Source organism: Streptomyces orinoci (genome assembly GCF_003121295.1).
In the GTDB taxonomy this organism is placed as follows: domain Bacteria; phylum Actinomycetota; class Actinomycetes; order Streptomycetales; family Streptomycetaceae; genus Streptomyces; species Streptomyces orinoci.
The window spans coordinates 56,455-113,646 of sequence record NZ_PHNC01000042.1; the positions used below are offsets into that span (position 1 = coordinate 56,455).

The window sequence follows — 57,192 nt, forward strand, 5'->3', positions numbered from 1 at the left end:
ACTCCACGCCAGCGCATCGCGCACCCGCAGAAGCCAGATCCGGTAGGTCCGCATCGATGCCGGCTCCAGGCCGGCCGCCCTGGACAGGACGTAGGCGTCGATGACCTCGTTGCGCAGCCACGCATCCGGATCCATGGGATGCCCGGCCTCCGCGGCCCAGACGGCCAGGGACGCGGTGACGTGCAAAAGCCGTTCCACGTCGTAAGGAACAGCGTTCACCGTGGCCGTCACCACCGCTCTCACCAGCGGCGCGACCTCCTCCCAGACGGGCGGGGCCTGACGCGGCCGGTAACGGCTGATCTTCGCGGACGTGCCGGGATCAAGGACCACGGTCCACGAATACCGGCTGGACAAACAGCCGTCTGCGGATTGATCAACCTCAACGGAAAGGATGGTGCGCGCATGGTCGGCGGACGCGCCCGCGCACGCCCCCCGCGGCAGATGACCCACGATCCGGAAGCCTGGCCCGACGTGGCCAGCCCGGATGCGGGAGCCGAGGCCGTCCGCCAGATCGCCCGCCACCTGGCCCGCGCGATGGACGACCGAGGACTGAGCCTGCGGGCGGCAGCGGCCGGATCCGGGGTCAACCGTCAGGCCATCGCCGATCTGCTGGCCGGTAAATCCTGGCCCGACGTGGCAACTATCGCCCGCCTGACCGCCTTTACCGGAGTTCACCTGTGGCCGACTGGGCCCGTAAGCGTCCGGAAGAGCAAACAATGAGCCTCGATTCGCACCCGGAATCGCACGACTGCGACCGGGCATGACGATTTCGCGGCTCCGCACCCACCAGCGAGATGATCTCCACTACTGTCAGGGCAGGCGAGAGCCGCCTTCCCAGGGGACTCAAGCAACCGGCACCGCCGAGCTCTCATCTCGGCGGTGCCAGCCTCTTCGCCGCCAGACCCGGCGTGAAGGCCAACTGGCGGACGTCTCATCAGCCCACGGCGGCCCTCATTCCCCCTCCACCGGTTTCGTCGGCGGGTGCGATCGCGAACCACGCCGTCGGGCCCTCGACCACCTTGCCCTCCTTCACCAGCCGCTTCAGCCGGGAACGCGTGGTCTCCACCCGCCGGGCAACAGAGGTGTCCTCACCGATCGCGGCCGAGATGTCCTGCACCTTCATGGCCCTCCCCGCTCCCGCCAGCAGCACCAGCATCCGTTCCCGTGCCACCTCCCACCCCAAAGGCCCAGGCCCCGCAACCGGCTCTTGGGTGACCACATCATCGGCCGCGGCGAAGAGGGTGTCATCGGGCGAGGTTCCGGCTTCCGGTCCCGCTGCGACATCCTCGCGGACAGGTTCATCGCCCACCAGCGACCGCAATATCTCCCGCGTGATCGTCAGGTGGGCCAGCCGTTCCTCCGCCACCATGATCTTCTCGCGCAGGACAGACAACTCCCCACGCACGATGGCTTCTTCCGTGTCCAAACGCTCGAACAGCGACGTCATACCGCCTGAAGTCACCCGCAGCCGAAGGCAGGCTTCCACGGCAGTCGAAGCCCCAGGCAAACCTAAGGGGGCCACGACCAAGATCGCAGACGGTGATCGCTAATGATCCCAAACGACAACTACTGCCGGACCAAGAGTCGTTACCGCCCTTGAGTGGACAGCGGGAGATCGGCCACAACAGCAACGGCCCGGGCGCGGACCTGCTGTGAGCCACAGCGGTCTTGGGATCTCAGTCGGTGGTTCTCCCGACACCTCCCTTTGCTTGGACTGCCTGCGAAGCTGTCGTGGTCAACTTCTGCCGCGTCAATGGCGACCCGGCGTTTGCGTTGCGTAAGGATTCCGCCGTGGTTCAGCCCGAGGTGAGATCGTCCGCCGCGGCCCGGCCCGCCTGGGCGGAGCGGGTCAAGAAGTCCGCGATCACCTGCAGTTCGGCGTCCGAGTAACCGTCGCAGATCTGGTTCATCGATGTGCTCATCCCCGCGTAGAGCCCGTACAGCTCGGAGTTCCTCGTGCGCAGTGCCTGCACGAGGACGGCGCGGCGGTCGGAGGGATCGCGTTCGCGGGCGACCCAGCCGCCGCGTTCGAGCCGGTCCAGGATGCCGGTCAGGGTGGCGGGGTGCAGGCCGGCCGAGCGCGCCAGGGCGCTCGGGCTGATCGGGCCGTGCCGGTCGATCAGGTCCAGGCAGTCGACGTCGATGTCCTTGAGCTCCAACCGGCTGCTGACCTGGCGGTTCAGGAGTGACAGATGGAGGCCCAACTCCCGCAGCGACTCCCGGATGCCGGTGATCAGCCGACGGCGCTGGCGCGCGTCGCCGAGGTGTGATTCTATGAAACTCATACGTTCTGCCTCTCGGAATATTTGCCCTACGAAGCATCCTACCCGCGGAGGCACAACGCCGCGCATTTCAGAGGAGGGGCACGAGATGCTCTTGGTGACCGGTGCGACCGGAACCGTCGGGCGCGAAGTGATCAAGCTGCTGGCAGCGGCCGGCCAGAAGGTGACGGCGGTGACCCGAACCCCGGACGCGGCGAGGCTGTCCGAAGGCGTCACGGTCCACGAGGGTGACCCGTCCCGACCGCAGACCTTGGCCCCGGTGCTCGCCGGAGCCGACGCGATCCTGCTCAGCCCGCGTGCGGTGGGGACGGCGGTCGGTGACCTGCTCGGCCTGGCAGTCGAGCACGGCGTGCGACGGGTCGTCGTGCTGTCAGCAGTGACGGTGGAGTACGGCGGCGGCTACCGGCGATTCGCCGAGGCATTCCGAGCGGTCGAGGACACCGCCAGGGCTTCGGGCCTGGACTGGACCTTCCTGCGATGCGCCGACTTCGCGGCCAACAGCCTCGCCTGGGCGCCGCAGATCCGCGCGACCGGCACGGTCAGGGGCGCCTCCGCCGCCGCGACGACCTCGCCGATCCACCAGCGGGACATCGGCGCGGTCGCCGTGCGCGCCCTGCTCGAACCGGGACACGCCGGCCAGGCGTACGCGCTGACCGGGCCGCAGGCCCTCACCCAGCGCGACCGCGCCCGCATCATCGGCCAGGCCATCGGCGCGACGGTCACCTTCGAGGAGACACCGCCGGAGCTCGTCAGGCAATCAATGCTCGCCCAGGGGCTGCCCCAGGAGGTCGCCGACCGGATGCTCGGCTACAACGCCGCGTGCCTGGAGCAGCCCGGCCCGACCACGAACACCGTCGCGCGGCTGCTCGGCCGCCCCGCACTCACCTTCGCCGACTGGGCGGCCGAGAACGCCGCCGCCTTCCGCAACTGAGAGGCCAGCGCCATGACCACCACCACGCACGCCACCGCCGTCGACCGCACAGGCGAGATCGACTTCACCGTCATGTACGCGACGCACAACGCGTTCCGCCGTGACCTCGACCGGCTGATCCGCGCCGCCGAGGCCAGCACCGCTGCCGACGGCCCGCAGTCCCAGTCCCGTGCCGGCTGGGAAAACTTCAAGCGCCAGTTGCACGTTCACCACACCGTCGAGGACGCCGCGCTCTGGCCGCGGGTCGAACGCGCCACCGTCGGCCGACCGGCCGACCGCGCACTTCTCGCAGAGATGGAGGCCGAGCACGCCCGCCTCAACCCGCTGCTGGAAGCCGTCGACGCGGCCATGACCCAGCAGATCAGGGACCTGCCGGAAAAGGTGCGAGAGCTCGCGGCCGTCCTCGGCGATCACATGCGACACGAAGAGGACAGCGCCCTGCCGCTCATCCAAGAAGTCCTGACCCCCAAGGACTGGGACGCCTTCCGGGGCGCGATGGCTCGCAAGCAAGGACCGAAGGGCGCGGCCGTGTACATCCCGTGGATCCTGGACGGGATCTCGGCCCCGGACCGGCAGGCGTTCCTGGCCGCGATGCCCAGTCCGGTCCGCCTCCTCAACCGGCTGCTCTGGGAACCGCGGTACCGGAAGCGGAACATGTGGGGCCAATGAGCGGCCGACCACCCGAACCGGCCTGGTCAACGACCGTGGCCCTTCCAACGGCGAACATTTGGAGCTCACCGCCCGCGAGGGCGAGCGCCGCGCTCACATCGACTATGCCCGAAACGTCAGAAGCATCCGCCGAGCCTATCTGGGAAACGATCAGCTTCAGGATGGGAAGCGATCTCCAACGGGCCGTGAACGCCGTTGGCAGACCCCACTCGTGAACCCCCCCGGTAGGCGACGGCACTGCGGCCCGGCTTGGGCGGTTTGGCCTACGCGGCAAGGGCACGGGCCGTAGGGTCCGGCCATGGGCGACTTCTACGTGCCGCACGCCTTCTCCAACATCGACGCGCACCCCCACCCGGTCCGGCTGGTCAACTCGCTGTTCCGCCTGCGGTCCGAGCCGTTCTTCGTCTCCTACAAGCAGCGCTTACGGCACCTTCTGCGGGCCCAGGCCGGCCAGCGGTTCCTCGATGTCGGGGCCGGTACCGGGGACGCCGCTCGTGAACTCGCCGATGAGTCCGGCGCTCAGGTCGTCGCCTGTGACCTGTCCCGGATCATGTGCGCCGAGATGAAGCACATCGGCCTGCGAAAGGCGGCCGTGGCGGACAGCCACCACCTGCCGTTCAAGGGCGCGGCGTTCGACGGGGCATGGGCGGACCGTGTCCTCCAGCATGTCGAGGATCCCGACGTGGCCCTGGACGAGATGCTGCGCGTCATCCGCCCCGGCGGCCGCATCGTCGTCTGTGACCCGGATACCGCGACCCAGGCCCTGAACATCGAGGACCACCGCCTGGCCGCCAAGGTCCTGAGCTTGCGCCAGACGGCCGGCATCCGGCATGGCACCTTCGCCCGCCGCGTCCCCGGTCTCCTCACCGCACGCGGTTTGCTCGACGTCGAAGTCGAACCGCACACCCTCGTCGTCCGCAGCAAGCGCACGATCGACGACACGATGGGCGTCCGCGACTGGGCCGACGTCTTTGCCGACCGCGGCTACCTCGACCGCTCCGAAGCACGCCGCTTCAACGCCCTGGTCGACGACGCGATCGAGGGCGGGCAGTTCCTGTACTCCGTCACCTACTTCCTCACCTCCGCCACCGTGCCCGCTATCGGGAGATGACGGGCGAGCCCATGTGGCGCAGGGCCTGAAGTGCTTCCGTAACGCTGTCGACGGTTTGGTCGGGTGGCGGATTGGAGGCAGGCCAGGTTCGTCCGTGCCGGATCCAGATGGTGTGCAGCCCGGCGAGCTGCGCGCCGACGACGTCGGCCTCGGGGGAGTCCCCGCACATCCAGGCGGCCGTCAGGTCGCTGCCGCAGCGTTCGGCGGCCAGGACGAAGATCCCAGGATCGGGCTTACGGACGTTTGCTTCCTCGGAGATGCACCATCCGTCGAGGCACTCGGCGAGTCCGGTGTGTTCCAGCACAGCGCCCTGGGTGAGGGTCAGGCCGTTGGTGACGACTCCGACCCGCCACCCGGCTTCGCGGAGCTGTGCGATCTGGTCGAGGACGTGCCGGGGACAGCGGAGGAGGAGCGGGTACCGCTGCTGGTAGGCGTGGTGCAGGGCTTCGGCGGTGTCGCCGATCGCGAACCGGTCCCGGAGCTCGGCGAAGAAACGGTCCCGGGGCTTGAGGCCGTTGTCGTCGGCCTCGACGATCCATTCGACGGCCAACGCGTCCAGTCCCCGTTCGCGGGTGAATTCTTCGGCCCAGTGCCGCAGACCCTCCGTACGGTCCACGAGAGTGTTGTCGAGGTCGAAGAGCACCAAGGGCGGTTTGCGCTTCGGTCCGGTGCTGGCTGTCTGCGGGTTGTCCGTCTGTCCCCTCGGTGCATGCACGAGGGGACAATATCGGCTCGGGATGGGCGGCGTGGTTCAGATCGGCGGGCTGCTGACCCAGGGGCTGATCGCTCCCCTCACGACTGCTATGTATGAGGCTGCCAGACGTAGCGGGCGTCTGGCTCTTGCTCGTCGTTGCGCAACCCGTCCGTTCGCTCGACCTCGACGAAGCCATGCCGCTCGTAAAAGCGCTGCGCCGATGTGGTGACCTGGAACGTCCACAGCGCCAGCCCGTCCGGCTGCCGCTGTTTGGCCAGGGCCATGAACCGGTCGCCCAGCCCCCGTCCGCGCCATGCTGGATCGAGGTAGAGCTGCTTCAACTCCGCGCAGTTGAGCACAAATAGCCCCACCACGCTGTTCTCAGTGACCGCCACCCAGGTTTCGTACTGCGGCACCAGCACGCTTGAGAACCAGTCCCGTACCTCGGCATCGTCGTGCGCGCGACGCACCGACGGCAGGGCGGCGTCGAAGGAGCGCAGCCACACGTCGGCCGCGGCGAGGGCGTCGGTGCTGCCCGCGCGGCGGAGAACAACGTCGTCACTGCTCACAGCACGCGACCTCCAGCATCCTCCGGGGGATGCTGACGCCTTGCAGGGTCCACCGGCCAAGCCCCGGTTCTACTTCCCGGGTCGTCCGAGTTGGTGGACGGTCCAGCCTGCCGCGCGCCAGGGTGCGGGGTCGAGGGTGGTGCGGCAGTCGACGAGCAGGGGGCTGGCTGGGCGCTCGACGAGGGCTGTGGGGTTGGCCTGCTGGTACTCGGGCCATTCGGTGGCCAGGACGACGAGATCGGCGCCGTCGAGGGAGGCGGGCAGGTCGTCGGTGTAGTCGAACTGGGGGTTGCGCGTCATGGCGGTGGCCACGGCCTGCGGGTCGTGGATGGTGACGGTGCCGCCGGCCTGCTGGAGGTCCTGGGCGAGAGCGAGGGCCGGGGATTCGCGGACGTCGTTGGTGCCGGGCTTGAACGCGGCACCCCACACGGTGACCCGGGCACCCTTGACCGGGCGGTCGCCCAGGGCCCGGGTGATCAGGCTCATGGCAACGCCGGTGCGGGCTTCGTTGATCTTCTCGGCGGCGCGCAGGAGTTCAGCAGCCTGCTCGGCGCCGAGCTGGCGGGCGGAGGCGGTGAACGCGCGGACGTCCTTGGGGAGGCAGCCACCGCCGTAGCCGATGCCGGGCTGCATGCCGCCGCTGCCGATGCGGGGGTCGATGCCGAGGATCTCCACGATCTGGGAGATGTCACCGCCGGCGGCCTCGCACATGTCGGCGACGGCATTGATGTAGCTGATCTTCAGGCCGAGGAAGGTGTTCGCGGCGCCCTTGGCGAGTTCGGCGGTCTGCGGGTCGGTGACGAACAGGGGGACACCGGCCTCCAGGATGGGGGCGTAGACAGTCCGGATGGCCTTCTCGGCTTCGGTAGTGGTCAGGCCGACGATGAGGCGGTCCGGGCGGAGGGTGTCCTGCACTGCGTGTCCCTCGCGGAGGAACTCCGGGTTCCATACGACGTCGACCTGATCCCCGGCGGGGGCCAGGCGCTGGGCGAGGGCGGTGACCTGGCGGGTGGTGCCGACGGTGACGGTGGACTTCCCGACGATCGTGCAGGGGCGGTCCAGGTGGGGGGCGAGCTGGCGGACAGCGCCGTAGACGTGCCGGGTGTCGTAGGAGCGGCCGTCGGCGTCGATGGGGGTGCCCACGCCGATGAAGTGCAGCTCGGCGAAGTCGGCAGCCTCACGGATATCGGTGGTGAATCGCAGGCGCCCGCTCGCCGTGTGACGGGCGAGCAGCTCCGGAAGGCCGATCTCGTAGATGGGGCATTCGCCGGCAGCGAGCCGGGCGACTTTGGCCTCGTCGACGTCCACGCCGATGACTTCATGGCCGAGGTCGGCCATCGCCGCTGCGTGCGGGATGCCGAGGTGACCGCAGCCGATCACGGAAACGCGCATTGCAGGTCCTTGTCTCGTCTGGGGGCACACCGTGCCCGGTGTGCCCCCAGACGCTATCGGTGCGGAAGCAGGCCCGAGTTGAGCCGAATTCGCTCAGACATTCACGTTGAGGAGCTTGGCCAGGTGGAGCAGGGCGGGGGTCGCTTCCGAGCGGACCACGACGTCGCCCTCCCGGGCGCCCTCGATGAGGTACTGCTTATGGACGCCGTTCTCCGTGACGCCCTCGGTGTCGAGATAGAAGACCTGCAGACCGCGCTGCCGGGCGCGGGACTGGACCTCCCGACGGTCAGCGTGCAGACCGATGACGAGCAGGGCCCTGGCGCCGTCGGGGAATGGCATGTGCGGGGTGCGCTGGTCGTAGCGGCGCATGAATGCCTCGGGGAGCCCGGCCCGGGCGAAGAGACGGTCGAAGTTGTGGGTAGCGACGGGGCCGACCATGTGTCCGGCGTCGTGGAGCGCTTTCAGGGCCCGGTGCGCGCGGGTCGGCTGGGCGAGGAACAGAGTGCGGAACATGGACACCATGTCGTCGACCTTGCGCTCCGTGTCCGTGAGGACCTCCTGGACCAGGATGTCGGAGGCGGGGGCGAGGGTGAAGGCGTAGCCCTGGGTGAGGTCGTTGCCCGCGCGGGCGGTGACCCGGTAGACCTCGTGCAGCCAGTGCAGCGGCGGGATGCCGGCTTCGATGCTGGTTCCGCATCCGGCTTCGACGACGACCGGCAAGTGGTCCAGCAGCCCGGACAGGTTGTCGGCGTAGGCCGGGTGGCCGCGCTGTTCCTTGACCCGCATGCCCCCGGCCAGCACGTCCCAGGGCAGGTTTCGTACGGCCCGGGCGATGCTGTAGTCCTCTGAGCGGATCGTGACGTCGAGCGAGGTGAACCCTTTGGGGGTGCCCCGGTCGGCCCGCTCGTCCTGCGGGTGGGCGGTGTACTCGGCGATCGTGATGCGCAGGTCGCCGCGGCGCCAGGCATCGTCCTCGTCGCCGGTGGGCTTCCACCGGCCGTCAGCGAGCCACTTCTCCACTTTCCGCCGGTGGGCGGCGATCTCGCCGGCCGGGGCCAGCCAGGACACGTACAGGTACAGCTCCTCCACCACCAGGCGTTCCACCGGCTGGGTGCGGTCGAGGCTGTAGTGGAGCCGGTAGTGCACGACGCGGCGGCGTCCGCAGGCGTCCTCGGTCCAGCCGGACTGCTCGGCGTTGGCCGGGTCCTGGGTGCGCCGCCAGGTGCCCTCCTCGACGGCCGGGCGACGCTGGCCACCGGCCACGGCAAGCGCTGCCGGAGGTGCGGGAGTTGCACAAGATGCTGGCGCTGCCAGGAGGAGAGGACAGCGCACACCATGCAGATCGAGCAGGCAACCGAGCGGGACGCGGACACCATCGCGGCGCTGATCAGTGAGATCGAGACGTACTACGGCGGCGAGGAAACCCCGGTCGAACCTGACCATATCCGTGCATGGCTCTTCAGTGACCGGCCAGTCGCCACGGTCCTGCTGGCCCGCGACAATGGCCAGATCCTGGGCATGGCGTCGTACAGCTTCCTCTGGCCCGCCGCCGGCGCCGATGCCTCGTTGTTTCTGAAGGAACTCTTCGTCCGGGAGAACGCCCGCCGCCGGGGCGTCGCCACCGCCCTCATGGCTCGGGTCCGGGAGGCAGCGGCGCAAGCGGGCTGCTCCCGGGTGGAGTGGACCGCCGACGCGGATAATCCGGCTGCCCTGGCGTTCTACCAAGCCCTCGGCGCCCAGCCTCACCACAGCAAGACCTTTTACCGGATCGAGCAAGCCAACGGGCGGCGTTGAGCTGCTTGCTGACCGTCACCGGCCTGGAAACCGAACTGCTGCATACAGTGTCTCGCCGAAACACCTCCGCCCCCGAGCGCTTCGGTGACATGGGCTACGGGAGACTTTCCCGGGTGACCACAGCACCTGCATCACCCGGCCGCCCGCGGCCTCTCGGCAAGGGCGTCCGAGCCATCATCCCCAGAATCCCGTGGGTGCAAGCAAACTGAAGGTATGTCTACGGGAACCCGAGGGTGGGCTGTCGTGTTTTCGCAGGTTCGGCCTTCGGATTCAGGCGAACACGCGGGGTGAGTACCGATACAGACCGCCCCCTGGGCAACCCTTCTTGGAAACGGTGCTGGCATCGTACGAGTCATGAGAACAGCAGGAACGACACCGGAACCGGAATCCTCAGCGCGGAGTGGCCTCACGTCTCTGGGTGAGGTGGCGTGCCGTTATCAGGCGGATGAGATCAGCCCAGAGGACCTGCCGATGGTTGCTGCCGAGGTACTCGCGGCCGGGCTGGACACCCCGACGCTGTGCGAGCTCGCCGGATTGCCCCGCAACGCGGATACCTGCGATATCCGTGACGCGTTCGAGCAAGCGCTCTCCGAGGCCGGAATCGAGCTGCCTGATCGGGGCCTGGCACGGCGCCACGCGCTGCGCCGGCTGGCGGCGAGGCTGATCAACGGGGAAATCGCTCCTGCCGACCTGGCAACGGATGACTGGTGGGAGACGGAGGCCGAAACTGTTGAGGAGAGATCGTTCGTATCGTTGATCCCGCAATGTGCCTGCTGCGTTGAGTACACGTTGGGGCTCGACCAGCGGACGTGGGAGGCCGATCTGCGGATCGCCGCGCTCGCCCTTACAGCGTCTCCGCCGATCGGCCCCGGCTGCTGACTCTGCCCTGACGGCGGCCTTCCCTCCCACGAAAGGCGTTGTACTGGTCGAGCAGACTTCACCGAAGTGGCTGTTCAGCGGACTGGTCCAGCAGGGCCCGTGCGGAGTCCGCGTAGCGGATGGCGGTCTTCTCGTCAATGCCGAAGGTGAGGGCGAGGTCAAGGGGGTCGGCGCCGTGGGTGAGGGCCTCTTCGAGCTGGCGGTCGACGCGGAGCCGTTCGAGGGCAGCGGTGGGGTTGCGGGTAGCCCGGGTGGTCCAGAGTTTGCCGGCCGGGCCGAGTTCGACGGCGGTATTCTGAGGGCTGGAAGGCGTACGGGGCGAGGATCCCCGGTGGCTTGGCCAGGCTAGGGCCGCCGTTGCGGACCCAGGCGGTGATGTCGTATGGCCCGAAGCTGAACGTCGACTTGCTCCGCGAACAGGTGCCGAGGCCTCGGGCTTCGGCGCAGCTGCCTCACCCGGCAGAACCGGCCTTGGGGCCGGAGTAGGGACGCGGAGGGCCCCACACGGGGAGGCCGGGGGTTCACGTGCGGGGCCGCGCTCACGGTGAGGGGACGTCAGACTTCGGTCAGGGTGTACGTGCCCGTACCGTCCTGCCTGCCGCTGGAGTACTGGCGGATCAACTCCCCGTCAGCGTACCGGTCGTGACCCACCATGGAGCCGGTGTACTTGTTCTGCACACCGATCTTCGAGCTGCCGGGTACATCGCGGTAGATGTAGAACCGCTGGAGGTCGTCCTCCCCGCAGGAGGCCGTCGTCAGGTAGGCCTGCTCCTGATTGGCGATGTCCGCCGGGATGGTCGCGCACCCACCGTTGCCCCAGTTCCACAGGGACGCCTCGATGACCCCGTTGTTCTCCGTGACGTTGCACAGGCGCCAGTTGTCCAGGTGGGCGCTGAAGAATGTCGATTCGCGCAGGCGGATTCCGTCGTTGGCCAGGAGCGGTGCGCTCCAGTTCAGGACCTTGCCGGGGACGTCGATCCTGTAGACGCCGGACTCGCAGTTCAGCGCGGCCTGCGCGCGCCCGGTGGCCTTGGGGTGTTCGGCGGACGTGCCGCTGGTGGGAGCCGGGCGCTGCACGAGGCGGTTCTGCGTCTGCTTTGCTGTCGGGGCCACCGCGCCCGCCGGGTGCTTGGCCTTCGCGGCGGCCGAGCCGCAGTCGAGGAGGCCTTGCGCCTTGGCCATGATGCTGTTGGCGGGCACCTTGTCCTGGCAGCGCACCGCGCCTTCTTCGAGGGTGGTGTAGGTGGTGAAGCTGCCGCTGCCGGGCCCCTCGATCCACTTCAACGCCCAATTGCCGTCGCCCTGTTGAATGCGGTTGCAGTTGAGGCTGCCGTACGTACCGGTGACCTTCTTGGTGCCCTTGTAGACGCCGTAGTAGCCGGGCCGTTGGAAGTTCCACGTGACCGAGTTCGACTCGCTGCTGGTGGTGGAGTAGTTGACCTGTACATTCAGGCCCAGGCTCGCGCCGACGGTGCCGAGGGTGTCGACGGCGAAGCTGCCCTGGACATTGCCGTTGAGGCCGACGGAGACCGAGATGGTGGTCTGGGTGCTGGTGGTGACGTTCTGGTAGCCGGTTGAGCCCTCGGTGACGTACCAGCCCTTGAAGTGGGTGATCGTCGGGGACACTTCGGTGGTCTTGATGAACGGGTGGCGTGTGCCGAGGTCGGCGGAGGAACAGGCGTCGCCGAGCTTCGGCTGGCCGGCGGCTGTGGCGGGTTTCGGATGCCCTGCCGCGGCGGCGGGGCCGGCCACGGCAGTGAGGGTGGCGAACGTCGACGTAGCGGTTACGGCGAGGGCGACCAGCCCTCTGGCCCAGTGGCCGGGAGATCTTAAGTGGCTCATCATGCCCTTTCCCTGGCCGGGCGCCATGTCGCCCCATGCCGGAACCCTGCCAGTTATGTGGTGGGGAGCAGCGGTCGATCGAGGCGAACTTAGCGTCGGCAGGGATGCAGTGACGATGACCGAATCAGCCGGTCCGAGGCGAAAACCCATGACCCTTCATGGACCGTTAGGCACCCTTGACCCGCCCGGGGCTCATCAGAATTTCATCTGCGGAGCTACGATTCGCCACCACCGTCGCACAGATGGGCTCTCTCAGTCGTGATTCCACTGCTTGCACCTCGACGGTCGGCGACTGCCGGACCGGCCTTTCATCATCCGCCGACGCGGCCGACCGCCGCCAAGCCACCGCGATATCCGGCCAACTTGCACATTCCGAAACTGAGGACCTTCGACGGCCCTGGTGCCTTGAATGTTTGCGCGCTGGCGTGAACGGCCCTATGAACATCCGGGGGCAGACAATCGTCGGCATGCCAGAAGGGTCCAGCGAATCGAGCCGGAACGTCGATCCCGACGGCCGGCCCGTCAGCGTCCGCATGAGCCCTGAGCGCATGTGGCCCAGGCACGGAAAACGACCAATCGAAAAATCAAGCAGAAAACGAACATCTCCGTACCAGGTCTACCCGCCACCACGGAGGACGGCATCAAAGACCGCACCTGCCCTGCCAGGGGCGACGGTCGCCGCGGCAGCCGCGCATCCTGCCGACTGCGGGAGTGCCGTTTCGAAGACGAGTGGCGGTGTGAGGCCCGAACGAGCCGAAGAACGACCGGGGAAGATCTTATTTCTGGCTGACGTATACGGGCACTGCACCGTTCGATCCGGGTGGATTTACATGCCACCGAGAAAGAGGGGGACCACCATTGAAACGCGTCAGACGGCTGCTGGCGGCGATAGCCTCGCTCGCGCTCACCGCAGCCCTTCTCACCCTGGGCGCCTCACCGGCCGCCGCCGCACCACTGTCGGCGGCTGGCGAGGGCCACGGCACCTGCACAGCCACCACCCCCGGCTCCAAGCTCGCACGCCAGGGCACAGCATGGATCTGCGTTAAAGAGCGGCCCATCACCGCCGCAGATCTCGCCCGTATCCGCGCCCACACCGCCGCTGTCGCCGGGGTCGCCGCCGCCCCTCGGGACGGCATCGACCCCGGCGACGACCCGGATGCCAGCCCGGAGGCGCTGTGCACCTCCGAAAAACACCAGGATGTCGTCTCCAACCGCCATAACTACTGTATGCGGCACGGCATCACGTACGTGCTTGTGAACCCCGGTGGCAGGAACGGCACCGCCGATCTCGTGGTCACGGCCCGGTCCGCGCTGGACCCCAACAGCGTGACGTGGAAGGAGCACATCGCCGTCTACGCTGAGAAGTACGATGGTGTTTCCGTTGTGAGACTCGCTCTGTCGTCGTCGTGCACCGCGTGCCTACCGGGGCCGCCCGCTTGGGGCGGCGGGGCCATCGAGCTGCGCGCGGGCGCGGAGGACGATACCGGGGAACTCTCCTACGAGACCACTACCCGGGGCGGCGCCGAGCGCTCGCGCAGCATGATCGCCTACCAGAGCCAGACGGAGAGCCCCGACGCGGACTACCCTGTCATCACCAATGGGCAGTGGGCGGGCCCATCGGTGGCCTGTGACGGTGTGGTCGGCGGATCCCCCGGCTGCATCGCCAGCGATAACCTGGCCAGGGTGACCTTCAGCAAGTCCGACTCCAAATACGCGGCCTCCGCAGTGGCCTATGAATGGGCGCAGAACCACCTGAGCGACAACAGCGTTATGGGCACCGCACAAAGGCCGTTCACGCGTGACAGCGACGAGGCGAGGAGGAGGAGCCGGAATTACTACACCTGCAAGGCTCCCCCGAAGCCCTTCGTAGCCGACCCCACCGTCGTGAATGATGAATGTGACGAGTTCCCCTTCGCCAGGACCAAAGAGGGCGGCACGCTGGGCTCCCTGTGCGCGGAGATCACCCCCCGCTACGTGGGCGGCGGCGCATGGCGGGTAGACGTCGTACGTGACGAACCGGTCGCACCCTGCATCAGGGCCCATGTCCCCTCAGACCAGAACCAGGCCGCGGGGGGGCGCCTGGGCCGTCAGGTTCAATCCGAGCGCGTCCGCGACGGCGAGGCGTACCAGGTGGTCATCACTCCCTAGGAGGCAGACCTCCCTCCCCGGGCGTCAGGGGAGGGAGGCCCCTTGCCGGTGAGCGATGTCGCCGAAGCCGTCGGCGTCAGGCTCGCTCGCTCGTCTATGCGCTCTACGACGACCACGTCGCCGAGTCCTCGAAGGGCTACGGGTTTCCAGCCGCCGCGACGAACCAATCGACCGCACGACCGCGAGCGTCACCAGCGCCTCGGCTCACCACACACGACCATGCGTCACGCATATCGGCAGAACTTCAGGAATCCCGGCCGACCGTCGAACTCTTCACGCGATCGAGCGAACCCCCGTTCACCAGCACTGCAGCTCGGAAGACGGTGCCCTTTCGAGGAGGAACCCGCGGAAGTCCCGACAGACCCGCGGGTTCAGGTGAACTGAAGCTTTTTCCAGCGCCAGCCCACGGGTCAATCGGCGTACTTGACTCGGCGTATCCGTGGGTTCGTGTGGAACGTGAGTGTGAGGGGACAAGCCGATGGACTTCGGCCGATACCTCGGCTCGGCTGCATCACCTCTGAGGTTCGGCCAGGGTGAATATCGTCCGGCTGTTTCGGATGCCCCCCGCTCATTGGGCTAGACCGCGTTGCGGGACACTCTTGTGATGACTGTTGTTCCAGCTCAGACGTCCCGTGATCGATCCCCTCTCGGACGGGGCGTGAGTAACTTCTTTCCGCAGAGCGCCAGCACGTCGCCGACGGAACAGGCGGCGGCTTCGCTGGCAGTGCTGAAGACCGTCCCGGTTCAGGTCGGCGTCCTTCAGGCTGCCGTTGTGCTGCTGGAGGAAGCTGCGCGCACGACCGAGGACAAGGCAGCCCATGAGACAGTGACGGCCACCATCGGCTTGCTCCGGGCCGCGATGAAGGCCGATGGCAACGCGGTGTGAATCACGTTGGGGCCAGCCGCTCCTGGGGAGGGCGCCAGATCCGGATCAATATGTCTCCGGTGCCGGGGGACGATCACAGGCCGGGCTGGTCTCAAGTTCGGCTTGGAGGACTAGACCGGCCTCGGCCCGGCCACGAAGTCGTCCGGGACCGCGATCCACGGCAAACACGCGCCCAGAGGCGGCAACCGGCGATTCAAACGCGCGATGACCCTCGCCGCGTTCGCCGCCTTGTACGATCCCGCCTCCCGCACCTACTACGGCCATTGCAGAGCCTGGGAGAAGACCCACACGCAGGCTCTCCCCCCGGCTCGCCCGGCACCGCATCAGCGTGCTGTTCGCGATGCTCCGCGACGGCACCTTCTACGAACCCCGAATCCCACGCCTCGCTTGACGAAAAACATGGAGGCACCCCCAGCCGTTCACCCGAAACCGGCCCCTTCCCCCCCACCCAACCGAGGCGACCGGCGCCGTCCCGCGCTGGGGCAGCGCGGGACGGCGCCGGCGGTCATGACCCGTCCGAGTGCGCCGTCCGCACAGCCGGCGCCTGCTGCCCACCGGCCGCGGGCGCATCTCCGGCCGCGGGAGCGCCGCCCGGGCCGAGCCCCAGACGCAGCTGGACCTGCTGGGCGATGCCGGTGACGGTGCCGGCGGATCCGAGGAGTTCCATGGGCGGGATGCGGATATCGAAGCGCTGCTGGAGGTCGGCCAGGAGCTGGGTGCCCAGAAGGGAGTCCATGCCATAGGTGTCGAGGCGCGCGTGGGGGTCCACATCCTCGCGGCTGAGATGCAAGGTGCCTGCGATCAGGGTGGTCAGTTCCGTCACGAGGCGTTGCAGCGCGGCGTCGGCGGGCAGGCGACGGAGGTCGTTGAGGAAGTCCTCGCGGGTGCGGATGTCCTCGCCCGCCTCGGCGGGGACCAGGCCGCGAAGGCGGGGGGCGGCGGCGGTGGGCAGCAGGGCCGCCACGCGGGACCAGCGGTACCGTCCGATGCCCACCACCTCGGGGGTGCCCGGCAGGCCGCCGGCGGCGGCGAACGCCTCGCGGGCCGTGAGGGTTTCGATGCCGAGGGAGGCCAGGCTGCCGGCCAGGTCGTTGCGTGCCACATAGCCGGTGCCGGCGATGGCCCCCCAGGCGACCGCCTGTCCGGCCCGGTTCCGCCCGCGCCGTTCCCGGGCCAGGGCTTCGAGGACCAGGTTCCCCGCGACATAGGGCGCTTGGGCGACGTTGCCCAGTGCGGTGGTCGCCGAGGAGTGGAGCAGGAACAGGTCGCAGTCCCGATCGCGGGTCAGGATGTCGAGGACGACCGCTCCGGTCGCTTTGGGAGCCAGCATGGCGGCGATCCTGTCCTCGTCGAGTTCGGCGAGCGGAGCGTCGTCCAGGCACATGGCCGCGTGCACCACCCCCCGCAGCGGGAAGCCGGTGCGGTCGATGGCCCGTACCAGGTGGCGCATGGCCTTGAAGTCGGTGACATCGACGGCGTGCGCGGTGGCGTCAACGCGGCGCTCGGCGAGGCCGGCGAGTACCGCAGCCGCCTCCGGTGCCTTGGGGCCGCGTCGGCTGACCAGAGCCAGGTGGCGCGCGCCCCGGTCCGCGAGCCATTGCGCCGCCGCGGCCCCGAACCCGCCGGTGCCCCCGGTGACCAGGTATGTTCCCCGCGGATCCGGCGTGGGCGGGCGAGGAGCCGGCTCCACGACAGGAGGTTCGTCGAGGGGGTCGAAAGTGACAACAACCTTGCCGATGTGCCGGGAGTGCTGCAGCAGCCGGAACGCTTCCTGTACGCGGGCGGCCGGGAAGGGCGTATGGGGCAGACCGGGGAATCCGGAGGCGTACCCCGCCGCCAGGTCGTCCACCATGTGCCGGTAGGCCTCGACGTCGTTGACGAGCCGGGAGATGTCCATGCTGAAGAAGGCGGCATTATTGCGGAACAGGCCCAGCGGAAGCGGCTTGTTCTCGTAGATATCGCGTTTGCCCAGCTCAATGAAGCGGCCATCGGGGGCCAGCAGTTCCATGCTCCGGTGCATGGCCTCCCCGGCGAGAGAGTTGAGCACGACGTCCACGCCGCGGCCCTCGGTCAACTCGCGCACCTGGTCGGCGAAGTCCAGGCTCCTGGAATCCAGGACGTGCTCCACGCCCAGGGCCCGCAGGAAGGACCTCTTGCGCTCACTGCCCGCGGTGGCAATCAGACGGGCTCCCTTGGCTTCGGTGTAGCGCAGGGCGGCCAGCCCTACGGCCCCGGCGGCACCGTGGACCAGCACGGTCTCCCCCGCCCGCAGCCCGGCCAGCCGGCCCAGGCCGTAGCCGACCGTCAGGGAAGCGATCACCGAGGCGGCGCCCCCCGCGAAGGTCATGTGGCCAGGCAGCGGCTGGACGAAGTCCGCCTTCAGGACGCAGTGGGTGGCCAGTGCGCCGGGACCGGTGCCCATCACCCGGTCACCCGGCCGGAAGGCGGTCACACCGGGGCCGCACGCGGTGACGATGCCCGAGCATTCGATGCCCGGCCCGCACTCCGAGAAGGTGCCCTCGAACAACTCGGCCGGCAGCAGGCCCGAACTCTGCATGATGTCGCGGTAGTTCAGGCCGGCGGCGCGGACCTCAAGCGCCACCTCGCCGGGTCCCGGCCGGGGCGGATCGGCCTCCGTCCAGGACAGCCGGTAGGACAGTCCGGTGTCCCGGAGCCTCAGGCCGAAGGGCACGCTTCCCACCGGCCGCCGCCGGTCGTGGGTGTACGGCCGCTCGCGGGGGGCGAACCGGCCGGAGGGGGTGAGGACGACCTCGTCCTCGTCGTCCTCACCGTCGGGTGGCAGCAGTTCCACGGCCAGCCGGCGCGCGTCGGCGGCCACATCGCCGGTGCGGACGAGAACGGCCCGCCGGAAGCACAGCCGCGGGTGTTCATTGGCCAGCGTACGGGCGGCTCCCCACAGGGCGGCCGCCGCGAGATCCGTGGCCGCCGGGGTCCCGGCGAGGGGAACGGCCCGGTGCGGATGGGTGACCAGCCGCAGCCGGACCGCCGGGCCGGCCGAGCGACGCCCCTCGGCTGCGGCGAGGGCTGCAAGGGCGGCAATGCCGCGGGCGGCCCGGTCCGTGGTGGCCCGCGGGCCGGTACCGCGCGTCCGGCCGGGCACCAGGACGACATCGAGGGTCGTCGCGTCGCCGTCCGGGCCGGCCGGGCGGGCGGCATCGAGCAGGGTCCGCCAGTCCTCGGCGGTGGCGCCGAGGCGACCGGTGCGGACCGAGGCGCAGCCCCGTTCCGTGAGTGTCGCGGCAAGACAGCGCACCAGTGGGCCCTCGGCGGTGTCGTCGTCCGTCAGCACCAGGAAGCCGGCGTGGGCGGGGGGTGACGGGGTGGGGGGGCGGGGTACCCGGCGCCGGTGACGGCCAGCAGGACGGAGTATCCGCCGTGCACCTGGGGGTCTCCGTCCTGCGCCCGGGTGACGTCGGTGAAGCCGCACTGCCGCAGCAGGGCGGTCCAGTCCCGGTCCTCGGAGGGCTGCTCCGGCGTATCGGTGTCATCGGGCGGGGTGTCGGCCTGCTGCGGCGGGCCGTGGACCGCTGCCAGCAGGTCGCGGTCGTGCGAGACCACCGCCAGCAGCCGGCCGCCGGGGGCCAGCAGGGCGGCGGCCCGGCGGAGCACGGCGGCGGGGTCCGCCAGCATCTCCAGGCCGCTCGCCACTACCAGGTCGCAGCCTTGCCCGGTGGTTTCCCGGCCGGCGCCGCCGTCACCGCCGGCGGCATCCGCATCCTCATTCGCGTCGGCGGCCATGCCCGCCTCCGCATTCACGCCGACGTCCGGATCGGCATTCGCATCAGCATCAGGATTCGCGTCGGTTTCCCCGTCCGCATCCGTATCCGCATCGGCGGGCTGGAAGGAGACGAAGTCGTAGGCGATGAAGCGGGCCCGGACGGCCTCCAGCAGGGACGGCGGGATGCCGGTGACGCGGTAGCAGGTGCGTTCGGGGGGCAGCACGGGCAGCAGGGCGGCGGTCAGCGCACCGGTGGGGGTTCCGGTCTCCACCACGCGCAGCGGCCGGTCGGCCGGCCAGCGGCCGGCCAGTTCCGACAGCAGGAGGCGGGCGGTCCGGTAGCCGGATTCGAGTCCGGGGAGGGGGGCGGCCGGCGGGTCGGGGGCCGTGGCCGGTGCCAGGGGGCCGCAGTCGCTCCAGTGCCGGTCCGCCGTGGCCGCCAGTGCCAGGGCGGTGCCAAGGGAGGGGTCGGCGGCCAGGCAGCGGCGTGCCGCCGGCGTGGGGTCGGCGGCGGAGGTCAGTTGCCAGCGGCCGTCGCCGAGCGCGACGACGGCCCGGTGCCGTCGCATGAGGTCGAGCATGTGCAGGCGCCAGGCACGATGGCCGGCCACCGTGTCCCGGTCTGCGGGCAGGTCGTCCGGGGTGAAGGGGGCCTGCGGATCCGGCAGTAGCGCGGCCAGGGTGCGGGCGTGGTGCCGTGCGGCGAACTCCTTGAGCGCCGCCAGGGCGTCGGCGCGGCGCGGGTTCTGCCCGCTCTCCCGCCGCACCGCGGCGATCTGGGGTCCGGCCGCGGCCATGAGCTGCCGCGGTCCGGTCATCGGCGGTGGCGCGCACGGGGCCGTGGCACCGGGTAGGGCGCGCAGTACGGTGTGGTGCGCTGTGACGGGGAGGTCCATGGACACGGCCACACGGCGCAGGCGGCAGCCCTCGGCGCACACGCTGACGTTGCCGTCCTCGTCGGTGAGGGTCAGGTCCCAGCAGACCTCGTCGTCGGTGCGGGAGCGTTCACGGACCCACACCGAGCCGGTGGCGGCCGGCGTCCGCCACACCCGGACGGCCGCGATGCTCGACGGCAGGTACGCCTGGCCCTCGTCGAGCCGCTCCGCGAGCAGCTGGGTCCCGGCCTGCAAGGCGCCGTCCAGTACCGCGGGGTGGACGACGTATGGCGCGCCCGGGGCTTCGTGGCGGTAGGCCGCCAGGATCTCCCCGGTTCCCTGCCGGAGACCGGTGAGGACCTGGAATGCGGGTCCGTAGTCCAGGCCCCTGGCGGGGGCAGCGCGGTAGTAGTCGGCGGCGGGGACGGCACGGGGGCAGCGGCCGCGGATCCGGGCGAGGTCCACAGCGGCGGGGCAGGGCGAGGTGAGGGTGCGGACGCGGGCGGTGACATGGGGCCGTGGCATGGGATTGCGCAGGTGCGTGCTGGTGATGGTGACGGTGCCGTCCTTGGGCCGCAGTGCCGCCTGCAGTTGCACCGCTGCGGTGTCCGGCCAGGAAATGGCCAGGCCACCGGCGATGAGGAGATGGCCGACCTCCAGGCGGGTGCTGCCCAGGGCCGCCCGGCCGGCGGCCAGCACCATGTCGATATAGCCGGTGGCCGGCATCACGACGGATCCCCGGATGCGGTGGTCGGGCAGCCATGGAGCCCTCGTCGGTTCGAGCGGCCCGTGCCACGTGGGGTGCGGGGCGGGCATGCGCTCGCCCAGCAGCGGGTGCTCCGGCAGTCCGTTGCCGGATGTGCGCAGCCACATCTGCGGTGTGCCGACCCAGTGGCGTTGCCGCTGCCAGGGGTAGGCGGGCAGGTCGGTGACGCGGGTGCCGGAGGGCAGGAGGCGGCCGGTGTCGACGGCGGCCCCGCTGGCGAGCAGCGCGGCAATGGCCGTCAACAGGGTGTGCGGTCCGTCCTGGTGGCGGTGCAGGGTGGGCAGGACGGCGAGGCGTTCCGGGCCGTCGTCATGGAGGATCCTGTGCAGGTAGGTGCCGAGGACGGGGTGCGGCCCGATTTCGAGGAAGACGTCGGCGCCGTCCTCGCGGGCCATGGCCACCGCGTCGGCGAAGCGGACGGGCCTGCGGACGTTGTGCCACCAGTAGGCAGCGTCCAGTTCGTCGCCGCGTAGCTGGGTGCCGGTGACGGTGGAGTAGAACGGGACGGTGGCATGCTTCGCGCTCAGCCCCCGCAGGGCGCGGGCGAGTGGTTGTTCGCAGTCGGCCATGGCGGCGCTGTGGAAGGCGTAGTCCAGGTCCAGTTCACGGAAGAAGACTCCCTTCCGGCTCATTTCCTCGCCGAAGGCGCGCACCCGGGCGGCCGGCCCGGTGATGGTGACGTCCCGGGGGCTGTTGACGCCGGCGATCTCCAGTTCCCCGGCGTAGGGGGCTATGGCATCGGCCGCATCGTCCGGGCCGAGGCCGACCGCCGCCATGCGCCCGCTGCCCGCGCACGGCGCCTGGGCGGCGGAGCGGGCGGCGATGACGCGGGCGGCGGCCGCGGTGTCCAGCGCCCCGGCCAGGTGGGCAGCGGCGACCTCGCCGACGCTGTGCCCCAGGGCCGCGGAGGGGGTGATGCCGTGCTCGCGCAGGACGGCCGTGATGCCGGCCTGGACGGCGAACAGCAGCGGCTGGGCCCGCTCGGTGGCGTTCAGGCGCCAGGTGTCCGGTGGTGCGGTCAGGGCCGTGGCCACCGACCAGCCCAGGTGGGGCAGCAGGCAGGCGTCGAGGTCGTCCACCGTGGCCCGGAACACCGGGTCATGGGTGTAGAGGCCGGCGCCCATGCCCGCCCACTGGGAGCCGTTGCCGGAGTAGACGAACGCCGTTCTCCCGCTGCCGACGGCCTGGGCGACGGCCCCGGGAACATCGACGGTCGCGGGACGTCCGGCGGGCCCGGTGCTGTTGTGCCGCGTGCCGGGCGCAGGGCGGGCGGCGATCTCGGACAGCCGTCGGGCGGCGTCGCGGGCGCTGGTGGCCAGAACCACGGCCCGGTGCCGGTGCCGGCCACGGCGCCAGGCGGTGCCGACGGTGTCGGGGAACTCTTGTGGGGCGATCCCTTCCAGGTGTCGTGCGAGTGCTTCCGCCGCCTGTTTGAGTGCCGTGCCGGAGCGCGCGGTGACGATGACCGGAAGCTCCGCCCGGGACGGGCACGCCGCGGGCGGCCGGTGGTGCGGCCGGTCGGCCGCCACGATGACATGGGCGTTGGCACCGCCGAAGCCGAAGGAGTTGACTCCGACCACCGGGCGTCCGCCCTCGGGCAGGGCGAGTTTCTCGGTGGCCGGGCGCAGGCCCAGAGTGGCGAAGTCGATGCCGGGGTTGAGGGGCTGGGCGTGCAGCGAGACGGGAACCGTGCGGTGACGCAGGACCAGCAGGGCCTTGCACAGCCCCGCCATGCCGGAGGCGGGCTCCAGATGGCCGAGGTTGGTTTTGACGGAGCCGATCGGCAGCTCGCCGGTGATCCGCCGCATTCCCAGCGCGCGGCCGATGGCGGTGGCTTCGACCGGGTCACCGACCGGGGTGCCGGTGCCGTGGGCCTCGAAGTAGGAGAGTTCGTCGGGGTGGACGCCCGCCTCCGCGTAGACACGGCTCAGGAGCTGCTCCTGGGCCTCGGCGCTGGGCATGGCCAGTCCCCTGGTGCGGCCGTCGCAGTTGGTGCCGGTGCCCAGGATCACTCCATGGATCCGGTCGCCGTCGGCGACGGCGTCGTCCAGCGGCTTGAGCAGGAGCATCGCACCGCCTTCGGCCCGGACGAATCCGTCGGCACCGGCGGAGAAGGCGGCGCACCGGCCGCGTGCGGACAGCATGGACGCCTGGGCGAAGCCCACATAACTCCAGGGACTGAGCAGGATGTTGGCGCCTCCGCACAGTGCCGTGCGGCTCCTTCCCTCGGCCAGGGTCCGGCAGGCCCGGTCCAGGGCCACCAAGGACGAGGAACAGGCGGTGTCGATCACCATGCTGGGCCCACGCAGGTCGAAGGCGTAGGAGACGCGGTTGGCCGCGAGGGAGGAGGCGATACCGGTCATCGTGTGGGGGCCGATCTCGTGCTGGCCCTGCAATGCGAGATAGGAGTCGTCGGAGATGCCGATGAAGACGGCCGTGTCCGTGCCGGCGAGCCGTTCCGGGGCGATGGCCGCGTCGTCCAGCGCCTCGGCGGCCAGTTCCAGCAACAGCCGGTGCTGCGGGTCGATATAGGGTGCTTCCGCTGGAGAGATTACGAAGTAGCCGGCGTCGAAACCGGCGAAGTCGTCGAGGAAGCCTCCAGCCGCGGTGTAGCTCATACCCGGGCGCGGCGTCGCGGTGTCAATGAACCGGCCTACGTCGAACCGGTCCGGCGGCACCGTTGTGATCAGGTCACGCTCGCCTTCCAGGACGTTCCACAGCTCCGGCAGGCTGTTGACGCCGCCCGGAAACCGGCAGGAGACGCCCACAATGGCGATGCCCCGCTCCTCGACGGCTTTTGTCTCGTCAATCCCGTCCACGACCACCCCTCTCCTCGACAACCCGAGTGCCGGTTCGAGCGGGGAATGCGGCGACCGGAGCGGCGGCGCCCGCGTCCGGACCGGTCTCCGTTGATGCCCCCACCTGATTCTTCACACGCCGGGGGGAACCAACCATGGACACATCAGGGTCACCCGCATGGGTGAATGTGGGAGAGGCTCCGGCATCCGTCGGGTGAAATCGCGCACTCTGTGAGGGAGTTGACCGGTGCGCTCCCCGGGCCCGCTGCACACCTCGCACACCTCCGCCGCTGCGAACACCTGGCACACCCCGGCCATCTCGCACGCCCGCACACCTCGCACGGGCCCGCACGGCCCGCACTGGGCAGCCTGCCCGTGCCGCATCCCGGCGACGGCACAGCGGAGACGGCTGGTGCGCACCCCGGTACGTCCCGTGGCCCGGCGGAAGGGAGACCCCGTGGCGATCGCGATCACCGGCGCCACCGGCTACCTGGGCAGCCGGATCCTGCACCATCTGTTGTCCGCAACGGACACCGAGCCCCTTGTCCTCCTCGGCCGCGACACACCCGCGGTGCTCCGCGAACGCATCGGCACTGCCATGCAATGGCTCGACGGCCCCCGTGCCCTGCCCGTCGGCGCCCTCGGCCGGATCCGCTGCCTGCAAGCGGACCTGGAACAGCCGCAACTCGGCCTGGATTCCGCCGAATTGACGGTCATCACCGACAGCCTGTCGGAAGTGTGGCACTGTGCGGCTTCGACGGCCCAGCACGGCGACCCCATGGCCATCCACCGGGTCAACGTCCTGGGCACCCGCGGGGTCCTGCGGCTCGCCGACCGGGCCCCGGCCGCCCGCCTGATCTATCTGAGCACCGCCTTCGTAGCGGGGCGCCGCACGGCCGGGCACGTGTTGGAAGACGATCTGTCCGAGCGGGCCGGCTTCCACACTCCGTACGAGGAGAGCAAGTTCACCGCCGAACGGCTCGTCCGCCACTGGGCCCTGGCGCACGGCCGCACGGTCACCGTCGTCCGCCCCAGTGTGGTCGTCGAGGACCGGTTCGTTCCCGACGGGCTAGCGCAGCACCCCCTGGGCACGCTCGCCCGGCATGTGCGCCAAGCCCTCCATGCGCGGACGCCGGCGGGTGACCTGGCCCTCTCCGGGTGCCGGGGGGCCGGCGTGCTGCGGTTCCGCTTCCCCGGCCCGCCCGACGGCTCCCTCAACCTGGTGCAGGCCGACCACGCCGTCCGTGCCATGCTCTGCGCGGCGGCCGCCCACCGCTCCCCCGGCGTCCTCACCGTCCATGTCACTCACCCGGTCAACACGCCCCTCGCCACCATCGCCCGAGCCTTCGAGTCGAGCCATCCCGGACTGATCGTGGAACTGACTCCGGCGGTCCCCGACCCGTCCTCCCTGGAGAGGTACGTCCGGCAGAACCACGGCGACCTGCTGGGGTACGCCGGCCATCGCCGCACCTATGACCGCACCCGGCTGCTGAGCTGCCCGGGGGTTCCGCCCGGTCCCCCGCCGGTGGACGCCGGCTACCTCGCACGAGGACTCGCCCCCGGGTGGAGCTGATGTCCGGTGCCCCCGACCGACGGTCAACGGGCCGGGCCGGCCGCCGCGCACAGTTCGTCAAGCGCCGCCAGCCACAGCCCCGGCAGGTCCTCGGCCGCCGACAGGGACCGGTCCACGGTGAACGACACGCACACCTCACCACCGTATTCCATGAGCACCGCCGCCACGGCGTGCCCGGCAGGCAGGAACGACAAGGGAACCACATGATCCACCCGCCAACCGGACAACCGCAGTCCTCCGAGCGGCCCCGGCACGTTCGTGGCCAGCAGGGAGCACAGCCGGGGATGGATACTGCGCCGCAGCACCCAAGAAGCCAGGGCCCGTGGACACCGGCGCAACAGGGCCTCGGCCTCCGCACGGGAGATCCGCCGCCGCGCCGTCCTGGTCCGCTCCGCCACCACCGCGAGCCGGCGCACGGGATCCGGTTCGTCAAGCGGCAGCCGCACCCGGGCGCCGAGGAACCGGTTACCGGCAGACCCCCCTTCCTCCCCGGCGCGGATGCTGACCGGCATCACGGCCATCACTGCACCGCGTGGCCGGCCTTCCCCCCGCCCGTACCACGCCCGTAACGCCCCTGCCAGGCACGCCAGATAGACGTCATTGATGCTGGCACCGAAAGCGGCTCCGGCATGACGCAGCCGCGCTTCGCGGGCGTATACCCACATGTGTCGCGGTGCCTCGCCCCGAGCCCGGCACGGCACCGGTGCCACCGGTGCGGCGGCCGGGAGGCCGAGGACGAAATCGGCCAGCAGGAGAGCCGCACGCACGCCCCCCAGCAGGCCCGCGGGTGCTCCGGTCGGCTTCCCGTCCCCCGCTTCCGGTCCGGGCTCCGCGGAGGGCGCCCCGGCACCGCCCAGCTCCCGGGCGACACGGGCCCAACGATCCCGCTCGCACCCACTCCGTCCGCCACCCGGTGATGGACCCGCGGCACCAGGGCGAATGCCCCGGGCTCATACCCCCGCACCAGCCACATGTCGGCGCCCGCCGGCGGCAAGGGCGCCACCGCCAGCGGACCCAGCACGGCGCGCAGGCCCCGCTCCCCCTGTCCCGCTCCGGCATTGACCTCATGGAAGTAACGGTCGGGATCCTCGACCGGGCCGAGACCCGGCTCCACGGACACCGGAACCATCGCACCGACCGCCGCCACCATCCTCCGCAGGTCCTCGCGGGCCGGCGGGATCCCCGAACACAGCAGTGCCTCCGCGATGACCAGTGAATCCGACGGATGACGCCGCTCATAGGCGGCCCACCCCCGCGCCCAGAAATCCCCCCGCATCTCCTCCGACCAGTGATCGGCAGCCACGGCACGCTCCCCTCCCCCGCTCCTGACCCCCGGCCACCGGACCCGACACCACAAAGACCACCCGCCGAAGCCCGCAACGGCAGTCGGCGCCATCCGCGTGGAGTAGAACGACGAACAGGCCGAAGCCCGCCGCTATGGAGACGGGGGGGCTCCTCGCCAAATCCCGCCGCCATTCGCAAGATGGTTGCCACCGTCATCGCGGGCGCCTTGCGACCACCCCGGCCCTGACCGCGCCCAGGTCGCATGTCCCCCATCCGCCCCCTGCCCCCGGATCCGGTAGGCATCCACGGCGAGTTCGGTCCGCGGGCCAAGCGGCCTTGTCGTAGACCGGCAGCAGCCGCGGACGCTTACGCACCAGGAGCTTCCCAGCGATCACCCAGTCAACTCCGTACTGGGCGCAGAGGAGGTGCCAGGCCTGGTCCGCCGGCGAGCCCTCGGCCAAGACGTCCGCTTCGGCGTCGACCATGTCGATGCAGGGAATGGGCCTGCAGCAGACCGGACAACTGCGCGCCGAGGCGGCCCTCCAAAAGGTCCAGCGCGACAGAAGCCAAGAACGGTCACCGACAAGGTCTGCACCGCAACCAGGTCCTCCGCCGTGATCCGGTCGGCGGCTCCGGCCGGTCTCCCCCACCGGCCAGATGCTCGAACCGGCTGCCGGTGAACGGCACCGCGCCGGCCGACAGACCGACCCCGTAGTAGCGACGCAGGTCACCCACAACACGCTTCCAGATCCAGCCGATGGTGGACTTCGACAGCCCGGTGCGGGCGGCCATGGAGGCCCGCGACCAGTGCGTGTCCTTATCCGGGGTGGACTCCAGCGTCGCGATGACGACGTCCTCGACCTGGTCGAGCATGATGGACGGTGGCCGCCCCGGACGGCACTCGTCCATCCGCCCGTCCAGCCGGCGGGCGATGAAGCGGGCCCGCCAGCGGTTGACCGACTGTTCACTCACGCCGAGTTCGGCGGCGACCTGCTTGTTCATCCCGCCCTCCGCGCACTGCAGCACGATCTTCGCGCGCAGCGCGAGGTACTGCGCGGTCTTCGCGCGCCTCGCCCAGCGCGTCAACTGGGCCCGCTCGGCCTCGCTGAGCACCAGTTCCGCCTTGCGCCGGCCCGGCCGCGGCGCATCCGCCAAACCCGCCATCCGCCGCGCGACAAACCGCGAACGCCACTTCCTCACCTGTCCGCGGCCACCTTGAGGTCCGCCGCCACACGCACATTCGGCACACCGTCCGCGCACGCCAAAATGATGCGCGCCCACTCGGCGAGGCGAGGCTCCACCGCCCCGCCCGCCCAGCGCTTCAACTCGGCGAACTCCTCAGCAGACAGCCCGACTTCAACAACACGGGGCCCCGGGACATGAAAACAGGCTACAGACTTAAGCCCGCGATTTCGGGCGCATCACACCAGTAGTGCTTCGTTAGGTCGGGGTGTGTCTGGTTCTGTGGAGGGGGCGGCCGCAGGTGGTGCAGGTTCCGGTCCAGCACCGCAGCAGGTCCTGGAGAGTGTCGAGGACCTGGTAGAGGGTCAGACCGGTGTGGGGGCTTTGGGGTCGTGCCGGTGGAGGGTGAGGAATGCCTGGGCGGCGGTGACGAGGGTGACGTGGTGGTGCCAGCCGCGCCAGCTGCGTCCTTCGAAGTGGTCCAGGCCGAGGCCGTGTTTGAGCTCGCGGTAGTCGTGCTCGATCCGCCAGCGCATCTTCGCCCACCGCACCAGATCCCCGACGGGTGTGCCATCAGGAAGGTTGGTGACCCAGTAGCCGTTCGGGGCGGCCTCGCCCGCGGGCCACTCGACCAGAACCGTTCTCGCGGGCAGCACGCCGTCCCACCGGTAATGGCCGCCGCCTGCTTCCTGGGCGGCCTTCAGGGCCTGCTTGCCCGCCGGCCGCACCCGCAGCAGCCCAAAACGCGAGGCCATCATCCCCTTGCTGCCCTCGCGCCAGGTCACCTCGGAAAGACCGCTGGCCAACGCCTGCCCCGCTATCACGGCCTCGGGGAACATCGGTACAGCGGTTAACGCTAAGCCGGTGATCATGGCGTCTAGCACAGGTGGCAGGCCCGGCGGCGGGGTTCGACAGAAGATCTCTGAGAGGCTGCGGGCGCCGATAACTTCGCGCTCATGCCAGTGGAGTTCCTGACCGATGAACAGGCGGCGGCGTACGGCAAGTTCAACGAGGAGCCGACCCAGCCGGAGCTGGAACGGTGCGCTGGAGGACCTGGCACGCAACCGCGTGAACCTCAACAAGGTGATCGCCCACTGGCCGGACATGCTGAAAGTCGCCGGTTCCCTGGTCACCAACCAGGTCCATGGAGGACCAGCTCGGCGCGCTCGGCCTGGTCCTCAACGCCATCGTGCTGTGGACCACGAAGTACATCGACGCCGCCGTCGCCCAACTCCGCGCCGAGGACCACGAGATCCGCGACGAGGACATCGCCCGGCTCTCCCCGCTCAAGCACCGCAACCTGAACCTGCTCGGCCGCTACAGCTTCACCGCCTCCGTCCCGGTGGCCGGCGCCCTGCGCCCGCTGCGCGACCCGGACGCGCCCGAGCCGGACGAGGACGACGACGGCGACCCGGACTGAGACGGGCAGCGGCAGCGGCACGGACGAGGGGTGGCACTCGGCCGGGCGCCACCCCCCTCTGCGCTGTCCGGGTCTACAGGCCGAACGCACCGCCCTCGATGAGGATGAGCAGGCCGATGCCGATCAGGACGACCGGCAGGAGGATGTGGCCCCACCGGCTGACTCAGCTTCGCGGGAGGGCGTCGTCGACGAAGTCGGCTCCGGCGGCGATGGCGAGGTCGGGGCCGAGGGCTGCGGCCGGGGTGTGCGCGCCGGGGCGTCCCTTGCCCGCGGTGAGTTGGAGTGCCGTCTGCGCGGCTACGGCGGAGGTGAAGTCCATGGCGTCGCCGGTCCGCAGCCAGCCTTCGCGGACGGTGCCGTCGGGCCAGGTGATGACGGCATGGCCCCAGGTGTGGGGGCGCGGGCGCGGGGCGGTCTTGGCCTTGATCCTGGACATCCGGCCGATCGCGAAGGTCCGCACGGCCCGGATCCGCAGGATCGCCGACAGCAGCGGCAGGACAGCGCGCACGGCGGGCGACTCGGGGATGAGGCCGGACGTTGCTGACACTGTGAGGGCTCCGCTCACCCGGTGCGCTGCGATGAGTTCACCGGAGGGAACAGCGACCGAGGACATGCGTTCGCCGTCGGGCAGGGTCCAGTGGTGGACCTCCCCGCCGAGGCGGGTCCTGACCAACTGGCCGCCTTCGTAACGGCGTCCGCCCATCGCGAAGCCGTCCACGATGCTGGTGGCAAGGGCGGCGCCGAGCACTCCTTCCTCGACGGCGACCGAGGCGAAGGCGTCGACCCGGACCTGGCTCGGGACGGGACGGTTCGCGCACAGGCGCGCCACGATTGCCTCGGTTCCGGCGACGCCGAACCCCGCGCCGGTCACCAGGGTGCTTCCCGCCGCGATGGCCTCGTCGTGCAGGGCGAAGAGGCGGTGGAAGGCGGTCGGATCGTTGGCCTGGTCGAGGTAGTGGCCGCCGGGCATACAGGCGCGTGCGAGCAGGACGGCGCTGTTGGCGTAGTCGCCGATGGTGTTGACGACCACGGCGGGCCGCTGCCGGGTGATCTCCGCCGCCATGGCGTCCGCCCCTGATGCGACGACGATCTTCGCATCGGCGTGGAGCCCGAGGTCGGCGGCGGCCTTGCGCAGTCGACCGGCATCGCGCCCGACCAGTACGGGGACGGCACCGGCCGCCACGAGCTGTGCCGCCACGGCCCGGCCTACCCGGCCGGTGGCCCCCAGAATCCAGATATCACCCTGTGTCATAAAGCTTCCACTCTACGCTATGTCTCACTGTGTCATCACCAGGCTAACACCGATGTCACACTGAGACATCCCCATGGGTAGGATGCGGGCATGGCACGTTGGGACGCTGGAGCTGCGGAACGCCTCCGCAAGGCGGCACTGGACCTGTTCGGCGAACACGGCTACGACGCCGTGACGGTGACCCAGATCGCGGAGCGGGCGGGGCTGACCCGGCGGACCTTCCACCGGTACTTCCCGGACAAGCGGGAGATCCTCTTCGCCGGCTCCGAGCGGCTGCCACCCGCCGTGGCCAAGGCCGTGCTCGCCGCGGATCCCGAACTGGCGCCGCTGCGCGCGGCGCTGTCGGCTCTCCGCGAGGTCGGCACGGAGATCAGTGCGATGGCCACCGACGCCGGGCGGCGCAGAGCGATCATCCAGTCCAGTCCGGAGCTGCTGGAGCGCGAGCGCAGTAAGTCGGCCGATGTCACCGCCGCGCTTCAAGACGCCCTGGAACGGCGCGGAGCCACGCCTGTCGAAGCACACCTCGCCGCACGCGTGGCCGCGATCGTCTCCGAGGAGGCATTCGGTCGCTGGGCCAACGGCGAGGGGCCCTTCATCGGGTGCTTCGACGGCGCCGAGGACGCACTCCACGCAGTGCTGACCGAGGCCATCTGAGCCTGCAGGAGACGAGGCCGGCCGAGGCGCGTCGACTTCGGCAGGATGACCTCATCGAGCGTCGGCAACCGCAGGGCTGCGCCCGTGCGGGTCGCCACTCGACGGGTTGCGCTGGTGCTCATGGCTGCGAGCCGGGGGCCGCGGCGAGCTTGGTGCTCTGCCTGTTCGCATGCGGGGATCGGCCCGTTGCATGCCGAGGGCGTGGCTACGCGGTGGGGTCGGAGCTGAGGGCGGCGTCCAGCAGGTCACCGAGTTGGTCGACCTGGGCAGGCGAGAGGGCGCTGAACGAGGACTCGACGATGGCTTCGGCCACCTCCTGTCCTGCTGCGCGCAAGCGCTCGCCCTCCTGGGTGAGCCGGTGCCTGACCGCCCTGCCGGGCCCCGGGACGCGTTCGATCAGGCCGCGGTCGGCCATCCGGGCCGCGAGGGAGCCGAAGGACTGGTCGGTCTGGAAGGTCAGCACCGCCAGGTCGTGCAGTGAAGCATCCGGCTGCTGGTGCAGGTGACGAAGGGTGTCCCACTGCACGAGGGAGAGGCCGAGCGGGGCCAGGGCGCGGCTGAGCGCGCGATGGTGACGGTACTGCAGGCGCTTGATGGCCAGGGCGACCTCTGCTGGGCGGTGCTTCATAGGGGAGATCGTAACCCGGGAGAACTCAGCTTGCGTATATAAGCATCCTGATATAAGGTTGCTTATATAGCTCGTTGTGGACCCGCGAACCTCTTGAAGAGAGTTGGAGCGATGAGCGCACCCGTACCGGCCGGCACTCTCCGGCCCACCCGCACCCGCACCGTCGACGTCGAATCGGGCGGCCCGACCGAGATCACACTCCAGGACCGCGACCGCACACGGCCGTTCCTGCTCCTGCACGGCGGAGGCGGGCCGGCGACCATGGCGGGCTTCGCCGACCTGCTCGCCGAGCGGACCCACTCCCGCGTCCTGCTGCCCACCCACCCCGGCTTCAGTGGCACGCCGAAGCCCGACACGCTGACCGACGTCACCGCACTGGCCCGCGCCTACGTCGCACTGCTGGACCAACTCGATCTGCAGGACGTGACGCTGGTCGGCAATTCCTTCGGAGGCTGGCTGGCGGCCGAGATAGCCCTGCTGCGCAGCCCCCGCGTCAGCGGCGCGGTGATCATCGACGGCATCGGCATCCAGGTCGAGGATCATCCGCCGACCGACGTCACCGGCCTGACCCCGGCGCAGCTCCAGGCCCTCTCCTTCCACGATCCGAACAAGGCACCGGTTCCGCCGAACGCCGGCGGCAACGGCAGCGGTCCGAGTCCGGACGTGCGCGCCCTGATCGGCTACACCGGTCCCACGATGTCGGACCCGACGCTCGCCGGACGGCTTGGCGACCTGCACCTGCCGGTCCATGTGCTGTGGGGCGAGAGCGATCGCATCGTCACCCCCGCCTATGGGCGCGCCTACGCCGGGGCCATCCCGATGGCGACGTTCACCCTGCTCCCCCGCACCGGACACCTGCCGCAGGTCGAGACGCCCGAGGAACTGCTAGGCGCACTGCTCGACCTCGGCCGGCGATGACATCCACCCCAGGAAGGGAAAGGTCCAGCATGCGCACTGCCCTGACCGTGACCCGGATCGCTCACGCCTGCCAGCTGATCGAGATCGGGAACCTCCGGATCCTCACCGACCCGTGGTTCACCCAGAGCGCGACCTACTATCCGGGTGAGCCGCTCCACTGGACCGCCCGCGCCCTGGGCCCGATCGACGCGCTCGTGGTCAGCCACGAGCACTACGACCACTGCGACCTCGACGCCCTCGTCGCCGCGGGCTTCGACCTGACCACACCCCTGATCGGGCCCGGTACCGTCGCGACCATCGCCCGGGGAAAGGGCTTCCGCGACATCCGTGCCATCGAGGCCTGGGAGTCCACCACGGTCGCCGGCCTCACTGTGACGGCCACCCCGGGCGCTCACGGCGTCCACGAGGTCACCTTCGTGATCCAGGCCGGCGACCGCACCGTCTTCTTCGGCGGCGACTCACTGCGAGTCCCCGAAATGGACGCCATCCCGCAGCGATTCGGCCCCATCGACCTGGCGATCCTGCCGGTCAACGGCCTGTGCATCCGGCCGATGAACCTGGCTCAGGTCGTCATGAACGCCGAGGACGCCGCCGCACTCACCTCCGTGCTCCGGCCCACCCTGGCCGTGCCGCACCACTACGCTTTCCACAGCGGCAGGCTGGGCGACCAGATGATCACCAAGGCCGACCAGGATCCCCGCCACTACGCCGACGCCGTCGCCCGGATCGCCTCCGACATCGACGTCCGCCTGGTCCTACCGGGCGTCGCGGTCACCGTCCCCTGAACCCCGGACACCGCACCGAACCAACATCCGGGAACGAGCCGGCGGTCGACAGGCACACTTCATGCCCCAGATCCCCGACAGCCTCCCGCCCAGTGAAAGCCGTGCCGCTGCCGGCCCCCAAGGCCTGTTCGGAGTCGTGATCAAGTGGCAGGGCCGAGGCTGCGCATCCAGATGATTGCGCGCCCACGGCCCTACTGCCGCGCATGCCGAGTTCGGTGAGCCGGGCTGCTCGCTCGGCGGGGATCGAGGCGCGCCGGCTGTGGCTGTTGGCGGGGAAGAGACCGAGGCTGATCTGTTCGGTGCTGCCGCCGTCCAGCACGATCGGCTCCTCGTGGGGGTATCGCCGGGGTGAGCCCAAAAGGGGCCACGGGATGATCTTGAAGGCGTGATTGTCCGGCCCGTCACCCGTTCAGCTCAATGTCGTTGCGCATGGGATGTTTCCCGAACGGAACGGCGCCCGGCCGGTTCACCGCCGATGCCCAGGACGCGGAGATCCTGGCCAAACGCATTCACGAATCCGGCCCGCCGCACGCTGCGTGGGGTGCAGGCGGCTGGCGGGCCGGATGGGGGTTGTCTGTCCGCCGAGGCGGTCCCGCCGGCGTCGGAGTATGTCAGGGGCGTCCCAGGCGTAGTCCTCGTCGGACTGAGCGACAGGGACAGGGATGGGATAGACCCCAACGAGCGCGACCTGACCGTTGCTCGTAGCGTCGGAGACTGCCTCGATCGTCGTCGCCTCGGCCCTGATGAAGGCTTCCAGCGGAGAGAGGAGCTCATCAATCTCTGGAAGGCCCACGGCGGCCGCTTCCAGCGCCTGGAGAACCATCTCCGAATCCTGGGCGAGGAGCTCGACGGCGGCCTTGTTGAGGTGGATGGTGCAATGGTCTCGACCGACCAGCAGTCCACCGCCCGGCAGAACCTCGTCCTTCACGAGGCCGGGATCGAGGACCCGGTCGTCTTCGAGGAAGAGGCCGGCACCTCCAGCCGCCTCCACCCGCTTGAGCGGCCGAAGTTCGGTGAGCTGCTCACCTACGCGCGGCCGGGCGACTCCGTGCACATCTCCGAGATGTTCCGCCTCGTACGCGGCACCGGGCACATCCTCGACGTGCTCGACGTCCTGCACCGCGACCGGCTCGCCCTGCGCATCCACGACGGCGCGTTCTCCGCGATGGACCTCATCGCCCGCCACCCGCGCACCGGAGAGCTGCTGTCCACCGTGAAGTTCATGGTGCAGACCCTCGCCGCCGCCGGCGAACTCCACCGCGACCTCCAGCGCGAGCTGACCTACGACGGACTGCGCGCCGCCGAGGCCAAGGGCAGCAGAGGCGGACGCCGCCCTGCCGTGGCGGCCGCACAGACCGCCGACGTCCGCACCGCGTACCTGGAAGGCCGGTCCATCGCCGCCCGCGCCCGCGACCACAGCGTCAGCCGCGGCGCGATCCGCACAGCCGTCGCCGACCTCCTGCCCGACCACACCGCCATCGAGGAGGACTCCCCGGCACCGGAGCTGCCGGTCGCCCTCGACATGCCCGGCAAGGTCGCCGACTTCCTCCGCACCACCGAACTGGACCCGGCCGAGCGGGATGCCCTCGACCAGGGGGGACCGTACGACGCGGCCAGGGCTACACCCTGCGCGTCAGCGCCGTCCCCGCCGTGCACCTCGGACTCCTCGCCCGCTGCCAGCCCCTCGACGGCGGCCACGGCGTTCCCGCGGTCCCTGCTCAGCGCAAGGCGCGCCGCGAATACGAGAACCGCGTCAGCGCGCTCACACCAGCGGGACCATGATCACCGGCTTAGCGTTAACCGCTGTACCGATGTTCCCCTAGGCCGTATAAGTGCTCACCTGCTGGCAGCTACGGCCCGTAGTCTCTCCCACGACCCGCTGAGCCCATTGGCGACGAGCGCGTCAACCACCGCAACGGCTACCGCCCACGCGAGTGGGACACCAGAGCCGGCACCGTCGAACTGGCCATTCCCAGGCTCCGCAAGGGCAGTTACTTCCCCGCCTGGCTGCTCAAACGCCGCCGCCGGGCCGCGCAGGCCCTCATCTCGGTGGTGGCCACCGCCTACGGAAACGCCAGACGGGCCGCCTCGGCAGTCTGGGGCGGAACCTCGCCGGGAACGCGAGGGCGCAGTGACACCTCAATCACCTCGTGATCGCGCCCCACGCCAGTCCAACCCAGTATCCCGCAGCCGCGAGATCACTTGAAGACAACTGCTGACCTGCTGCGCACGGTCACCAGGGAACTCGGCCTGTCCGGCGCCGAGTTCACCGACATCGCGGGGCTGCGTCACCGGCCGAATCGGCACATCGGCTCGCGCGACACTCGGGACCGGCGCCACGCGCCACCGGCGATGAAGACGGTCGGAACAGAACGGCAGGCGCGGCAAGGTGACCGGTCGGACCACGCTACGAATCAGCGCATTGGCCCGGTGCCGTGTCGGCAGACCCAATCCCGGCGATCTCGAAGTGCTCAAGCGCCGGGACTCCCAACTTGATGCTTGCGTAGGGCTCTCCCTCTGCCGTCGGAGCGCTGGGCGTGGGCGCAAAGGCTCGCAGGGAAAGCAATCAGGCGACGCCCGCCCGCCACACCCGGGCCCTGCCGGACCCCATGTGGCGGGCCGGGCCCCGCGTCATGCCTCCGCGACCGCCTCCAGCGGGCTCAGGGCGGCTGCCCGGCGGGCCGGCACGGCGGCCGCGAGTGCGCCGATCGCGAGGGAGAGCAGGCAGATCAGCAGCAGGGTGCCCCAGGGCAGCGCCAGGGAGTACTGCCGCATCGCTCCATTTGCCAGCGCGCCGACCGCCCAGGCGCCGAACAGCCCGCCTGCCAGGCCCAGCAGAGTGCCGAACGCGGCGACGGTCACCGCTTCGAGGCGGATCATCCGCCGGATGCCGGCGCGGTCCATACCGATGGCTCGCAGCACACCGATCTCGCGGGTGCGCTCGGCGACCGACATGGCCAGGGTGTTGACCACACCGAGCGAGGCGATCACGACGCCGATGGCGAGCAGGCCGTACATCAGGGTCAGCAGATTGGCCATCGTGCCGGCGGCCTCGCGGACGAATTGCCCCCGGTTCTGCACCTTCAGCAGTGGGCTGTTGCCCACGGCGGTGCGCAGTCGCTTCTCGATGGTCTTCGAGACCGTGCCGCCGTCGGTGCGGATGAGGATGCGCTGGACGGAGCCGGGCTTGAAGCTGTTCCGCTGTACTTCGGTACGGGCGCCGAGCGCGTCCTGGGCGATGGGGTTGTCCTGGTAGACGGCCACGACGGCGTACCGCTCGAGGTCCTGGCCGCGGCCCAGGCCGGCGTTGATCGTGCTGCCCGCGCTCAGACCGTGTTCCCGCGCGATGGTGCTGGAGAGGGCGATCCGGCCCGGCCCGAGGTCCGCGAGGGAGCCGCTGGTGAGGTCGAGCTTCATCACGTCCTTCACGGTCTCGGGATCGACACCGGAGATGTTCCGGACCCCACCGCCGATGACCAGGGTGGAGCCTGCGACGGCGGTCGCGGTCCGCACCCCGGGGGTGCCGGCCACCCGTCGCACGGCGGCCGGGTCGATGCCGGTCGTGGGGGTGCGGGAGCTGATCACATAGTCGGCGCCGAGACCGGCCGCGGCCTGCCGGTCCAGGGCCTGCGAGGTGGATTCGCCGATGACGGCCAGCCCGGCCACCAGCGCGGTGCTGATCATCAGGGTGGCGGCGGTGGCCGCGGTGCGCCGTGGGTCGCGCAGGGCGTTTTCGCGGGCGAGACGGCCGGTGATCCCGAGGCGGCCGGTCAGGCGTCCGGTCAGCCGGATCACGGGGGCCGCGAGCACCGGCGCCAGCACGATCATGGCGACGACGAGGACGGCACAGCCCAGCATCGCGCTCCGCAGGTTCCCCTCCGAAGCGTCCTTCGCCCCAGTGAGCGAGATCAACTGGCCGGCGCCGAAGACCAGGAGGGCCAGGCCCGCCATGCCGCGGAGCCGGGACTGCCTGGCGGACGGCGGCTGCCCGGCCGTGCGCATCGCCTCGACGGGCGCGACCTTCGCCGCCCTTCGGGACGGCAGCCATGCGGCGAGCACGGTGACCCCCACGCCCACGCCGAGCGCCGCCGCGACGGAGCGCGGGCCGATCTCCAGCGGGCCACGGGGCAGCGGGTCCGCGCCGGTGCTCAGGATGTCGGGCAGGACACGGGCGATCCCGAGACCGAGCAGGAAGCCGGCTGCCGATGCGACGAGGCCGACCAGGAGGGCCTCCAGGAGGACCGAGCGGGACACCTGACGGCGCGAGGCGCCGATCGCCCGCAGCAGCGCGATCTCACGAGTGCGCCGGGTGACGAGCATGGTGAAGGTGTTGACGATCAGGAACGAGCCGATGAAGAGCGAGACCCCGGCGAAGACCAGCGGCAGCTTGGTATAGCCCCGGGTCAGGGTGTCCACGAGGACGCTCTGCTGGGCGGCCTGGGCGGCGCCGGTGGTGGTTTCGGCCCGGTCGGCCGGGAGTACGGCGGTGACCCGTTGGGAGAGCTCGGTCTGGCTGGTGCCGGGCGTGGCGGACAGGTCGATGCCGGTGTAGTGGCCGGGAGTGGCGAACAGCTTCTGGGCGGTCGCCTTGTCGAACAGGGTGAGGGTGCCGCCGGCGGTCACCCGGGTGTCCTTGGTGGTGACGATGCCGACGAGCCGCTTGGTCATGACCGGGCCGTCGGTGGCCAGCGTGACCAGGTCGCCGATGCGGAAGTGACCGGTGGCCGCGGTGCCGTTGTCCACGGCGAGTTCGTCGCGGTTCGCGGGAGCGCGGCCCTTGACGAGCGGGTAGCGGCCGTCCTTGCCGTCCTTGCCCGGTACATAGGCGGCGGCCAAATGCGCCCACGCCTGGTCGGCCCGCAGCGGAGTGCCGTCGGCGGCGTTGAGGGTGGCCGAACCCTCGACCGACGGGCGCACGGCGGCGACACCGGGCACAGAGGCGAGTTTCCGCACCAGCGCGTCGTCGAGCACGTCGGCCTGCCGGTCCGCGGCGGCGCCGGGCGGGGAAGGCTTCGCGGTCACGGTGGCCGCGACGCCGGCGAAGCTCTTCGACGCGGCCGCACGGTAGGCCGCGGTGGTGGAGTCGGCGAAGACAAGGGTGCCGCTGACGAACGCGACGCCCAGACAGACCGCGAGGACGGTCATCAACTGGCGGGCCTTGTGCGCCATGAGGTTGCGCACGGCTGTTCTGAGCATGGGGGACTTTCGGCAGTGTTGGGGGTACGGGCATACGCGGTGCGGCCGCCGCCGGGGAGACGGGCTCGGGGCAGCGGAGCGGGCCGGCCGGTGCGTTCAGCGGGAGCGGACGCCGGGGGTCTGCGGGTTCTCCCCGGAAAGGCGCAGCATCCGGTCCAGGACCCGGTCCGGAGTGGGCCGGGTCATCTCGTCCACCAGGCGGCCGTCGGAGAGGAAGACCACGCGGTCCGCGTGGCCGGCGGCGACGGGATCGTGGGTGACCATGACCACCGTCTGGCCCAGCTCACGCACCGAGTCGCGCAGGAAGCCGAGGACCTCCGCCCCGGCGCGGGAATCGAGGTTGCCGGTGGGCTCGTCGCCGAAGACGATCGCGGGCCGGGAGGCCAGGGCGCGGGCCACGGCGACCCGCTGCTGCTGCCCGCCGGACAGCTGGGCGGGCCGGTGGCCAAGGCGCTGGGAGAGACCGAGCATGGCGACCACGCGATCCAGCCACTGCTGGTCGGGGCGGCGTCCGGCGATGGCGAGCGGCAGTGTGATGTTCTCCAGCGCGCTCAGGGTGGGCAGCAGGTTGAACGCCTGGAAGACAAAGCCGATCCGGTCCCGGCGCAGCTTGGTGAGCTGCCGGTCGTTGAGTGTGCTCAGTTCGGTGGTGCCGATGCGGACGGAGCCGGAGCTGGGCGAGTCGAGCCCGGCGGCGCAGTGCATCAGGGTGGACTTGCCGCAGCCGGACGGGCCCATGATCGCGGTGAACTCTCCTTCCCGGAAGGCGATGCTGACCCGGTCCAGGGCGACGACCCGGGTGTCGCCGCTGCCGTAGACCTTGGAGAGGTCGGTGGTCGCGGCGGCGATTCCGTTCGTCGGGCGCGGCATGTGCGATGCAAGGGGGCCGGCGGTCACAAGGGACTCCTCTTCGGGTGCGGAAGCGTGCTTTCCGAAGGGTGGCCGGGGAACGTATCGGGGCCTGCGCCACCATGTATCGATGTCCGCGCCGGTTTGCAGCAGTTCTGCGGGGATGCGGGCGACGGGTTTTGTGGCGCGCGGACGGCCCCTGCTCATCCCTGATGCGCGGGGGCAGGGGTGCGGCGGCCCCAGGCCGGCACCGGGCCCGCAGCCGGCCGGCCGCACCGAGCCGTACAACGGCATGACGGGACCGCCCGGCGCGCCCGGGCGTGGACGTCACAGGCGCTGCCCGAGGGGCCCCGGCCGAGCGATCGGCCCGTTCCCGGGCCGTTATCGGCGTCCCGGCTTCGGCACGACGGACCGGGCCAGCATGCCGACGATCAGGAGGGTTCCGCCGAGGCACAGCCCGATCAGGCCGAGCACGCCGGCGGGCTGCCATGACTCACCCGCCATCGGGTCCGCGGTGAAGGCACCTACGATCAGCAGCACGGAGGCGAGGACGACGAGTGCGCCGACGCCCCAAATGCCCCTGAACACAATTGTCTTCGCGCGGGCGGCGACGTCGCTCCGGCTCGGCCGGGTGGGGGATGCGTTGTCAGAGGTGTTCACGGTGGTTTCCTCGGGCCTCGGGATTCATGGGTCCGTTTCAATGGCGAGTACGAAACGGTGCACTCCCAAGGGTGGCCGGGGAACGTATCGGGGCCTGCGCCACCGTGTATCGATGTCCGCGCCGCTCCGTAGCGGCTCTGCCGTGCGGGTGCGTGCGCCGGGCGGTCAGGCGGGCAGGCGCAGGGTGGCAACGGCGCCGCCGTCCGGGGCGTTGTCCAGGCGCAGCTCGGCGCCGAGAAGCCGGGCCTGGCCCAGGACGATGGTCAGGCCCAGGCCGTGGCCGGTGCCGCGTTCCGTAGCACCCGTGTGGAAGCGACGCGGGCCGTGGAGCAGCAGGTCCGCCGGGAAGCCGGGGCCGTGGTCGCGTACGACGACCGTACGGCCCTCGACGGTGACCTGTACCGGGGCCCGCCCGTGCCGGTGGGCGTTGACGACGAGGTTGCCGACGATCCGTTCCAGGCGGCGCGGGTCGGTCTCCACGGTCGTCACACCCTCCGTTCCGGCGGTGGTGACCTCGGTGTCGAAACCGGTACGGGCCACGGCCTCACGGACCACCTCGCCGAGCGGGACATGGGCACGGACCGGCTGTTCGGCGCCCGCGTCCAGCCGGGAGATCTCCAGCAGATCCTCGACCAGGCCGCGCAGATCACGCACCCGGGCCCGCAGCAGATCCTCCGTCTCGCCGGGCGGCAGCAGGTCGGCGGCGGCCAGCAGACCACCGACGGGAGTGCGCAGCTCGTGGGCCACGTCCGCGGTGAACTGGCGCTCGCTGCGCAGCCGTTGGCCGAGGCTGTCGGCCATGAGGTCAACGGTGGCGGCGATGTCGGCGACCTCGTCGCCGCCCTTGACCGGCCCGGTCCGGGCGTCGAGGTCGCCGGCGGAGATCCGGCCAGCGGTCTCGGAGACCCGCCGCAGCCGGCGGCCGACCAGCCCGGCCCCGTAGACCGCCAGCGGCACCGCCGCCGCGAGCGCGACCAGCGAGGCCACCGCCATGGTCATATCGAGCCGGCGCAGGGTGTGGAGGTCATTGCTCATATTGGCCCGGACGGCCAGCACCCGGCTGCCCGGGCCGCCGGTCCGCTGGGCGGCCCAGACACTCGGCCCCACATTTCCGTTGACGCGCCCGTCGTAGGCGGTGTGCCGGTCGCCGTCCGCCGGGTGGCGCAGCGCGGTGGGCAGTTCGGCCGGGTCGAGTTCGGCGCCGTCCGCGAGCGTTCCGGTGCGCCGGTAGACGTCCATGGCCGAGTACACGCTGTTGAACGCCTGTGCTTCGGCCCGGGAGCGGATGTCTCCCGCGGTCCACACATGCACCAGCACACCCACCGCCGCCGCGACCAGGCATGCGGTGACGGCGGCCAGCGCGGCGATCTTCCAGCGCAGGGACGCGCGGGCGGACCACAGCCGGTGGAAGAGGCGCACCGGCCTCAGCGCCTGAACTTGTAGCCGAAGCCGCGAACCGTCTCGATCCGGTCCCGTCCCAGCTTCCTGCGCAGCCGCTGCACACACAGGTCCACGACGCGGCTGTCGCCGTCCCAGCCGTACTCCCAGACGTTGCGCAGCAGGGTATGCCGTTCCAGCACCAGGCCCGGGTGAGCGGCGAACTCCAGGAGCAGTTTCAGCTCGGTCGGGGTCAGCGCCACCGGGCTTCCGGCGATGAACACCTCCATGCCTCCGGTGTCGATGGTCAGGTCCCCGAAGACCAGCACCTCGCCCCCGGCCGACGGCCCCTCCACCGCGGCGCGCTCGGGCCCCGGGGCGGCCGCGTAGGTCGCCCGCCGCAGCAGCGAGCGAATGCGAGCCACCAGCACATAGGTGTCCACGGGCTTGACCACGTAGTCGTCCGCGCCGGCCTCCAGACCGGCGACGACATCGAGCCCGTCGCCACGCGCGGACATCATCAGAACGGGCACCAGACTGGTCTCCCGGATCCTGCGGCAGAGGCCGATGCCGTCCAGCCCGGGCAGCATCACATCCAGGATCAGCAGGTCGAAGTCCTCGTCCCGGAAGAGCTCAAGACCCTCCAGCCCGTCGGCCGCGGCCCTCATCTCATAGCCGTAGCGCTCAAGGGCGACGGTGAAGGACCGGCGCATCAGGTCGTCGTCCTCCACCAGCAGCACACGGACAGGGCGCGAGAGGGCCCCAGCCGGGGCGGACGAGGACACGGGCGGGTGACTCCTGTTCGGACGGTCCGGGTGAGACGGCGGTCGCGGTGGCACTCGCGAGTTCACATACGCCCGGCGACCCGAACGGAACGATACGGCAGGCAGCGAGTGCGGCAAACGAGCCGACGGCGGATGCGCGGTAACCGTCCGGCAACCTCCGCCGCCGGTCAATGCCCAGGTCAGGCCGGGTTCAGGGGCCCGGATTGCCGTGTGCCGCGGGGCGCTTCGGCTCCTGTGTGCCTGCCTTCGCCGCGGGCCGACGCGCCTCTTCGATGGGCAACCAAGCGCTCCCTGATACGCGCCGGATACAAACTTGCCGAACGACACGCTGCCCCGGGATCAGAGAGGGCCCGGCCCGGCCGTTCCCTGGGCGCGGCGCACGGCGACCCGTCGCGGGGAGGGCCGGGCGGCCTCCTTGACGTTCGGGCGGTGGATGGTGGGCCAGTGGGCGGCAGCGAGCACCGAGCCACCCGCCACGGCGCGAAGGCCGACCGAGGCGCCGCGTGGTAGAGCAGCAGCAGGGCAAGGGGAACCACCGCCGCGCCGCCGAACCGGAAGGCGGGGACCGCGGAAGTGCGCCGCCCCGGTTGCCCGGCACCTCGCGGACGGTGAGGTTCTGCAGCGAAACATCGAGCATCGATTGACGTGCTCCCTGGCCTGAAGGCCAGGGATTCCGGCCTGGGCCGGCTGACTCCTGGCGGAGCGCGAACCGGCGCTGCCGGTACCGCCATCCGGCGTCGATCAGGCTGCCATGCCAGGCCACCGCGTCCTTTTCCAGGCACTCCTGATGGCTGGTCCAGTGGCGCGGGATGGCCCGGGCAGTGAGCAGGATGCGGCAGGCACGTTCCAGGAGGATCGCGCACATGACCGCATGGGCCAGGTCGCGGCCGACCGCCACCAGACCGTGGCCCGGCATCAGGCAGGCCCGCGTCACGGAGGCCGGTCGCGAGCGCGCCACCCAGTGCCGGGGTGCGGACCAGGTTGTCGGTGCTGGTGCCAGTGACGGCCACAGGACACAGCCGCCCCGCGCCCCAAGGGGCCTCCCCGTGATCGCCGAGCTCGCCTTGACACCGGCGTCACCCGGACGTACACGAGGAGACATGGGTCGGCGCGAGCCGACGGAGCGGGCGGGGCCGCGCGTCGGCAACGGTATGACCACCAACCCGCACGCGGAGCACGAGGAACTGCTGGCGGCGGCCGTGGGCAAGGCCGTCCAGGAGACCGGCGCACAGTCCGGAAGTGTTTTCCTCCGCTCCGTGGACCGTCGGTCCATCGTGCTGGCCGCCACCTGCGGCACCCCGCCCTCCCTGCTCGGCAGGTGGCGGCTGATCCCGGTGAACAGCCCCATTCCGGTGGCGGTGGCCTACCGGTCCGGCCGCACGGTCCACCTGGCCGACGCCGACGAGACGATGCGCCGCTACCCCCAGCTCGCGGTGGCCCTGCCGTACGCCTTCGGTTCGGCATCGGTGCCGGTGCGGGCGGGGCCGGAGCGCCTGGGGGCGCTGGCGGTGGTGTGGGCGGCGGCGCCGGGGCACCCGGGGCTCTCCAGAGCCCGGCTCCGCCACCTGCGGACCATCGCCAACCGGCTCGGCTCCGCCCTCCGGTGCCACGGCGACAGCGTCGAATGCGGCACCGGCACCGTGCCCGTCGAGGTTTCGGCGCCGCCCGCCCGGGCGGTGCGGGTGGGGCTGTTCGACTGGCAGCTCGACACGGGTGCCGTCGTGGCCGACGACGAGCTGTGCGCGATCTTCGGGTTCGCGCCCGACGCCTTCGACGGCCGGGCCGACACCCTGGCCTCCCGGCTCCACCCCGGTGACCGGGCCGCGCTGCGGGCCGCCGCGCGGGCAGCCGCCACGGACGGCCGGGTCCTCGCCCGGCAGCTGCGCATCCGGGCCGGCGAGGGGTACCGCGACGTGGAGCTCTGGGGCCGCGTACCGGAGACCCCGGGACGGGAGGCACGGGCCCACCTGGTCGGCGGCGTGCTGGACGCCGGAGCCGGTACGACGGCGGTCACCGCCGTGGAGCGGCTCCGGGACGGGCTGTTCTCCCTCGACCCGGACGGGCGGACCACCTACGCCAATCGCAGCCTGGAGCGGCTGCTGGGCGTACCCGGCGGGGAGCTGGCCGGCCGCTGTCCGTGGGAGGTCCTGCCCTGGCTGTCGGATCCGGCCTTCGAGGACCGGCACCGGGCTGCGATGGTCTCGCAGCAGCCCACCGCCTTCCTGGCCCGCCGACCGCCGGACCAATGGCTCGCCTTCTCCCTCCACCCCGACGCCCAAGGGGTGACCGGCAGGGTTGTGCCCACGCAGCCACCGCAACCGCCGGCGGGCCAGGCCGGACCCGCCGTGGCCTTCGGTCAGCAGACCGGCCCAGGGCCCGCCGGAAACCGGTCCGCGCCCCCGGCGGCGGGAGCGCCGCCGGAGGACGGAGCCGCACCGGCCCGCCTGGGTGCCATCTACCACGTCCTTCAGCTAGGCAGCGCGCTGACCGAGGCGGTCACCACCGGCGAGGTGTGCGAGGTCGTCGCCCATCAGCTCTTGCCGGCCTTCGGCGGGCAGCATCTGGCCATCCATGTGATCGACGAGGGCCGGCTCCATCTGCTCTTCCATACCGGTCACCGAGGGCTCCTGCCGCACGGGCCGGAGGGTGAGCCCCTCGATGCCCCGCTGCCCGGGCCTCAGGTGCTGGTCTCCGGGGTACCGCGGTTCATCGAGTCGGGACAGGAACTCACCGGCGGCGGTCCGGCGGGCCCGGTGACGGATGCCGGTGCCTGGGCCTGCCTGCCACTGATCGCGTCCAACCGCCCCGTGGGCACCTGTGTCCTCGGCTTCGACGAGCCCCAGCGCTTCACCGCCGAGGTCCGCAGCAGCCTGACCGCGCTGGGGGGACTGATCGCCCAGGCACTGGAGCGGGCCCGTCTCTACGACACCAAGTCGGCTCTCGCCCACGGGCTGCAGAACGCACTCCTGCCTCATCGGCTGCCCGAGCTGCCCGGCATCCGCATCACCGGCCGCTATCTGCCCGGCACCAGTGGGATGAACATCGGCGGTGACTGGTACGACGTCATCCCCACCACGGACGGAGTCGCCCTGGTCATCGGGGATGTGGAGGGCCATAGCGTCGCCGCCGCCGGCACCATGGGCCAACTGCGCAGCGCGGTGAAGGCGTTCGCCACGGCCGGCCACTCCCCCGGTGCCGTCCTGGCCGGAACCAACCGGCTGCTCACCGATCTTGACCCCGGGCTGCTCGCCAGCTGCTGCTACATCCGCATCGAGCCGGACACCGACCGGGCGCTCGCGGTCAGCGCCGGGCACTGTCCGCCACTGCTGCGCCACCCCGAGGGCACTGCCGAGGTCCTGGACCTGGCGAGCGGCCCGCTCCTCGGCGTGGACGACGGCAGCACCTACCCGGAGACCGGGGTGGACCTGCCGCCGGGTTCGATCCTCGCCCTCTACACCGACGGCCTGGTGGAGGAACGCGGCTGCGACATCGGTCTGGGCATCGACCGGCTGCGGGCCTCCCTGGCCCACGCCCCGGCCGGGAGTCTGGAGGAGCTCGCCGACCGCCTGCTGGGCAGGGCCCGGAGCTCACCGCTCCGCTCCGATGACACCGCCCTGCTGCTCACCCGTTACCGGTGAGCCGAGTTCGGGCCGCCATCGGCGCCTGGCTGAGCAAGCGGGCTGAAGCCGTAACACCATGGTGTCCCGCCGGACCGGGCCGGTCTCGCTCGTGCGGTACGGTCCAGCGGAGGCGGCCCTGGCCGACAGGAGCCGGGCCGCAGCGCGACTTCTCACACACTCGATGCCCGCCTTCCGGCTGACGCCCGGCTCGGACACCTCGACAGACGTGGCGACGCTGCTGCGGGACGTGATGCTGCCGATCCGGGGGGGGCGCCTGCGGAGCTGATCGCCGAGTTCGCCGGCCGGGCGAGCCGGGGCAGACGGCCGACCGCCGCACGGATGTGCCGCATCCGGTCGGGACGGCCCGCCTCGTACCGGGGCGGGGCATGGGCTCTGCGCGCGGCAGGGAAGCCGACCGGGTAACCCAACACGCCGGGGACTTCCGTGAGTTCGGCGAGGCATGGCGCGACGAGCTCACCGTCCCCGCGGCACAGGACCCCTCGCCGCTACGGCCGGCGGTCGCCCGGAGGACGAAGGTGCCGGGGGCGGCGTCCCACTGCCGCCGTTGCCCTCCGGCGCACGGGGCATCGCCACGTGGTCGAAGGCGAGCGTCACCGGCGCCATGGACCGGTGGCGGGCCCGGCTGCGCCCTGGCCGGACTACCGGCCGCGCCGGGTGCCGGTGCACCGGCGCGACGCCCGGGGCAGGGAGCGGCCCGCGGCCGCCGCCACGGGGATGTCCCCGCGCAGTTCCACTTCGATGTCGGTGTCGGGCCGGGTCTGCATGCTGCTCACGGTGTCCTCCTCGGATCTGCCGTCAGCCTCCGCCCGGCCGCGGCTTGTCGCGAAGGGCCGAACGGATACCCGTGCGGCCCGTTCGGGCCCCGTGTCACCAACCGCCACCGGGCCCGGTGGCGGCACGGCAGGGCCACCCGGCCCATGGAGCGGCGGGCCCAACGGACGGTGTGATGACAGCCGACCCATCAGCGACCGAGGAGGCCCCCATGCGCCCACCCGCCCCGGAACCGGTTCGCTCGGCCGACGTGCCCCGCGCTGCCGGACGGGATCCGCGCGGTGACGCTCGACATCGATTCCGTCCTCACCGACCTGTCCCAAGTCCAGGCGGCCACGTGGGCCTTGGCTCTCGACGGATTTCTGACCGGGCGGCAACAGGACAGCCGGCTGGGGGCATTCGATCCGCACACGGACCTCCACCGGCTCGTCGATGGCGTCCGGACCCCGTGGGCGGTGAGCGCTCTCCTCCAGGAGCGCGGCGTCGATTTCCCCGATGCCCGCACCGCGCAGCGCACCGGGAGGGAGCTCGCCCGGCGTCAACAGACCGTGCTCGACCGCTAGTTGCACCGGCACGGTGTGGGCATCCGGCGCGGTGCCCCGGAGCTGCTGCACGACCTGCGTGGCCGGGGCATCGCCGTGGCCGCCGTTTCCGCCACCGCACGGGCCGGGCGGCTGCTGGACACCGGGCGGCTGGTGCGCCTGGTCGATGTGGTGCTCGACGGCGGCGACCGCCACCGGCTGCGGCTGCCGCCGAGGCCGGACCCCGCGCTGCTGCTCAGGGCGGCGCGGATGCTCCGCGCCCATCCGGAGGAGACCGCCGCCGTGGATGGCTCGCCGAACGGCATCGCCGCCGCCCGGCAGGGCGGCTTCCGCCGGGTCGTCGGCCTCGCCGCTCCCGGCCACCCTGGCGCCCTCACCCGCCTGTTCCACCACGGCGCCGATTACGTCATCCATGACCCCGGCGAACTGCTCGGCGCCGTACGCCCGGTGCCGACGGCCGCCTGACGCTCTCCGCCCGCCTCATTCCCGGAGGGAGACCAATGACCGACACCCGCGACACCTCGTTCAACGGCCAGGTGGTGGGCTTCGACGGCTCCGCCCACGCGGTCCGTACGGAGGCGGTCCCCGAGAGCCCGGTGTGGGCGCTGCTGGAGGCGAGCCGGGAGGCCGATGTCATGGTGGTGGCCCCTCACCGGCGCACCCGGGCACTGGGGCTCCAACTCGGTCCGGTCGTCCACGCCTTGCTCCACCACGCGCAATGCCCGGTCGTCCTCGTCCCGATGGCGTGAGCGTGGTGCAACCGCAGGCCCCGCGCCATGTGCGGCACACGGAAGGGGATCCATGGGTGCCAGAACCCCGGGCGGGACGCCCGTCGCCCCGCCCAACTCTCCAGTTCTTAAGGTCCGTTCAGCGATCACCAGCATCCTCGACGGCACCGAACGCATCACCAAAACATCCCTCGAGGCCATCCAGCTCGACCATCTCGCGGAAACCCACCACCACACCACACGGGGCCGCCAACCCGACCACGCTGACCAGGCACAACACCCCTGACCAGCGTGAATACGGACAGTGCCATTAGACGCAGAAACCATACGCAACAAAACCCGGCACTTTCAACGAAACTGACACAACCCCAGGCCAGGACCCCTACCACCCCGCCCCAAAACACCACAGACCGTTCTCACTCAGTCTGCGACACCCCAGCTCACACCTACCCCCACACCTCAACCCACACCCCACCAGCGTTAGGAGCCGTCAGCAGCCGGCAGGGCCGTGGCGGCGCGGAAGGCCGCCACGGTCACCGGGCCGGGTTCGTCGAAGCCCGCCGTGCCCTCAGGGCCGGAGTCCGTGCAACGTCCCGTTCCGGGGCTGCCTGAGCGCTTCCCAGGCCGAATGGTGCCTGACTGACCGTCACATAGAACTCGTGCAGCCGCTTGCGACAGCCAGCGAAGACAGCCCGGTGGCCGCCGCATGCAGCTCACCGGCGAGCACACAAGCCGCAGTCAGAGCGACACTCGTACTCCGACCGGTGAGCGGGAAACAGGCCAGGACTGCTCCGGCTACTCCTCCATGGCGCTCAAGCTGCCCAAGCCCGGCCCCAACGCCGTGGCCCTGAAGAACGACGACTGGACGGCCCCGATCACCATGTCCGCGCTCAACCAGGGCGACCTGGTCATCAAGGCCAACAGCGACTCCTCCATGGTCCGCCATGTCGTGATCTTCGACCACTGGGCGGACGCCGGCCACACCAAGTACAACGTCTCCACTGCCCGGTCACTTCACCGCCGGTTCCTCCCCGAGCCCCCTCAGCCCACCGCCCTCTTCGGGAGGGCGCTGATGAGCTGTTCGTCGGCTGCGGTCAGCTCCTTCAGGGCGTAGGCGGTCGGTCACATCGCGCCGTCGTCGAGTGCCGCCTGGTCGCTGAAGCCGAGCGTGGCGTACCGCGTCTTGAACTTCTCCGCGCTCTGGAAGTGGCAGACGACCTTGCCGTCCCTGGCGTACGCGGGCATCCCGTACCAGAGTTTGGGCGCGAGGCCGGGAGCGGTGGTCCTGACGATCTCATGGATCCGCTCGGCGAGGGCCCGGTCTGTTTCCGGCATCTCGGCTATTTTCGCCAGCACGTCCTGCTCCGCCGCCGCCTCCCTCTCCCGCCTTCGACGCACCGCGCCACGCTGCCGTCTTCTTCTGTTCGCGTGCGTGCTCCTTCATCACGGCCCGCTCCTCGTCGGTGAATCCCCCGTACTTCTCGCTGGGCGACTTCGTGGACGGCACTACCTTCGCCTCCCAGTGCTACGTCAACGGCGATTCGGGCACCCGGGTGGACCTGGGGGTCCTGAAGGACGGCAACCAGGTGGAGGACTTCCATGCCGTCACCTCCCAGGCCCAACTCGCCCAGTTCATTGCCGACCTGCGGCGAACCGCTGACGAACTGGAGCAGTGGTACGACCGGCTGCCTGCCTAACCACGATGCCTCAGGACGTCGGTCCGATAAAGCCCTCGTAGTCTCGAGCGGTTTCCGGGCCACGCAGCGAGAGCGGCGGGCTAACAGCCCGCGCAGATAGGCGGCGTGGAAAGCCTCGGCATCAAGGTGGGCACAGGCCCGAGTGAATATTGAGTTGCGACGCTCTGTGACCGTTGGCGAGACCTGTGCGCATCCTTCGTTTCAGGTCGCCTGCGTGGCCAGCCTGCGCAGGGCCCGCACGGCAGGTGATCCGGGGTCGGCCGTCATCAGGACAACTTCCTGGTCATCCTCGGGCACGAGCAGGACGTCGCAGTTCAACCGCAGCGCGCCGGCCTCCGGATGGTCCACGGTCTTGATGCGGTGCCCGGGAGCGTGGACCGGACGCGCCTCCCAGATCTGCCGGAACTCCTCACTGCCGGCGTGCAGTTCGGCCAGCAGCGCGGCCAGCTGCGGGTCATGCGGGTAGCGGTCCGCGGCCCGGCGCAGCCGCGCCACTACGATGTGCCCGAATTCCTCGGCGCTGGAGCACCCGTACAACCGCCCCCGGGCCAGGAAGCGGCTTCGGGCCAGGTTCGTCGTTCCGACTCCGAGGTCGGCGCCGAGCAGTGCCCGGCCCAGGGGGTTCCAGGCGACAACGTCGTACGCCGCGTCAGTGACGATGGCACCGGTCTCCGGCAGCCGCTCCAGCATCCGGGCCACGTGCGGGCGCACCCGCCGCACGGCGCTGATGCCAGGCGGCGCGCTCGAACCCGCCAGGCGGAACAGATGGCTGCGCTCGGCCGGCGTGAGCCGCAGCGCGCGGGCCAGTGCGTCCAGGATCCGGGCCGATGGCCGCGGCCCCCGGGCCTGCTCCAGCCGCGTGTAGTAGTCGACCGACATATGGGCGAGCTCCGCCACCTCTTCGCGGCGCAGACCCGGTGTGCGGCGGTCGGTGCCCGTCGTCGCCAGGCCGATCTCGTGCGGACGCAGGGCCGCCCGGCGGTCCCGTAAGTAGTGGGCCAGTTCCTGCCGCGCCATATCGCCTCCTCTCACTACCTGGTACAGGCTGTCCCTGGCAGGGCACCCACGACCGGGGAAGTGTGGTTGCCATGAACGAACGCACAGCTCTGGTTACCGGTGCCAACAAGGGCATCGGCAAGCATATCGCCCGGCTGCTCGCCGCCGAGGGCCTCACCGTGTACGTGGGCTCCCGTGACCCCGGGCGCGGGCAGCGGGCCGTCGAGGAGATCGGAGCCGGGGCCCGTCTGCTGGTCCTCGACGTGACAGATCCCGACGGCGTCGCACAGGCAGCGGCTCAGATGGACCGCTTGGATGTGCTGGTCAACAACGCCGGCATCTCGCCGTCACTCGCCCCGCCGGCCGACACCGGCATCGAGGAGTACCGGCGCACATACGAGACCAATGTGTTCGGGGTAGTGGCGGTGACCAATGCGTTCCTGCCCGCCCTGCGCCGGTCCCCGCACCCGCGCATAGTCAACATCTCCAGCGGCACGGCGTCGCTGACCTGGAGCACCACCCCCAACCCCCAGTTCACCCCGGTAGGCGGCGCCGCCGCCTACCGGTCGTCCAAGGCCGCCCTCAACGCCCTCACCGTCCTCTACGCCCAGACGCTGGCCGAGGACGGTTTCAAGGTCAACGCGCTCGCCCCCGGCCTGCGGGCCACCGATCTCAACCCCCGGGCCGCCGCTGCCGGCGGCGACCCGGCCGAGGCCGCGCAGGGTGCCCTGCGCCTGGCCCTGTTGCCGGACGACGGCCCCACCGGTGGCTTCTTCTCCTGGGACGGAACGCCCGTGCCCTGGTGATCAGTCGGCGTCCAGGTGCACGGCGATGTCGTCGGGTAACGGCCCCAGGTCGTTCAGACGGTCCAGGGTCGGGGCGAGCAACGGGGAGTCGTGGCGGTTGGCACCGCGCACGGCACTCGTGTGCCGGGCATCGCGCTCACCGGAGCCGACGGCATTTCTCGGCGCCTGCAGCCCCACATGCAGAAAACCGACAGAAAGCAGATCTTCGGTGTCTTCGTATCTCTTACCCAACCCGCCCCTTACGCGCCTGCCGGACCGGTCGCGGGCGGCGGCTCAGGAGTCCGCCCCGACGACGCCGGCGGAGTGCGCCGGCGTTCACCTGCTGCCCGTCGCCTCGCTGGTGGACGCCGACTCGCCGCGCCTGGGAGGGCTGAACCAGGACCACGTCGACGTTCTCGCGCAGGGCGACATCGAGCCGATACTGGTGCATCGGGACACCCGGCGCGTGGTCGACGGGATGCATCGTCTCCAGGCCGCCCGGCTGCGCGGCGAGAAGACGATCCCGGTCCGGTATCTGGAAGGGCCGGCCAGTGAGGTGTTCATCCACTCCGTGGCGGCCAACATCAGCCACGGTCTGCCACTGACCCTCAAGGACAGAAAGGCCGCGGCCCGGCGGATCCTGACCGAGCACCCGGATCTGTCGGACCGGGCGATCGCGCGCATCACCCGGCTGTCCCCCAAGACCGTGGGCGCCGTCCGCCGCGCTTCAAGTGAGGAACTTCCACAGTCGAAGGTCCGGGTCGGGGCGGACGGCCGTTCTCGTCCGCTGGACGCGGCGCAACGCCGGGAGGCCGCCCGCGCGTTCCTCGCCGAGCACCCCACCGCCACGCTCCAGGAGACGGCCACCGCGGCAGGGGTGTCGATCAGCACGGCGTGCGAGATCCGGCAGCGGATGCGGCACGGCGAGCAGGAGTCCAGGGCGCCGGACCGGAACACCGCCCGCGCAGCACGGGAGCCGTCCCTCGCGGGCGGCGCGGGCGATCCGGCGAGCAGCCGGGGCGCGGGAAGCGACCGGGCCCGGCCCATCGAGACCCTGGCGAAGGACCCGTCCCTCAAATTAACCCAGTCCGGGCGCGCGTTGCTGCGCTGGCTTCACGAGCGGGAGCCCGATCTGGAAGCGGGACGGCAGCTGCTGGCCTCCGTGCCACCCCACTGCGCTGTCGCCGTCGCAGACCTGGCCAACCACTACGCCCAGCAGTGGCAGCGGTTCGCCAGCGCTCTGGACCAGGCAGTCGATGACGCGGACGAACACGAGAGCGCGGCGCAGCCGGGACGCTCGGGGCGGTGAGCGGGCCGCCCCGTCCGGCTCAACCCGAAAGGCCTTGTGCCATCCGGCTTCTGAACAGCAGCGGCGGAGTTTCGAATCCCTTTCTTGACCGCGGATCAGAAGCCGTCCAATGATGGGACGCAGTTCGGCGGCAGCAGTGCCGGATATCGGCAGGAAAGCCGAACGACGAGAAGACGAGTTACGTCACGTCATTCAGATGGCCGGCCCTCGGACTGGGGCAGCAGAGTTATTCGACCGAGCGCTAGAAAACACCTGGAGTTCAGGATGGACCAAGCGGGGGTTCGAGTGGAGACGACCGTGGCCGACGCGGAGGCGAGCGCGGACGTGGCTGTGGTCGGCGCGGGGCCGGCGGGTCTGTACACCGCCTGCTGCGCGGGCTTCCGAGGGCTTTCCAGCGTGCTGGTCGACGCGCTGCCCGAGCCGGGCGGACAGGTCGCGGCCCTGTACCCGGAGAAGAGGATCTACGACGTCGCCGGCCATCCCGCCGTGCGGGGCCGGGAACTCATCGACGGCCTGATCGCTCAGGTGGAGCCGTTCCGTCCGCGTTTCCTGCTCGGCCGGACGGCGACCTCCCTGGTGCCGGAGGAGGGCAGGGGCTGGGCGATACGCCTGGAGGACGGCGGGCTGGTGCGCGCCGGAGCCGTCGTGATCGCGGCGGGACTCGGCCGTTCGGTCCCACGCTCCCTGCCCTGCCTGAGGCCCTATCAGGGGCGAGGCGTGACCCACCACGTGCGCCATCTCGACGAGCACCGGGGCCGTGACGTGGTGATCGTGGGCGGCGGCGGCAGCGCGGTCGACTGGGCCCTCGCCCTCGCCCCGATCGCGCGGTCCGTCACGGTCGTCCACCGGCGCTCGGCCTTCCGCGCCCACGAGCACAGCGTCAAGCAGATGTACGCGTCCGGTGTTCGCGTGCTGACCGACGCGCAGGTGATGGCCTGTCAAGGAACCGAACGCCTCGAAGAAGTGTGGGTCCGGACCGAGGAGCAGGAATGGAAAATACCCGCGCAGGTTCTCGTGGGAGCACTGGGATTCATCACGAACCTCGGTCCGATCGCCGATTGGGGACTCCGGATGAGTAATCGCCTTGTTCTGGTCGACGGAGCGATGCAGACGAATACGCCGGGGGTGTACGCGGTCGGTGACATCTGCCATTACGAGGGCCGTGTCCCGCTCATATCGGTGGCTTTCGGCGAGGCGGCGACCGCGGCGAACCACGCGGCGGTCGAACTGCGCCCCGGGTCGCGCCTCGCGCCGGAGCACTCCACCGACCTCGACGCCATTCCCCTGTCATGAACCTGAAGAAGTTGACCGTCCTTCCGGCAGGAACCGAAATCCTGCTGCCGGCGGGATCCCCCCTCACCGAAGTCGAGTACGAGACGCCGCAGCGGCCCATCCCCTTCGGATGCCGCTCCGGATCGTGCGGCGCGTGCGTCATCGAGGTGCTCGAGGGCCTTGGCTCCCTCGGCGAACCCGACCACGACGAACTCGACTTCCTGGAAGACCTCGGCCGCACCGGCGGCACCCACCGCCTTGCCTGCCAGTGCCGGCTGCGGGGCGACGCGACCGTTCGCGTCGCCGACGACATCTGAAACCGCTCGCACCAAGAGTCCGAGTGTCCGTGCGTCCAACCGAAAGGTGAACCATGCCCAACCGTGTGACCAACGTCGGCTACGGGAACCGTACCCCCTTCCTCAGCAGCACCGCATCGGCGGAGCTGCGCGCCGAGATCGACGCGCAGCTCGACCAGCAGGTCCTCGAGTGGTACGCCAACGTCCCCGAGGCCGCCCACCTCGAGGGCAGGAACGTCGACTCCGAGTACTACAAGCGGAACCTGATCGAAACCGCCTGGCGCATCCGGATGCTGCGCGTCTCCGAGGCCAAGGCACTGGTGGAGATCGCCAAGATCAGCCCCGAGGCGGCGCAGGTCTGGGCCAACTACGAGCAGGAGGAGATGCTCCACGACGAACTGTTCATCGCCGACCTGGAGAAGGCGGGCGTGTCCCGCGAGCAGTTCCTGGCCACCGAGCCCTACCTGTCGACCAAGCTGCTCACCGGCTACTTCTCCTACCTCCTGGACCACGAGGGCCCGCTCGGCGTGGTGGCGTACTCCTACCTCGTCGAGTACGTGAACGTGAAGCTGGAGCCCAGGAAATTGGAGGCGCTGAAGAAGTCGGTCGGCGAGTCCAACATCGGCGGCCAGATCAACCACTCGCACACCGACATCAACGACGACCACCCCGGCGAGGTGTGGGCGGCCGTCCGGCACCTGCTGCGCAGCCAGGACGACATCGACGCGTTCAAGCGCTACCTCCGCGAGCACCAGCAGATCCTGGCGCAGTACTTCGAGGAGCTCTACCTGGACACCATCGCCAGGGCCGAGAAACAGCCGGCCTGAGATCCGTCCCCAGCGGGGGCGCGGCGTGTCCGCGCCGCGCCCCCGCCTGCCGGTAAGGAGGCCGGAATGAGCACCGAAAACGCCACAGGAGTGCTGCTGCTCAGCCATGTCGGGTTCTCGTTCATGGAGGACCTCCTCGGCACGGTCACGGCGCGGGGGCTGAAGGGCTATGTGCTCAGCTCGTTGCCGGAACCGCAGCACCAGGCATCCCGGCCGGCGGCGCTGGCCGACCTCGCCGACGACGTGCGGGTGAGCACCGGGCACGTCCTGACGGCCCGCGACGTCGAGGACTACCTCGACCGGCTCCAGGCGGCGGGTGCGGCGGTGCAGTGCTGCCTCACCGTCTGGGAGGGCTACCGGCATCTGATGGCGCTGGCCAACGCCCGTCTGGGGGTGCCGGACCTGGACGAGAAGCGGGTCGCGGAACTGCGGGACAAGCTGACGCTGCGAAATCGGCTCGCCGACGCCGGACTCAGCCGCGCCCGGGCGTGCGCCCTCACTCCCCAGACGCTCGCCGAACGCCAACGCGAGGGCGGCCGCTACTTCGTGAAGCCGGTCAGCGGCATCGCCTCATTCGGAACGTTTCCCCTCACGGCCGGCACGACCTGGACCGACGTGGAACGCATCGCCGCCGAGGCCCGGTCCGACACGGTCTACTCCAGCGCCTTCGCCGTCCAGCCCGGCGCCGGCAGCCCCGTGGATCCGGGCCCGCACACGCACCCGGCCGCAGAGGAGGACGTGGGTGCAGGAGCCGGCCCGGCTCACGGACGTGCCGGCGGGATGGAGTTCCTGGTCGAGGACTACGTGCCGGGGCGCGAGTTCAGCTTCGAGGTGATCGTCGTCGACGCCGAGCCCCATGTCGTGGCGGTGCACGAGAAGTGCCAGGTCACGGAGACGGCGGGGACCGTGCTGGAGAACGCCTGTGTCAGCCCGCCCACCAGTCTGTCGCAGGAGGAGATCGCCGCCGGGATCCGCTGGGTGACGAGCGTGCTGGACGTCCTCGACCTCGACTGGGGCTGTTTCCATGTCGAGGCCCGGCACGCCGCGTCCGACTGGGATCTGATCGAGGTCAACCCGCGGGTGGGCGGCAGCCTGATCTCGCCCAGTGTGGCGGCGCTGACCGGCGGCCCCGGCCTGCTCGACCTCTGGCTGGACTCCCTGCTCGCCGCCGGCCGCCCGGCCGACTTCGGCGAGACGCTGAAAAACCTGTCGTTCACGGCGGACGGCACGGCGCCGGGCCGCAACGTGACGTTCTTCCGGGTCTTCTTCGCCGACCCCGGAACCATCCGCGCGGTGGAGCTGAACGACGATCTCCCCCTGCAGCCGGTCATGTCGCAGATCCTGCTCGAGCCCGGCGACGTCGTGCACTCGTCCTCGCGCGAAGTGTTCCTCGGCCAGGTGCTCTGGCGCATGGACCGAGCGGACCGCGACGCGGTCCTCCCTCGGCTGCTGCCCGCCTCCGAGCACGCCATCGAGATCGTGTACGAAAGGGAGCGCGGATGACCAGGCCGATCCTCCTCATCGTCGACTACAACCTCAGCCGCGTCGACGAGGTCCGCCACCTGCGCGACCACGCGCGCGAACACCACGGCGCGACAGTGATCCTCATCCGCGCCGACCCCAGGGAGGCAGACCGCTCCATCGCCGACGAGGTGATCGACCTCGATCCCCTGCGCGACGACTTCGCCGAGATGGGCGAGAAGCTGCTCGGCGACCGGCGTGAGCGGATCAAGGCGGGCATCGTCTTCTCCGACAACGCCGTACGCAGCGGGGCCGAACTGCTGGAACGGCTGGGGATCCCGGTCGACTCCTCGCGGCTGGCCCAGGGCGCGTTCTCCAAGTACCGCTACCGCCTCGGCGAGGCGCGCGTGGCCGACCTGCTGGAGACGCAACGGATCATGGTGCCCGCGTTCGCCGAGATCGCCTCACTCGACCAGTTGAAGCGATTCGCCCGCGAGCATCCCCGGGGCATCGTCGTCAAGCCCGCGGCGGAGGGCAACAACCGGGGCGTCGTCGTGGTGCGGCCGGGCGACGACCTCACGGCGGTGTTCGCCGAGGTCCTTCCGTATCTGGAAGGCGGGGTGATCTGCGAGGAGTTCATTCCGTACCGGAGGGAGTACTCCTTCGACGGACTGGGTTCGCTGGCGTTCCTCACCGAGAAGATCAGCGCGCCCGGCCGGTACCCCGTCGAGATCGCCCAGGTCCTGCCCGCCCGGGTGGCCGCCCACGAGCGCGCGACGCTGGAACGGGCGGGACGGCAGGCGAATTTGCTCGTCGGGCAGTGTGACGGGCCCTTCCACAACGAGATCAAGCTGAGCGACGACGGGCTGCGCGCCGCGGTGGTGGAGCCCAACCGGCGACCGGGCGGAATGAAGATCTGGTCACTGGCC

The 57,192-nt window shown here is 70.6% G+C and carries 49 protein-coding genes and 7 pseudogenes (1 of these 56 only partly in view); 30 read left to right on the plus strand and 26 right to left on the minus strand.

All coding sequences use genetic code 11. From position 1 onward, the window contains the following. Positions 1-369 precede the first annotated feature (369 nt). A complete protein-coding gene (locus CV755_RS33335; RefSeq protein ID WP_241561551.1) occupies positions 370-720 on the plus strand; it encodes a helix-turn-helix domain-containing protein in 351 nt (116 codons plus the stop codon). A gap of 214 nt (positions 721-934) precedes the next feature. Here the strand turns inward: CV755_RS33335 and CV755_RS33340 are convergent, their stop codons facing one another. Continuing rightward, positions 935-1,447 (minus strand): hypothetical protein, encoded by a 513-nt coding sequence (locus CV755_RS33340; RefSeq protein ID WP_109284627.1) that lies wholly within the window; start codon positions 1,445-1,447, stop codon positions 935-937. A 349-nt stretch (positions 1,448-1,796) separates the two neighbouring features. Beyond that, positions 1,797-2,285, minus strand: coding sequence for a MarR family transcriptional regulator (locus tag CV755_RS33345; protein ID WP_109284629.1), 489 nt, complete (start codon positions 2,283-2,285; stop codon positions 1,797-1,799). An 85-nt stretch (positions 2,286-2,370) separates the two neighbouring features. Here CV755_RS33345 and CV755_RS33350 point away from each other — a divergent pair, with 85 nt between their 5' ends. From CV755_RS33350 to CV755_RS33360, 3 genes are all read left to right on the plus strand, one after another. After that, positions 2,371-3,213 (plus strand): NAD(P)H-binding protein, encoded by an 843-nt coding sequence (locus tag CV755_RS33350; protein ID WP_109284631.1) that lies wholly within the window; start codon positions 2,371-2,373, stop codon positions 3,211-3,213. Between the two features lie 12 nt (positions 3,214-3,225). Next, positions 3,226-3,882 (plus strand): hemerythrin domain-containing protein, encoded by a 657-nt coding sequence (locus tag CV755_RS33355; protein ID WP_109284633.1) that lies wholly within the window; start codon positions 3,226-3,228, stop codon positions 3,880-3,882. A gap of 298 nt (positions 3,883-4,180) precedes the next feature. After that, complete coding sequence (locus tag CV755_RS33360) at positions 4,181-4,993, plus strand: methyltransferase domain-containing protein (protein ID WP_109284635.1); 813 nt, start codon at positions 4,181-4,183, stop codon at positions 4,991-4,993. Here CV755_RS33360 and CV755_RS33365 read toward each other — a convergent pair. The 4 genes from CV755_RS33365 to CV755_RS33380 all read right to left on the minus strand — a co-directional run bounded on the left by CV755_RS33365 (position 4,980) and on the right by CV755_RS33380 (position 8,911). Beyond that, complete coding sequence (locus tag CV755_RS33365; protein WP_161968795.1) at positions 4,980-5,708, minus strand: HAD family hydrolase; 729 nt, start codon at positions 5,706-5,708, stop codon at positions 4,980-4,982. The two genes, CV755_RS33360 and CV755_RS33365, sit on opposite strands and share 14 nt — an antisense overlap. Before the next feature lie 86 nt (positions 5,709-5,794). After that, entirely contained in the window at positions 5,795-6,256 is a 462-nt protein-coding gene (locus tag CV755_RS33370) for a GNAT family N-acetyltransferase (protein ID WP_109284639.1), read from the minus strand. A gap of 69 nt (positions 6,257-6,325) precedes the next feature. Next, positions 6,326-7,648, minus strand: coding sequence for a UDP-glucose dehydrogenase family protein (locus tag CV755_RS33375; RefSeq protein ID WP_109284641.1), 1,323 nt, complete (start codon positions 7,646-7,648; stop codon positions 6,326-6,328). 93 nt (positions 7,649-7,741) lie between these two features. Next, positions 7,742-8,911, minus strand: coding sequence for an SIR2 family protein (locus CV755_RS33380; RefSeq protein ID WP_193553533.1), 1,170 nt, complete (start codon positions 8,909-8,911; stop codon positions 7,742-7,744). A gap of 72 nt (positions 8,912-8,983) precedes the next feature. On the opposite strand from CV755_RS33380, the gene CV755_RS33385 reads away from it, so the two are divergent. Together CV755_RS33385 and CV755_RS35015 are read left to right on the plus strand one after the other, a co-directional pair. Further along, positions 8,984-9,442: a GNAT family N-acetyltransferase gene (locus tag CV755_RS33385; RefSeq protein ID WP_109284643.1), complete on the plus strand. Its 459-nt coding sequence runs from the start codon at positions 8,984-8,986 to the stop codon at positions 9,440-9,442. Positions 9,443-9,796: 354 nt separating this feature from the next. Beyond that, positions 9,797-10,321 carry a hypothetical protein gene (locus tag CV755_RS35015; protein WP_153068794.1) on the plus strand — a complete coding sequence of 175 codons (525 nt, stop codon included), beginning with the start codon at positions 9,797-9,799 and terminating at the stop codon, positions 10,319-10,321. Between the two features lie 555 nt (positions 10,322-10,876). Here CV755_RS35015 and CV755_RS33395 read toward each other — a convergent pair. Next, on the minus strand, positions 10,877-12,073 hold the full coding sequence (locus tag CV755_RS33395; protein ID WP_422070633.1) for a hypothetical protein: 1,197 nt from the start codon (positions 12,071-12,073) through the stop codon (positions 10,877-10,879). A gap of 948 nt (positions 12,074-13,021) precedes the next feature. On the opposite strand from CV755_RS33395, the gene CV755_RS33400 reads away from it, so the two are divergent. The 3 genes and pseudogenes from CV755_RS33400 to CV755_RS33410 form a co-directional block, all read left to right on the plus strand. Further along, complete coding sequence (locus tag CV755_RS33400) at positions 13,022-14,311, plus strand: NucA/NucB deoxyribonuclease domain-containing protein (RefSeq protein ID WP_109284647.1); 1,290 nt, start codon at positions 13,022-13,024, stop codon at positions 14,309-14,311. Positions 14,312-14,969: 658 nt separating this feature from the next. After that, the gene (locus CV755_RS33405; RefSeq protein WP_241561552.1) at positions 14,970-15,197 is read left to right on the plus strand and encodes a hypothetical protein; all 228 of its coding nucleotides are present in this window, start codon (positions 14,970-14,972) and stop codon (positions 15,195-15,197) included. A gap of 117 nt (positions 15,198-15,314) precedes the next feature. Further along, positions 15,315-15,588: pseudogene (locus tag CV755_RS33410) on the plus strand (transposase); the annotation flags it as partial. Positions 15,589-15,702: 114 nt separating this feature from the next. Here the strand turns inward: CV755_RS33410 and CV755_RS33415 are convergent. Further along, complete coding sequence (locus CV755_RS33415; protein WP_109284649.1) at positions 15,703-18,507, minus strand: SDR family NAD(P)-dependent oxidoreductase; 2,805 nt, start codon at positions 18,505-18,507, stop codon at positions 15,703-15,705. Then, positions 18,501-23,396: a type I polyketide synthase gene (locus CV755_RS33420; protein WP_153068795.1), complete on the minus strand. Its 4,896-nt coding sequence runs from the start codon at positions 23,394-23,396 to the stop codon at positions 18,501-18,503. Before CV755_RS33420 ends, CV755_RS33415 begins: the two co-directional genes overlap by 7 nt. Before the next feature lie 436 nt (positions 23,397-23,832). On the opposite strand from CV755_RS33420, the gene CV755_RS33425 reads away from it, so the two are divergent. After that, complete coding sequence (locus tag CV755_RS33425) at positions 23,833-24,948, plus strand: SDR family oxidoreductase (RefSeq protein WP_161968796.1); 1,116 nt, start codon at positions 23,833-23,835, stop codon at positions 24,946-24,948. A gap of 23 nt (positions 24,949-24,971) precedes the next feature. On the opposite strand, the gene CV755_RS33430 is transcribed toward CV755_RS33425, so the two are convergent. From CV755_RS33430 to CV755_RS33445, 4 genes and pseudogenes are all read right to left on the minus strand, one after another. Next, positions 24,972-25,469 carry a WS/DGAT domain-containing protein gene (locus CV755_RS33430; RefSeq protein WP_161968797.1) on the minus strand — a complete coding sequence of 166 codons (498 nt, stop codon included), beginning with the start codon at positions 25,467-25,469 and terminating at the stop codon, positions 24,972-24,974. Between the two features lie 975 nt (positions 25,470-26,444). Further along, on the minus strand, positions 26,445-26,717 hold the full coding sequence (locus tag CV755_RS36540; protein WP_109284656.1) for a DUF6308 family protein: 273 nt from the start codon (positions 26,715-26,717) through the stop codon (positions 26,445-26,447). A 91-nt stretch (positions 26,718-26,808) separates the two neighbouring features. Continuing rightward, on the minus strand, positions 26,809-27,432 hold the full coding sequence (locus CV755_RS33440) for a helix-turn-helix domain-containing protein (protein ID WP_422070634.1): 624 nt from the start codon (positions 27,430-27,432) through the stop codon (positions 26,809-26,811). A 347-nt stretch (positions 27,433-27,779) separates the two neighbouring features. After that, positions 27,780-28,256: pseudogene (locus CV755_RS33445) on the minus strand (transposase); the annotation flags it as partial. 305 nt (positions 28,257-28,561) lie between these two features. Here CV755_RS33445 and CV755_RS33450 point away from each other — a divergent pair. Further along, positions 28,562-28,834 (plus strand): annotated as a pseudogene (locus tag CV755_RS33450) (Tn3 family transposase); the annotation flags it as partial. 163 nt (positions 28,835-28,997) lie between these two features. On the opposite strand, the gene CV755_RS33460 reads toward CV755_RS33450, so the two are convergent. Next, a complete protein-coding gene (locus CV755_RS33460) occupies positions 28,998-30,086 on the minus strand; it encodes a saccharopine dehydrogenase family protein (protein ID WP_109284658.1) in 1,089 nt (362 codons plus the stop codon). A 90-nt stretch (positions 30,087-30,176) separates the two neighbouring features. Between CV755_RS33460 and CV755_RS33465 the strand changes: the two genes are divergently transcribed. After that, positions 30,177-30,740 carry a TetR/AcrR family transcriptional regulator gene (locus CV755_RS33465; RefSeq protein WP_109284660.1) on the plus strand — a complete coding sequence of 188 codons (564 nt, stop codon included), beginning with the start codon at positions 30,177-30,179 and terminating at the stop codon, positions 30,738-30,740. Positions 30,741-30,945: 205 nt separating this feature from the next. Here the strand turns inward: CV755_RS33465 and CV755_RS33470 are convergent, their stop codons facing one another. Continuing rightward, entirely contained in the window at positions 30,946-31,368 is a 423-nt protein-coding gene (locus CV755_RS33470; protein WP_109284662.1) for a MarR family winged helix-turn-helix transcriptional regulator, read from the minus strand. 111 nt (positions 31,369-31,479) lie between these two features. On the opposite strand from CV755_RS33470, the gene CV755_RS33475 reads away from it, so the two are divergent. Both CV755_RS33475 and CV755_RS33480 read left to right on the plus strand, forming a co-directional pair. Further along, positions 31,480-32,286 (plus strand): alpha/beta fold hydrolase, encoded by an 807-nt coding sequence (locus CV755_RS33475; RefSeq protein WP_109284664.1) that lies wholly within the window; start codon positions 31,480-31,482, stop codon positions 32,284-32,286. A 29-nt stretch (positions 32,287-32,315) separates the two neighbouring features. Beyond that, positions 32,316-33,071, plus strand: coding sequence for an MBL fold metallo-hydrolase (locus tag CV755_RS33480; protein ID WP_109284666.1), 756 nt, complete (start codon positions 32,316-32,318; stop codon positions 33,069-33,071). Here the strand turns inward: CV755_RS33480 and CV755_RS34425 are convergent. After that, positions 33,058-33,390 (minus strand): hypothetical protein, encoded by a 333-nt coding sequence (locus CV755_RS34425; protein ID WP_153068797.1) that lies wholly within the window; start codon positions 33,388-33,390, stop codon positions 33,058-33,060. The two genes, CV755_RS33480 and CV755_RS34425, sit on opposite strands and share 14 nt — an antisense overlap. Before the next feature lie 558 nt (positions 33,391-33,948). On the opposite strand from CV755_RS34425, the pseudogene CV755_RS36545 reads away from it, so the two are divergent. Together CV755_RS36545 and CV755_RS33495 are read left to right on the plus strand one after the other, a co-directional pair. Next, positions 33,949-34,329: pseudogene (locus CV755_RS36545) on the plus strand (recombinase family protein); the annotation flags it as partial. A 638-nt stretch (positions 34,330-34,967) separates the two neighbouring features. Continuing rightward, positions 34,968-35,138 (plus strand): annotated as a pseudogene (locus tag CV755_RS33495) (transposase); the annotation flags it as partial. 564 nt (positions 35,139-35,702) lie between these two features. On the opposite strand, the gene CV755_RS33500 reads toward CV755_RS33495, so the two are convergent. The 6 genes from CV755_RS33500 to CV755_RS33525 all read right to left on the minus strand — a co-directional run bounded on the left by CV755_RS33500 (position 35,703) and on the right by CV755_RS33525 (position 43,040). Next, positions 35,703-38,267, minus strand: coding sequence for an ABC transporter permease (locus CV755_RS33500; protein WP_109284670.1), 2,565 nt, complete (start codon positions 38,265-38,267; stop codon positions 35,703-35,705). Positions 38,268-38,363: 96 nt separating this feature from the next. Next, entirely contained in the window at positions 38,364-39,137 is a 774-nt protein-coding gene (locus CV755_RS33505; RefSeq protein ID WP_109284671.1) for an ABC transporter ATP-binding protein, read from the minus strand. A gap of 360 nt (positions 39,138-39,497) precedes the next feature. Continuing rightward, on the minus strand, positions 39,498-39,776 hold the full coding sequence (locus tag CV755_RS33510; protein WP_109284674.1) for a hypothetical protein: 279 nt from the start codon (positions 39,774-39,776) through the stop codon (positions 39,498-39,500). Positions 39,777-39,941: 165 nt separating this feature from the next. Then, complete coding sequence (locus CV755_RS33515) at positions 39,942-41,195, minus strand: sensor histidine kinase (RefSeq protein ID WP_241561553.1); 1,254 nt, start codon at positions 41,193-41,195, stop codon at positions 39,942-39,944. Between the two features lie 5 nt (positions 41,196-41,200). Beyond that, positions 41,201-41,938, minus strand: coding sequence for a two-component system response regulator CseB (cseB, locus tag CV755_RS33520; protein ID WP_164503335.1), 738 nt, complete (start codon positions 41,936-41,938; stop codon positions 41,201-41,203). A 190-nt stretch (positions 41,939-42,128) separates the two neighbouring features. Then, a complete protein-coding gene (locus CV755_RS33525) occupies positions 42,129-43,040 on the minus strand; it encodes a class II aldolase/adducin family protein (protein WP_109284840.1) in 912 nt (303 codons plus the stop codon). Between CV755_RS33525 and CV755_RS33530 the strand changes: the two genes are divergently transcribed. Beyond that, positions 43,039-45,576: a SpoIIE family protein phosphatase gene (locus CV755_RS33530; RefSeq protein WP_109284676.1), complete on the plus strand. Its 2,538-nt coding sequence runs from the start codon at positions 43,039-43,041 to the stop codon at positions 45,574-45,576. The two genes, CV755_RS33525 and CV755_RS33530, sit on opposite strands and share 2 nt — an antisense overlap. Before the next feature lie 641 nt (positions 45,577-46,217). On the opposite strand, the gene CV755_RS36850 is transcribed toward CV755_RS33530, so the two are convergent. Continuing rightward, the gene (locus CV755_RS36850) at positions 46,218-46,352 is read right to left on the minus strand and encodes a hypothetical protein (RefSeq protein WP_277751895.1); all 135 of its coding nucleotides are present in this window, start codon (positions 46,350-46,352) and stop codon (positions 46,218-46,220) included. Positions 46,353-46,631: 279 nt separating this feature from the next. Between CV755_RS36850 and CV755_RS33540 the strand changes: the two genes are divergently transcribed. The 5 genes from CV755_RS33540 (at position 46,632) to CV755_RS36555 (ending at position 48,734) form a co-directional block, all read left to right on the plus strand. After that, positions 46,632-46,913: a hypothetical protein gene (locus tag CV755_RS33540; protein ID WP_109284680.1), complete on the plus strand. Its 282-nt coding sequence runs from the start codon at positions 46,632-46,634 to the stop codon at positions 46,911-46,913. A gap of 15 nt (positions 46,914-46,928) precedes the next feature. Beyond that, positions 46,929-47,357: an HAD family hydrolase gene (locus CV755_RS33545; RefSeq protein ID WP_153068798.1), complete on the plus strand. Its 429-nt coding sequence runs from the start codon at positions 46,929-46,931 to the stop codon at positions 47,355-47,357. A 35-nt stretch (positions 47,358-47,392) separates the two neighbouring features. Beyond that, positions 47,393-47,641: a universal stress protein gene (locus tag CV755_RS36855; RefSeq protein ID WP_109284683.1), complete on the plus strand. Its 249-nt coding sequence runs from the start codon at positions 47,393-47,395 to the stop codon at positions 47,639-47,641. Between the two features lie 52 nt (positions 47,642-47,693). Then, positions 47,694-47,906, plus strand: coding sequence for a hypothetical protein (locus tag CV755_RS35020; protein ID WP_109284685.1), 213 nt, complete (start codon positions 47,694-47,696; stop codon positions 47,904-47,906). Between the two features lie 420 nt (positions 47,907-48,326). Next, positions 48,327-48,734: a hypothetical protein gene (locus CV755_RS36555; protein WP_241561554.1), complete on the plus strand. Its 408-nt coding sequence runs from the start codon at positions 48,327-48,329 to the stop codon at positions 48,732-48,734. Here the strand turns inward: CV755_RS36555 and CV755_RS33565 are convergent. Next, positions 48,662-49,127: pseudogene (locus tag CV755_RS33565) on the minus strand (iron chaperone). The gene CV755_RS36555 and the pseudogene CV755_RS33565 overlap by 73 nt on opposite strands. On the opposite strand from CV755_RS33565, the gene CV755_RS33570 reads away from it, so the two are divergent. After that, positions 49,084-49,317: a hypothetical protein gene (locus CV755_RS33570; RefSeq protein WP_162605223.1), complete on the plus strand. Its 234-nt coding sequence runs from the start codon at positions 49,084-49,086 to the stop codon at positions 49,315-49,317. The pseudogene CV755_RS33565 and the gene CV755_RS33570 overlap by 44 nt on opposite strands. 201 nt (positions 49,318-49,518) lie before the next feature. Here CV755_RS33570 and CV755_RS33575 read toward each other — a convergent pair whose 3' ends face one another. Further along, positions 49,519-50,334: a helix-turn-helix transcriptional regulator gene (locus CV755_RS33575; protein ID WP_109284689.1), complete on the minus strand. Its 816-nt coding sequence runs from the start codon at positions 50,332-50,334 to the stop codon at positions 49,519-49,521. Positions 50,335-50,405: 71 nt separating this feature from the next. Here CV755_RS33575 and CV755_RS33580 point away from each other — a divergent pair, with 71 nt between their 5' ends. Continuing rightward, positions 50,406-51,119, plus strand: coding sequence for an SDR family oxidoreductase (locus CV755_RS33580; RefSeq protein ID WP_109284691.1), 714 nt, complete (start codon positions 50,406-50,408; stop codon positions 51,117-51,119). Positions 51,120-51,125: 6 nt separating this feature from the next. Here the strand turns inward: CV755_RS33580 and CV755_RS33585 are convergent. Next, positions 51,126-51,224 (minus strand): annotated as a pseudogene (locus CV755_RS33585) (IS5/IS1182 family transposase); the annotation flags it as partial. Between the two features lie 103 nt (positions 51,225-51,327). Here CV755_RS33585 and CV755_RS33590 point away from each other — a divergent pair. The 6 genes from CV755_RS33590 to CV755_RS33615 all read left to right on the plus strand — a co-directional run. Next, positions 51,328-52,407 carry a ParB/RepB/Spo0J family partition protein gene (locus tag CV755_RS33590; protein WP_241561555.1) on the plus strand — a complete coding sequence of 360 codons (1,080 nt, stop codon included), beginning with the start codon at positions 51,328-51,330 and terminating at the stop codon, positions 52,405-52,407. Positions 52,408-52,704: 297 nt separating this feature from the next. Further along, on the plus strand, positions 52,705-53,700 hold the full coding sequence (locus CV755_RS33595) for an NAD(P)/FAD-dependent oxidoreductase (RefSeq protein WP_241561556.1): 996 nt from the start codon (positions 52,705-52,707) through the stop codon (positions 53,698-53,700). After that, positions 53,697-53,996 (plus strand): 2Fe-2S iron-sulfur cluster-binding protein, encoded by a 300-nt coding sequence (locus tag CV755_RS33600; protein ID WP_109284697.1) that lies wholly within the window; start codon positions 53,697-53,699, stop codon positions 53,994-53,996. Before CV755_RS33595 ends, CV755_RS33600 begins: the two co-directional genes overlap by 4 nt. Before the next feature lie 53 nt (positions 53,997-54,049). After that, on the plus strand, positions 54,050-54,802 hold the full coding sequence (locus tag CV755_RS33605; RefSeq protein WP_109284699.1) for a hypothetical protein: 753 nt from the start codon (positions 54,050-54,052) through the stop codon (positions 54,800-54,802). Positions 54,803-54,868: 66 nt separating this feature from the next. Beyond that, positions 54,869-56,305 carry an ATP-grasp domain-containing protein gene (locus tag CV755_RS33610; RefSeq protein WP_241561557.1) on the plus strand — a complete coding sequence of 479 codons (1,437 nt, stop codon included), beginning with the start codon at positions 54,869-54,871 and terminating at the stop codon, positions 56,303-56,305. After that, positions 56,302-57,192, plus strand: the 5' portion of a protein-coding gene (locus CV755_RS33615; protein ID WP_109284701.1) for an ATP-grasp domain-containing protein. It continues 432 nt past the right edge of the window; the window shows 891 of its 1,323 coding nt (coding positions 1-891); it begins with the start codon at positions 56,302-56,304; its stop codon lies off the right edge, out of view. Before CV755_RS33610 ends, CV755_RS33615 begins: the two co-directional genes overlap by 4 nt.

Bases quoted from the DNA above. Each gene is read 5' to 3' on its own strand.
- CV755_RS33430 (WP_161968797.1), bottom strand. From the start codon at position 25,469: ATGGCCGTGATGCCGGTCAGCATCCGCGCCGGGGAGGAAGGGGGGTCT.
- CV755_RS35020 (WP_109284685.1), top strand. From the start codon at position 47,694: ATGGGTGCCAGAACCCCGGGCGGGACGCCCGTCGCCCCGCCCAACTCT.
- CV755_RS33505 (WP_109284671.1), bottom strand. From the start codon at position 39,137: ATGCCGCGCCCGACGAACGGAATCGCCGCCGCGACCACCGACCTCTCC.
- CV755_RS33360 (WP_109284635.1), top strand. From the start codon at position 4,181: ATGGGCGACTTCTACGTGCCGCACGCCTTCTCCAACATCGACGCGCAC.
- CV755_RS33530 (WP_109284676.1), top strand. From the start codon at position 43,039: ATGGGTCGGCGCGAGCCGACGGAGCGGGCGGGGCCGCGCGTCGGCAAC.
- CV755_RS33385 (WP_109284643.1), top strand. From the start codon at position 8,984: ATGCAGATCGAGCAGGCAACCGAGCGGGACGCGGACACCATCGCGGCG.
- CV755_RS36540 (WP_109284656.1), bottom strand. From the start codon at position 26,717: ATGGTCGACGCCGAAGCGGACGTCTTGGCCGAGGGCTCGCCGGCGGAC.
- CV755_RS33340 (WP_109284627.1), bottom strand. From the start codon at position 1,447: ATGACGTCGCTGTTCGAGCGTTTGGACACGGAAGAAGCCATCGTGCGT.
- CV755_RS36555 (WP_241561554.1), top strand. From the start codon at position 48,327: ATGCAGCTCACCGGCGAGCACACAAGCCGCAGTCAGAGCGACACTCGT.
- CV755_RS33345 (WP_109284629.1), bottom strand. From the start codon at position 2,285: ATGAGTTTCATAGAATCACACCTCGGCGACGCGCGCCAGCGCCGTCGG.
- CV755_RS33610 (WP_241561557.1), top strand. From the start codon at position 54,869: ATGAGCACCGAAAACGCCACAGGAGTGCTGCTGCTCAGCCATGTCGGG.
- CV755_RS35015 (WP_153068794.1), top strand. From the start codon at position 9,797: ATGAGAACAGCAGGAACGACACCGGAACCGGAATCCTCAGCGCGGAGT.
- CV755_RS33350 (WP_109284631.1), top strand. From the start codon at position 2,371: ATGCTCTTGGTGACCGGTGCGACCGGAACCGTCGGGCGCGAAGTGATC.
- CV755_RS33500 (WP_109284670.1), bottom strand. From the start codon at position 38,267: ATGCTCAGAACAGCCGTGCGCAACCTCATGGCGCACAAGGCCCGCCAG.
- CV755_RS33460 (WP_109284658.1), bottom strand. From the start codon at position 30,086: ATGACACAGGGTGATATCTGGATTCTGGGGGCCACCGGCCGGGTAGGC.
- CV755_RS33355 (WP_109284633.1), top strand. From the start codon at position 3,226: ATGACCACCACCACGCACGCCACCGCCGTCGACCGCACAGGCGAGATC.
- CV755_RS36855 (WP_109284683.1), top strand. From the start codon at position 47,393: ATGACCGACACCCGCGACACCTCGTTCAACGGCCAGGTGGTGGGCTTC.
- CV755_RS33480 (WP_109284666.1), top strand. From the start codon at position 32,316: ATGCGCACTGCCCTGACCGTGACCCGGATCGCTCACGCCTGCCAGCTG.
- CV755_RS33525 (WP_109284840.1), bottom strand. From the start codon at position 43,040: ATGTCTCCTCGTGTACGTCCGGGTGACGCCGGTGTCAAGGCGAGCTCG.
- CV755_RS33605 (WP_109284699.1), top strand. From the start codon at position 54,050: ATGCCCAACCGTGTGACCAACGTCGGCTACGGGAACCGTACCCCCTTC.
- CV755_RS33600 (WP_109284697.1), top strand. From the start codon at position 53,697: ATGAACCTGAAGAAGTTGACCGTCCTTCCGGCAGGAACCGAAATCCTG.
- CV755_RS33575 (WP_109284689.1), bottom strand. From the start codon at position 50,334: ATGGCGCGGCAGGAACTGGCCCACTACTTACGGGACCGCCGGGCGGCC.
- CV755_RS33375 (WP_109284641.1), bottom strand. From the start codon at position 7,648: ATGCGCGTTTCCGTGATCGGCTGCGGTCACCTCGGCATCCCGCACGCA.
- CV755_RS33465 (WP_109284660.1), top strand. From the start codon at position 30,177: ATGGCACGTTGGGACGCTGGAGCTGCGGAACGCCTCCGCAAGGCGGCA.
- CV755_RS33475 (WP_109284664.1), top strand. From the start codon at position 31,480: ATGAGCGCACCCGTACCGGCCGGCACTCTCCGGCCCACCCGCACCCGC.
- CV755_RS33470 (WP_109284662.1), bottom strand. From the start codon at position 31,368: ATGAAGCACCGCCCAGCAGAGGTCGCCCTGGCCATCAAGCGCCTGCAG.
- CV755_RS33580 (WP_109284691.1), top strand. From the start codon at position 50,406: ATGAACGAACGCACAGCTCTGGTTACCGGTGCCAACAAGGGCATCGGC.